The following is a 57,079-nucleotide window of genomic DNA, read 5'->3' as shown; positions in this document are numbered from 1 at the left end:
AGCCTGCGCGCATTCCTGCTCGAACAGCGCCTCGACGCCGACCAGCTGCAGGTGGTTCTCACCGCCGCCGATCCCGCGCGCTCGGCGCACGCGAACATCGTCGCGCTGCAGGCGGGCGTCGGGCCCGACGAACTGGCGCGCGTGGCCGTCGGCGATGCGACGGTGTCGATCGTCGACACCCCCGGGGGCCGCGTGTGCATCGAAAGCGTCATCTCGGGGCAGCGCCGGTACCAGATTCTTTCGCCCGGCTCGCGCAGCGACATCGGCGGAGCGGTGCAACGGCTCATCCGCCGGCTGCCCGCCGGCGACGAGTGGCACTCGTATCGGCGGGTGGTGTGACGGTGTTATCGGATGCCGAAGTAACTTAGTTAACCAAAGTCTTGTAATAACAACGCCTGTCGCGCTTGATGGGTGGTTTCTCAACGGGTAAACGCGGTATCGCGAACCGTGTTAGCATCTCGTCGTGACGAGCCCTTGGAATGACCCGAATATGTCGGACGAAGGAGCGCTCAGACGGGGGGATCCGTCAGGGGGCAGCAACTTCCCGGATTCGGTATCCGACACGATGCGAATTACCGATCTGGCCGCACCACGAAAGATTCCACCGGGGTCAGGATGGCGTAAATTCATTTACGCCATCTCATTTCGACAAATAAATCTCGGTGAATCGCCCCGAGAACGGCACTACCGTGACTTACAAAACCGCATCCGCCGGCATATTCGACGGCAGTATGTGATCACCGTGGTCTCCGGCAAGGGTGGCGTCGGGGTCACGACGCTCACGGCCTGCCTCGGTGGCGTGTTCCGGGAATGCCGCCCGCAGAACGTGATTGCGATCGACGCCGTCCCCGGATTCGGCACCCTGGCCGACCGCATCGACGACTCCCCGCCGGGCGACTACACCGCGATCATCAACGACACCGATGTCCAGGGCTACGCTGATATCCGAGAACATCTGGGGCAGAACGCAATCGGGCTCGACGTGCTGGCCGGCAACCGGACCTCGGACCAACCCAGGCCGCTGGTGCCGGCGATGTTCTCCGGGGTGCTGTCGCGGCTGCGGCGCACCCACACGGTGATGATCGTCGACACCTCCCCCGATCTCGAACACGAAGTGATGAAGCCGGTATTGGAGAACACCGACACCCTCGTGTTCGTTTCGGGGATCACCGCGGACCGCTCGCGTCCGGTGCTGCGGGCGGTGGATTACCTGCGGTCGCAGGGCTACCACGAGTTGGTCTCGCGCAGCACCGTGATCGTGAACCACACCGACCAGATCACCGACAAGGACGCGCTGGCGTACCTGACCGAGCGGTTCACCAAGGTCGGCGCGACCGTCGAGGCGCTGCCGTTTGATCCGCATCTTGCCAAAGGCGGCATCATCGATACGGTTCACGAGTTGAAGAAAAAGACGCGGTTGCGCCTCTTTGAAATCACCGCGGGGCTGGCCGACAAATACATTCCAGACGCTGAGCGAGCGGTACCGTGACCTCGCCGCATAAGGTCGCTTTTCCGGCGCGTTGTGCGGTCAACATTTCTTACGAGAAGCATCTGTGTTCCCAAGTCTTCCCCGCCGGAATTCCGATGGAGGGATTCTTCGAGGGAATGGTCGAGCTGTTCGACGCGGACCTGAAGCGCAAAGGTTTTGACGGCATTTCGTTGCCGGCCGGCAGCTACGAACTCCACAAGATCAATGGGGTCCGGCTCGATATCAATAAGAGCCTCGACGAGCTCGGCGTCCAGGACGGCGACACCCTGGTGCTGGTGCCCAGGGTCGACGGGGAGTCGTTCGAACCGCAGTACGAGTCCCTGTCGACGGGCCTGGCCGCGATGGGCAAGTGGCTGGGCCGCGACGGCGGGGATCGGATGTTCGCGCCGGTGACGCCGCTGACGGCCGCGCACACGGCGGTCGCGGTCATCGCGATGGCGGTCTCGGTGGTGGTGGCCCTGACGCTGCGGGCACGGACCTTCACCGACGGCCCGATCCCGGCGGCGGTGGCGGGCGGGGTCGGCGTCCTGTTGGTCATCGCGACCCTGGTGGTGCGAAGCGGATGGCGGGAGCGGCGCGATCTGTTCAGCGGGTTCGCCTGGCTCGCGGTGGTCTCGCTGGCCACCGCCGGCGCCTGCGCGCCGCCGGGTGTGCTGGGCGCGGCGCACGGGCTGATCGGCGCCGTGGTGGTGATCCTGGGTGCCGTCGCCATCGGGGTGACGGCACGCAACCGGTGGCAGACCGCGGTGGTCACCGCCGTGGTGACGGTGTGCGGCGTCCTGGCCGTCGTTGCCGCCGTCCGGATGTTCCGCCCCGCCTCGGCGCAGGTATTGGCGGTGTGCGTGTTGGTCGGATTGCTGGTCCTCGTCCGGATGACCCCGCTGATCGCGTTGTGGGTGGCCCGGGTCAGGCCGCCGCACTTCGGGTCGATCACCGGACGGGACCTGTTCGCGCGGCGCGAGGGGATGCCGGTCGACACCGTGTCCCCGGTCAGCGAGGACGAATCCGAGGACGAGGACAACGAACTCACCGACATCACCGCGCGCGGCGCCGCGATCGCCGCCTCGGCGCGCCTGGTCAACGCGGTCCAGGTGGGACTGTGCGTCGGGGTCTCGATCGTGCTGCCCGCCGCGGTCTGGTGGGTCTTGACGCCGGGCCGCCCGTGGGCGTGGTTGGCGCTGGTGGTCGCCGGCCTGGTGGTGGGGATCTTCATCACCCAGGGCCGCGGATTCGCCGCCAAATACCAGGCCGTCGCGCTGGTGTGCGGGGCGTCGGCCGCGGTGTGCGCGGGGGTCGTCAAATACGCCGTCGCCGGGGCCCACGACGCCATGGCGGGATTGCTGTGGCCGGTGGTGGCGGTGGCGACGTTCGCCGGACTGGGTTTGGCCGCAGCGCTTTTGGTTCCGGCCATGCGGTTCAGACCGTTCATTCGGCTGACCGTGGAATGGGTGGAAGTGCTCGCATTCATCGTTCTGCTGCCGGCGGCGGCGGCCCTGGGAGGGCTCTTCACGTGGATTCGCCACTGAGAACCGTTGCGGCGCTGACCGCCGCCCTGACCCTGGTCGCGTTATCCGCCAATATCCCTGCCGCCCAAGCGATCACACCGCCCTCGGTGGATCCCGGGATGGTGCCCCCCGACGGACCGCCGCGGCCCGAACAGCCGATGCGCCGGGCCAACAGCTGTTCGTCGCCGATCGTCGTGCGAAACCCCGACGTGGCGCAGCTGGCTCCGGGGTTCAACCTGCTCAACATCGCCAAGGCGTGGCAATACAGCACCGGCAACGGGGTGCCCGTCGCGGTGATCGACACCGGGGTGACGCCGAACCCGCGGCTGCCGGTGGTACCCGGTGGCGACTACATCATGGGCGAGGACGGCCTGATGGACTGCGACGCCCATGGCACCATTGTCAGCTCGATCATCGGCGCTGCGCCGCAAGGGATTTTGCCGATGCCGCGGCCCATGCCGGCCACTCCCGCGTTCCCGCCGCCGGCCGGGCCGCCACCGGTCGCCGGGGCGCCTCCGCCACCGGTCGAGGTGCCGCCCCCGATGGCGCCGCCGCCCCCGCCGCCGCCGGTGACGATCACCCAGGTTCTTCCGCCGCCGCCACCGCCGCCCCCGCCGCCGGAGGGCGGCGGCGCCACCGCCGCATCGAACGGGCCACCCGATCCGCAGACCGAGGAAGAACCCGCGGTGCCGCCGCTTCCCCCGGGGGCACCCGACGGGGTGGTGGGTGTGGCCCCGCACGCGACGATCATCTCGATCCGGCAGTCCTCGCGGGCCTTCGAACCGGTCAACCCGCCGCCGGGGGATCCCAACTCCGACGAGAAAGTCAAGGCCGGCACGCTGAATTCGGTTGCGCGCGCGGTGGTTCACGCCGCCAACATGGGCGCGAAGGTGATCAACATCTCGGTCACCGCGTGCCTGCCCGCGGCGGCCCCGGCCGATCAACGGGCCCTGGGCGCGGCGCTGTGGTACGCGGCCACCGCGAAGGACGCGGTGATCGTGGCGGCGGCCGGCAACGACGGGGAAGCCGGCTGCAACAACAACCCGATGTACGACCCGCTGGACCCGTCGGATCCGCGGGACTGGCATCAGGTCAAGGTCGTCTCGGCGCCGTCGTGGTTCTCCGATTACGTCCTGTCGGTGGGCGCCGTCGATGCCAGTGGCGCCGCCCTGGACAAGAGCATGTCGGGGCCGTGGGTCGGCGTCGCCGCACCGGGGACGCACATCATGGGTCTCTCGCCCCAGGGCGGCGGGCCGGTCAACGCCTACCCGCCGTCGAGGCCGGGCGAGAAGAACATGCCGTTCTGGGGAACCAGCTTCTCGGCGGCCTACGTCAGCGGGGTCGCGGCGCTGGTGCGCGCGAAGTACCCCGACCTGTCCGCGCACCAGGTGATCAACCGGATCGTGCAGTCGGCCCACAATCCGCCCGCCGGGGTCGACAACAAGGTCGGCTACGGGCTGGTGGACCCGGTCGCCGCGTTGACCTTCAACATCCCGCCGGGTGACCGGATGCCGCCGGGCGCGCAGAGCCGGGTCATCACCCCGGCGGCGCCGCCCCCACCGCCGGACCACCGGGCGCGCAACATCGCCATCGGATTTCTGGGGGTGGTGGCCGCCGGCGTGCTCGTGTTCGCGATCGCCGCGCGGTTGCGGAGGGCGCGATGAGGCCCAACCTCACCGGGTTCAGCCGCGGCAGCAATCGCCGGGTCGTCGGGGTGTGGGTGGTGTTCGTGCTCGCGCTCGCGAGTTGGCTGCTGGCCGGCTACATCGGCGCCGCGGTCGCCGTGGTGGTGGGCATCGCGCTGGTGTTCGTGCGCTGGTGGGGCCAGCCGGCGTGGTCGTGGGCCGTGCTGTGGCGGCGCGGCCGGCGCCCGATCGACTGGTCGGCCCCAATCACCGTGGCCAACAACCGATCCGGTGGCGGCGTGCGCGTGCAGGACGGCGTCGCCGTGGTCGCGGTGCAGCTGCTGGGCAGAGCGCATCGGGCCACCATGGTGACCGGGTCGGTGACCGTCGAGACCGAAAACGTGCTCGACGTCGTCGAACTGGTGCCGATGCTGCGCCAGGCCCTCGGCCTGCAGCTCGACTCGATCAGCGTCGTCAGCATCGGTTCCCGGCACGGCACCGTCGGCGACTATCCGCGGGTGTACGACTCCGAGATCGGCACCCCGCCGTACGCGGGCCGGCGCGAGACGTGGCTGATCATGCGGCTGGCGGTGCTCGACAACGCGCACGCGTTGGTGTGGCGCACGACCGTTGGCGCGGCGGCGATTTCGGTCGCGCAGCGCATCGCGGGCCTGCTGCGCTGTGAAGGCCTGCGGGCCAAGGTGGCCAACGCCACCGATTTGATCGAGCTCGATCGCCGGCTCGGCTGGGACGCGGTGTCGGGACCGGCGCAGCGATGGAAAGCCATCCGCGGGGAAGCGGGCTGGCTGACCACCTATGCGTATCCGCCCGAGGCGATCACGTCGCGCCACCTGTCGCAGGCGTGGACGCTGCGCGCCGACGAGGTCATCCAGAACATCACGGTGTATCCCGACGGGCAGTGCACCGCGACCATCACGGTGCGCACGCCGACACCCGCGCCCACCCCGCCCAGCGTGATCCTGCGCCGGCTCAACGGCGAGCAGGCCGCGGCGGCGTCGGCCAACATGTGCGGACCCCGGCCGCACCTGCGCGGAATCCGGCGCAGCCCGCTGCCCGCCGAGCTGGTCACCGAGATCGGGCCCTCGGGCGTGCTGATCGGGAAACTCAGCAACGGCGACCGGCTGCTGGTGCCGGTCACCGACGCCGGTGAACTGTCGCGCGTATTCGTCGCCGCCGACGACCCGATCGCCAAGCGGATCGTGATCCGCACCGCGGGCGCCGGGGAACGAGTCTGCGTGCACACCCGTGACATGGCGCGCTGGGTCAGCGTGCGGATGCCGGAGATCAGCGTCGTCAACGGCTCGCGCCCGGCACCGCGCACCACCGTCAGTGTGGTGGAATACGCCGCGCGGCGGGGCAGGGACGGCAACGGTGCCCCCGACGGCGGGGGCACCGACATTCGGGACGCCGCGATTTCGCCCACCCCCCGGCCGGCGACGGTGATCACCATCGCGCCCGCGGGCGTCAGGCTCTCCGAGGGGCAGCGCCACGGGTTCGAGGTGATCATCGAGCAAGTAGGACCCTCGGTGGTGAATGTCAGTGCCGCGGGGAAGAATTGGCTTGCCGAGATGGACATGTTCCGCGCCGAGCACCGCTACGTCAGCCTAGATCCGGTCACCATGTCGGTCGGCACGTAGAAGTTCGGCAACGCGAGTTTGAGGCATAGTTTGATGAGCGCACGCGGCGGCAGCTCGCTCCGGCCAAGGGCGGCTACCCGCAACCCCGATGACCACGGTCGCGGCGCTCGCGATGGGGGATGTGATGGGTGATTTACAAACGGCCCGAAGGCATTTCGACCGGGCCATGGGGATCATGGGCCGCCAGGGTCGGGCGGCGGCCCTGCCGGAGTTCGTCGCCGCGACCGACGCCGACGCGTCGATGGCCGATGCGTGGCTGGGGCGCATCGCCTGCGGCGACAGCGACCTGGACTCGTTGCGGCGTCTCTATGCCACCAGCGAATGGCTGCACCGGGAGACCACGCGGATCGGGCAGACGCTGGCCGCGGAGATTCAGCTGGGCCCCTACATCGGCATCACCGTCACCGACGCATCGCAGGTCGGGCTGGCGCTCTCGTCCGCGTTGACGATCGCCGGGGAGTACGCCGAGGCCGACCGGCTGCTGGCCAACCGCGACCTGCTGGACTCCTGGACCAACTACCAGTGGCACCAGCTGGCCCGCACCTTCCTGATGTACCGGACACAACGCTGGCCCGACGTCCTGCTCGCGGCCGCCGAGGAGTTGCCCCCGCAGGCGATCGTGATGTCGGCGGTGACGGCGTCGATCTGCGCGCTGGCCGCGCACGCCGCCGCCCACCTCGGGCAGGGCCGGGTCGCCCTCGACTGGCTGGACCGCGTGGACGTGATCGGGCACACCCAGTCGTCGTCGCGCTTCGACGCCGACGTGCTGACCGCGTCGATCGGCCCGGCCGACATTCCGCTGCTCGTGGCGGATCTGGCGTACGTGCGCGGGATGGTGCACCGCCAGCTGCGTGAGGAGGACAAGGCCCAGATCTGGCTGTCCAAGGCCACCATCAACGGGGTCCTGACCGCGGCGGCCAAAGAAGCGCTGGCCGACCCGAACCTGCACCTGGTGGTCACCGACGAAGAGACCATCGACAGCCGCACCGACCGTTGGGACGCCTCGACGGCCAAGAGCCGCGACGAACTCGACGACGACGCCACCGCCGACCGGCGGGCCGAGCTGCTGGCCGAGGGGCGCAAGCTGCTGGCCAAGCAGGTGGGGCTGGCCGCCGTCAAGCAGGCCGTCGCGGCGCTGGAAGACCAGCTCGAGGTGCGGATGATGCGTCTCGAGCACGGCCTGCCGGTGGAAGGGCAGACCAACCACATGCTGCTGGTCGGTCCGCCGGGTACCGGTAAGACGACCACCGCCGAGGCGCTGGGCAAGATCTACGCGGGCATGGGGATCGTGCGCCACCCCGAGATCCGGGAGGTGCGCCGTTCGGATTTCTGCGGTCACTTCATCGGGGAGTCGGGACCCAAGACCAACGAACTGATCGAAAAGTCGCTCGGCCGAATCATTTTCATGGACGAGTTCTACTCCCTGATCGAGCGCCACCAGGACGGCACGCCCGACATGATCGGCATGGAGGCCGTCAACCAGCTCCTCGTCGCGCTGGAAACGCACCGCTTCGATTTTTGTTTCATCGGCGCGGGCTACGAAGACCAGGTGGACCAATTCCTCACCGTGAACCCGGGTTTGGCCGGCCGGTTCAACCGCAAGCTGCGCTTCGAGTCCTACTCACCGGCGGAGATCGTCGAGATCGCGCACCGTTACGCGACGCCGCGCGCCAGCCTGCTCGACGACGCCGCGCGCGAGAAGTTCCTGGACGCGGCCACGACCATCCGCAACTACACCACTCCCGGTGGGCGCCACGGCATCGACGCCATGCAGAACGGCCGGTTCGCCCGCAATGTCGTCGAACGTGCCGAGGGCTTCCGCGACACCCGGGTGGTCGCGCAAAAGCGGGCGGGCCAACCGGTGACGGTCGAGGACCTGCAGATCATCTCCGCCGACGATATCGAGGCGGCGGTGCGCAGCGTGTGTTCGGACAACCGCGACATGGCCGCCATCGTCTGGTGACCCGGCGCGTCACGCCGGTTCGAAGCGGAAGACGGCGAGTCGGCCCGCCAGGGCTTCGAATTCGTCCGCGGTCCCGTCGCGCACCATCCCGGAACGTTTCGCGAACGCCACGCCGACCGGCACTTTGGCGGGGAACTCCCGCAGCACCGGCCGGGCCTCGCCGGCGGACAGTTCGACGATCCGGACCCGGCGTGAGCGACGGCCGCGGCGCAACGTGCCGGTGCCCGCCGCCCGGGCGTTTGCCGCCCAGTCGGCCCCGGGATAGCCGGCCACCACATAGAGGCCGCCCTGGAAGTCGAACGGCGTCATCGGCGTGCTGCGCGGTTGACCCGTCTTGCGCCCGGGCACGGTGAGCACCATGGCCGGCCCGGTCGGGATGCCCAGTCGTTGCACCGCCATCATGAACTTGTTCATGGGCTTGAGGTAGCGCGGGGGACGCGGTTCGGTCATGTCAGGCTCCGTGGTTCTCGTTGGTGAAGACGTCGCGGTGCTCGGCGACCCAGTGGCCGAACGGAAGGGCCGGGCGGCCGAGGATCTTCTCGACGTCGTGGGTGACCAGCGCGGGCTTGTCGAGCGATTCGGCGAGCATGGCGATGTAGGCGTCGGCGAATCCGGCGCTGAATCCCAAGCCCAGGAAGCGTTGCCGCACAGCGTCTGTGGGAACCTCCAGGTATTGGAGCGGCCGGCCCAGCACGGCGCCGATGACCTGCACCAGCTCCGAGTTGGTGAAAGCCTGTGGGCCCGTCAACGGAATGCGCTGTCCGGCAAGCTCGTCGGTGAGCAACGCGCGCGCCCCTACCGCCGCGATGTCCGTCTCGACGATCGGCGCCGTCGACGCCGCGGCGTACGGCCCCGCGACCACGTCGCCGGCGCGGAGCTGCGCGGACCACATGCCGGCGAAGTTCGACGCGAACACGCTGGGCCGCAGGCTCACCCAGGCCAGCCCGGAGTCGACGGCGAGCCGTTCGACCTCCCTGTTGCGGTCGCCGCGAAATCGGGACGGCTGGCGGGACGAGTCGTCGTCGGCGTTGATCGCCGACAGGGCGACCAGTTTCCCGACGCCGGCGCGCCCGCATTCGGCCACCACTTCTTCGAGCTGCCCGCGCAGCGCGCGGGAGTTCAGAAAGACCGCCGACGCGCCCGGCAGCGCCTCGGTGGCCGAAGCGAACACCTCGACCTCGGGGGGAAATCCGGCCGGCCCCGGCTGTCGGGTGATCGCGCGCACGCGCGCGCCTGCGGCAAGCAGGTCCGCGACGAGCGGGCGCCCGACGTTACCGGTCGCACCGGTGACGACGATTGTCATGGGACGGTTCCTTTCGTGGATTTGTGCACTGCTGCAAGGACGGGGCAAAAGGTGGGAAAGTTACACGACAGAACCTGTAACTTTTCGGGGCGGCGGATCGTCGAAGAGTCATGAACCAGTCGCAGTCAACGGGCGACCAGGTCGCCGAGGCCTGGCGCCGTCACCGCCCGTATCTGGTCAACCTGGCCTACCAGATGCTGGGCGACATCGGCGACGCGGAAGACGTTGCGCAGGAGGCATTCCTGCGGCTCTCACGCGCCGAGGTCGGCGACATCGAGGATGTCCGGGGCTGGCTCACCGTAGTCGCGAGCCGGCTCTGCCTCGACCAGGTGCGCTCCGCGCGCGCCCGTTACGAACGCCCCGGCGACGTCGAGGAGCGGCCGGCACCACGCCGGTCCGACCCGGCCGACCGGATCACCCTCGACGACGAGATCCGCAGCGCGCTGTTGGAGGTCCTGCGGAGGCTCAGCCCCGGTGAGCGGGTGAGCTTCGTGCTGCACGACGTGTTCGGCGTTCCCTTCGACTCGATCGCGGAAACCGTGGGCCGTCCCGTCGGCACCTGCCGCCAGCTGGCGCGGCGGGCGCGGGCCAAATTCGTTGCCGCGCAACCGAATATGAATGACGTGGCGGTGGCCGAGCATCAGCTCGTCACGGAGAAGTTCATCACCGCGTGCGCCAACGGCGATCTCGCCGCGCTGGCCGCCGTCCTGGATCCGACGGTCTGGGGTGTGGGCACGATTCTCGCCGACCCGGCACCGCCACCACAGGTCAACCACGGGCCCGACGCGGTGGCGACCAACCTGCTGCGCTACCTGTGGCCGGACGTGACGCTGGTCGGCGGTCCGGTCGGGGCGCCGGTGTTGCTGGCCTTCAGCGATCGTCGATTGTTCGCCGTTATCGTGCTGACGATCCGCGGCGCGCGCGTGACCAAAATCGAGGCGATCGCCGACCCGTCGGCGCGGGCGGGCAACGCTGCCGAGAACGCCTAGGCCTGTTGGTCTTTCGGCCCGCGCTCGCCCGGGCGGTGGGGGCGCGCCGCGAAATAGCCGGCGATGGTCGCGGTGATCTCGAGGAACTTGCGCCGCGTGGCCGGGGCCATTTCCCGGGCCACGTCGATGACCCCGCCCGGTCGCAGGTGCGGGTCGAACGGCACCTCGATGACCGGCCGCCCGTGATCGGTGAACTCGCGGGCCAGCAACGCCCGGGTGCGTTTGTCCGCGTGGCCATCCGAATCGTTGAGCACCACGATGCTGTGCTGCAGCAGCGTCCTCAGGCCCTGATCCGCCAGCCATTCCATGGTCCGCGCGGCGGCGGACGCGCCGTCGGCCCAGGGCGAGGACACCACGATCAGCGCGTCCAGATCGCGCAGCACCTCCTGGGTCAGCGGCGCGTCCATCGTCGAACCGCAGTCGATGACCGAGATCGTGAAATGGCGATCCAGCCGCAGCGCGGCCTCCCGGTAGATCGCGGGATCGAGCACGCGGCGCGGTCCGGACGCCGGTTCGCCGCCGAGCACGTGCAGGCCCGCGGAATTGCGGCCCAGGCGCGCCACCACATCGTCGAAGGACCGCAGGTTCTTGTCGGCGGTGAGCTCCCAGAACGAGCGCGTCGATCCCGGATCGATGCGGCTGCTGAGGCGCCCGAAGGCGGTGTCGGCGTCGATCGCCACGACGTGGTCTTGCCGGCGGAGTTGGGCGAACAGCGAGCCGACACTGGCGGCCACCGAGGTCTTGCCCACGCCGCCCTTGCCCAGCACGCCGACCTTGTAGTTGCCGTGCAGGCGGGTCTGGATGGTCTCCTCGAATTGAGCCTCCTGCCGCTGGGCCGGGGAAGGGCCCAGGGTGATCAGGCCGAAGGTGGCGATCCGCAGGACGCGTCGCCAACCGCGGTCGGGGAGGTCCTGCGAGGGCGGCGGCGCAGGGGCGGGTTGCTGCGGCGCCACGGCGGGTGGTGGCCGGAAGGACGGGGCGGCGGCGGGAGACGGGGGCGCCGGTGCCCAGCCCTGCGGCGGAGCGGACGGCCGGGGCGGGGCGGGGGCCGGGGCCGGGGCCGGTGGCCGCGGGGCGGCGTGGGGCCCGTGCGCAGGGGGGCCAGGCGGGCGGGCCGCCGCAGTTTTCTGCGCGGGCTGCAGACGGTCCCGCAGGAATTCGTCGCGCTCGTTCATGGGCTCCTCAGGTGCCGGGCGGTCGGTCGTCGCGCCGTGTTACGTGATAAGCGCCACGGTCCGGCGTGCGACGCCGGACGTGACCAATACCGGTCCAGTATCTCCTCACGCGGGCGGCGTGGGAACCCGCAAACCCGGCCCGGTTCGCTGCGGGATCGGCGCGCCGCCGCGATCGCGGCACTGAGCACGTCGATCCCCGGCGTAGGCGCCGTTACCACCGGGACCGCAAAGCGCCAGCAGCAAACTTATCGCGGCCCGTCGATCGAGGCCGCGAGCGCGCGGTGGAAGGCCGGCCGTGGTGGAAATCACCGGCCCGCACCCCGGCACCGCACGAGTGCCGATCAGCGGCAACCGCGAAATTTACGAGGGTGCCCGCCGACGGTTTAGACTTGACGAAGTTGGCATGTCAGGCGGGTATTGTCATATCGTTTTACGACTTGTCGAGACCGGTTCCAGGCCACCGTTCAGAGCTGCACGGACATCCCGAACAGGATCATCTCCGCCTGGGGCACAGCCTATCGAGACAAGACCGAAGGGATATTCGCCCGCAACGTCCGGGGTGCGATCTCATCGGGGCCGCTGGTAACGGCCGCGCAGAACGTTCAGGTGAAGGGTCAGGTGCATATGACGCCCAAGCGCGTCGGGTTATACAACCCCGCGTTCGAGCACGACGCGTGCGGGGTAGCCATGGTCGTCGATATGCACGGCCGCCGCAGCCGCGACATCGTCGATAAGGCAATCACCGCGCTGCTCAACCTCGAACACCGGGGTGCCCAGGGCGCCGAGCCGCGCAGCGGCGACGGTGCCGGCATCATGCTTCAGGTTCCCGATGCCTTCCTGCGCGAAGTCGTGGACTTCGAGTTGCCGCCGGCGGGCAGCTACGCCACCGGCATCGCCTTCCTGCCGCAATCGTCCAAGGACGCCGCGACCGCGTGCGCCGCGGTGGAGAAGATCGCCGAAGCCGAGGGCCTGACCGTGCTGGGCTGGCGCAACGTCCCCACCGACGACTCGTCGCTGGGCGCGCTGTCGCGCGACGCGATGCCCACCTTCCGGCAGGTGTTCATGGCGGGGGCGTCCGGTATGACGCTGGAGCGCCGGGCCTACGTGGTGCGCAAGCGCGCCGAGCACGAACTGGGCACCAAGGGCCCGGGCCAAGACGGCCCCGGCCGCGAAACCGTTTACTTCCCGAGCCTTTCGGGTCAGACCCTGGTCTACAAGGGCATGCTGACCACCCCGCAGCTCAAGGCGTTTTACCTTGACCTGCAAGACAATCGGTTGACCAGCGCCCTGGGAATCGTGCACTCGCGGTTCTCCACCAACACTTTTCCGTCGTGGCCGCTGGCGCATCCGTTCCGCCGCGTCGCCCACAACGGTGAGATCAACACCGTCACCGGCAACGAGAACTGGATGCGGGCCCGCGAGGCGTTGATCAAGACCGACGTGTTCGGCTCGGAAGCCGACGTCGAGAAGTTGTTCCCGATCTGCACGCCCGGCGCGTCCGACACCGCGCGCTTCGACGAGGCGCTCGAGCTGCTGCACCTCGGCGGGCGCAGCCTGGCCCACGCCGTGCTGATGATGATTCCCGAGGCGTGGGAGCGCAACGAGTCGATGGACCCCGCGCGCCGCGCGTTCTACCGCTACCACGCCTCGCTGATGGAGCCGTGGGACGGGCCGGCGTCGATCACCTTCACCGACGGCACGATCATCGGCGCGGTGCTCGACCGTAATGGCTTGCGCCCCTCGCGGATCTGGGTCACCGAAGACGGTTTGGTGGTGATGGCGTCCGAGGCCGGCGTGCTGGACCTGGACCCGGCCAAGGTGGTGCGTCGGATGCGGCTGCAGCCCGGCCGCATGTTCCTGGTGGACACCGCGCAGGGCCGCATCGTCTCCGACGAGGAGATCAAAGCGGAGCTGGCCGCCGAGCACCCATACCAGGAGTGGCTGGACAAGAACCTGGTCCCCCTCGACGACCTGCCGCAGGGCCACTACAAGCGGATGCCGCATGACCGACTGGTCAAGCGCCAGCAGACATTTGGCTACACCTACGAGGAACTCAACCTGTTGGTGGCGCCGATGGTGCGCAGCGGCGCCGAGCCGATCGGGTCGATGGGCACCGACACCCCGGTCGCGGTGCTCTCCCAGCGGCCCCGGATGCTCTACGACTACTTCCAGCAGCTGTTCGCGCAGGTGACCAACCCGCCGCTGGACGCCATCCGTGAGGAGGTGGTGACCAGCCTGCAGGGCACCACCGGCGGCGAGCGTGACCTGCTCACCCCGACCGAGCTCTCGTGTCACCAGATCGCGCTGCCGCAGCCGATCCTGCGCAACCGGGAGCTGGCGAAGCTGATCAACCTCAACCCGGACGACGAGGTCAACGGACGCCCGCATGGCATGCGTTCCAAGGTGATTCGCTGCCTTTACCCGGTGGCCGAAGGTGGCGCCGGGCTGGCCGCCGCCCTCGAGGACGTGCGCGCGCAGGCATCGGCGGCGATCGCCGACGGCGCGCGGGTGATCATCCTGTCCGACCGCGAATCCGACGAACGGATGGCGCCCATTCCGTCGCTGCTCGCGGTGGCGGGGGTGCACCACCACCTGGTGCGCGACCGGACACGCACCCACGTGGGTCTGGTGGTGGAGACCGGTGACGCCCGCGAGGTGCACCACATGGCGGCGCTGGTCAGCTTCGGCGCCGCGGCGATCAACCCGTACCTGGCGTTCGAGTCGATCGAGGACATGCTCGACCGGGGCGTGATCGAGGGCATCGACCGCAAGACGGCGCTGAACAACTACATCAAGGCGGCCGGCAAGGGTGTGCTGAAAGTGATGTCCAAGATGGGCATTTCGACGCTCGCCTCCTACACCGGTGCGCAGTTGTTCCAGGCGGTCGGCATCTCCGAGGATGTGCTCAACGAATACTTCACCGGGTTGAGCTGTCCCATCGGCGGGATCACCCTGGACGACATCGCCGCCGACGTCGCCGCCCGCCACGCCCTGGCCTACCTGGACCGGCCGGGCGAACGCGCCCACCGCGAGCTCGAGGTGGGCGGGGAATACCAGTGGCGCCGCGAGGGCGAGTACCACCTGTTCAACCCCGAGACCGTCTTCAAGCTGCAGCACGCCACGCGCACCGGCCAGTACAAGGTGTTCAAGGACTACACCCGCCTGGTCGACGACCAGAGCGAGCGCATGGCGTCCCTGCGCGGCCTGCTCAAGTTCCGCGCCGGTGTGCGGGAACCGATCCCGCTCGAAGAGGTCGAGCCCGCAAGCGAAATCGTCAAACGCTTCTCCACCGGGGCGATGAGCTACGGCTCGATCTCGGCGGAGGCCCACGAGACGCTGGCCATCGCGATGAACCGGCTGGGCGGCCGGTCCAACAGCGGCGAGGGCGGCGAGGACGTCAAGCGCTTCGACCGCGACCCCGACGGGGCCTGGCGGCGCAGCGCGATCAAACAGGTCGCCTCGGGCCGGTTCGGTGTCACCTCGCACTACCTGACGAACTGCACCGACATCCAGATCAAGATGGCCCAGGGCGCGAAACCCGGTGAGGGAGGCCAGCTTCCGGGGCACAAGGTGTACCCGTGGGTGGCCGAAGTCCGCCACTCCACCCCCGGCGTCGGCCTGATCTCACCGCCGCCGCACCACGACATCTACTCCATCGAGGACCTGGCACAGCTGATCCACGACCTGAAGAACGCCAACCCGGCGGCGCGCGTGCACGTCAAGCTGGTCTCCGAGAACGGCGTCGGCACGGTGGCGGCGGGCGTGTCCAAGGCCCACGCCGACGTGGTCCTGATCTCCGGGCACGACGGCGGCACCGGCGCGACGCCGATGACCTCGATGAAGCACGCCGGGGCGCCGTGGGAGCTGGGGCTGGCCGAGACGCAGCAGACGTTGCTGCTCAACGGGTTACGCGACCGGATCGTGGTCCAGGTCGACGGCCAGCTCAAGACGGGTCGCGACGTGATGATCGCGGCGCTGCTCGGCGCCGAGGAATTTGGCTTCGCCACCGCGCCGCTGGTGGTGTCCGGCTGCATCATGATGCGGGTCTGCCACCTCGACACCTGCCCCGTCGGGGTGGCCACCCAGAACCCGGTGCTGCGCGAACGTTTCACCGGCAAGCCCGAGTTCGTCGAGAACTTCTTCATGTTCATCGCCGAAGAGGTCCGCGAATACATGGCGCAGTTGGGATTCCGCACCCTCAACGAGGCGATCGGGCAGGTCAAGGCGCTCGACACCACGTTGGCGCGCGCCCACTGGAAGGCGCACCGGCTCGACCTGGACCCGGTCCTGCACGAGCCGGAATCGGCGTTTATGAACCAGGACCTGTACTGCACCTCGCGTCAGGACCACGGCCTGGACAAGGCGCTCGACCAGCAGTTGATCGTGATGAGCCGCGAGGCACTGGATTCCGGTACGCCGGTGCGTTTCTCGACCACGATCAGCAACGTCAACCGCACGGTGGGCACCATGCTCGGCCACGAGGTCACCAAAGCCTATGGCGGTCAAGGGTTGCCGGACGGGACCATCGACATCACCTTCGACGGCTCGGCGGGCAACAGCTTCGGCGCGTTCGTGCCGCGCGGCATCACCCTGCGCGTCTACGGCGACGCCAACGACTACGTCGGCAAGGGTCTGTCCGGTGGCCGGATCGTGGTTCGGCCGTCGGACGACGCCCCGCAGGACTACGTGGCCGAGGACAACATCATCGGCGGCAACGTGATCCTGTTCGGCGCGACCAGCGGTGAGGCGTACCTGCGCGGTGTCGTCGGCGAGCGGTTCGCGGTCCGCAACTCCGGGGCGCACGCCGTCGTCGAGGGTGTCGGGGACCACGGGTGTGAATACATGACCGGCGGCAAGGTCGTCGTCCTCGGTCGCACCGGCCGCAACTTCGCGGCCGGCATGTCCGGCGGGGTGGCGTACATCTACGACCCGCACGGCGAATTGCCAGGAAATCTCAACACGGAGATGGTCGAGCTCGAGAGCTTGGATGAGGATGACGACGAGTGGTTGCACGGCATGATCCAGGCACACGTTGATGCCACCGATTCCGCTGTGGGTCAGCGCATTCTGGGTGACTGGCCGGAGGAGCGCCGGCATTTCGCCAAGGTGATGCCGCGCGACTTCAAGCGGGTGCTGCAGGCCATCGCCGATGCGGAACGCGACGGCGCCGATGTCGACAAGGCGATCATGGCGGCCGCCCATGGCTGATCCGAGCGGCTTCCTGAAATACACGCACCGGGAATTGCCGAAGCGCCGGCCGGTCCCGCTGCGGTTGCGCGACTGGCGCGAGGTCTACGAGGATTTCGACAACGAGACCCTGCGCGAGCAGGCGACCCGCTGCATGGACTGCGGTATTCCGTTCTGTCACAACGGTTGTCCGCTGGGCAACCTGATTCCGGAGTGGAATGACCTGGTCCGCAGGGACCAGTGGCAGGCCGCGATCGAACGGCTGCACGCCACCAACAACTTCCCGGACTTCACCGGCCGGCTGTGCCCGGCGCCGTGTGAGCCGGCCTGTGTGCTCGGCATCAACCAGGATCCGGTGACGATCAAGCAGATCGAGCTGGAGATCATCGACAAGGCCTTCGACGAGGGCTGGGTGCGGCCGCTTCCGCCGGAGAAGCTGACCGGGAAAAAGGTCGCCGTGGTCGGTTCCGGACCCGCGGGCCTGGCCGCCGCTCAGCAGCTGACCCGCGCCGGCCACAGCGTCACCGTCTTCGAGCGGGCCGACCGCATCGGCGGCTTGCTGCGCTACGGCATCCCGGAATTCAAGATGGAAAAGCGCGTGCTCGACCGCCGGTTGGACCAGATGCGCGCCGAGGGAACCGAGTTCCGGGCGGGCGTCAACGTCGGGGTCGACATCAGCGCCGAGCAGCTGCGCTCCGACTTCGACGCGGTGGTGCTGGCCGGCGGTGCGACCGCCTGGCGCGATCTGCCCGTTCCCGGCCGGGAATTGGACGGCATCCATCAGGCGATGGAATTCCTGCCCTGGGGCAACCGGCAAGCGTTGGGTGATCTGGGCGAAGGCGAGGTGGACGCCGACGGGCAACCGCCGCTCACCGCCAAAGGCAAGAAGGTCATCATCATCGGCGGCGGTGACACCGGCGCCGACTGCCTGGGCACCGTGCACCGGCAGGGCGCCACCGAGGTGCACCAGTTCGAGATCATGCCGCGCCCACCGGAGACGCGCGCCCCGTCCACCCCGTGGCCGACCTACCCGCTGATGTACCGGGTCTCCGCGGCGCACGAAGAGGGCGGCGAGCGGGTGTTCTCCGTCAACACCGAGCAGTTCGTCGGCCGGGACGGTCGCGTCACGGCGCTCAAGGCGCACGAGGTCACCATGGAGGGCGGCAAGTTCGTCAAGGTCGACGGCTCCGATTTCGAACTCGAGGCCGACCTGGTGTTGCTGGCGATGGGATTCGTCGGGCCCGAGAAGGAGGGCCTGCTCACCGAGCTCGGAGTCAAGCTCACCGAGCGCGGCAACGTCGCGCGCGGCGCCGACTTCGAGACGTCGGTTCCGGGCGTCTTCGTAGCCGGGGACATGGGTCGCGGCCAGTCATTGATCGTTTGGGCGATTGCTGAGGGCCGGGCGGCCGCCGCGGCGGCGGACCGGTTCATGATGGGTTCCACCGCGCTGCCGGCGCCGATCAAGCCCACCGCGGTACCGCTTCAGTAGTAACACCAGTCACACCAGAAACACGCGCTGGTTCGTTCGGCGCGTCTTCCGCAGTTTGCCAGACGGTGGGTGTCTAATAATCCCCTGTGAGCCCGCTCACAGGGGGGTCACACTGTTTCCCGGATGGACGGACCGATTGCAGGAGTGGTTTTTGTGCATATCCACCCAGTACCCCGGACGCGGATGGGGCGAATGGCCTGGTCATGGTTGCGTCACCCGGTAAAAAGTCGCGAGTTCCCCGCCAAGCACGAGCGGTTGGTCACCGCCCAGGATCTACTGCTCTTCGGCGCGTGACCACTCTGCCGCCGCGCCTGCGGGCCCCCGGCGGGTTTGCTCCGCGGCCGGCGGGCGGGATTTTCGCCTGAGCGCCAGGGGCGGGGCCCGAAAATCGGTGCTATCCGTCGAGTAATCCCGAATCGCGGATCGCCTCGGCGAGCGGTTCCAGCACGGCGGGGTCGTGTGGCGGGGGTAGGTAGACGATCCCGAGGTCGAGCCCTTCGGCGGCGAGTCCGGCGGCGTCCGCGACGACCTTCCCGTAGTCGAGGTCCGGCTCGAGGCGCAGGTGCGCCGAGAGGGTGATCTCCTTCGGATCGCGGCCGATGTCCGCGCAGTGTGCGGCGAGGACGTCACGCTTGTGGGCGAAAACGTCGGGCGGGCCGCCGACGAAGTTCCAGTGCTGGGCGTAGCGGGCGGTGATCCGCAGCGTGCGCTTCTCGCCGCTGCCGCCGATGCAGATCGGGGGGTGCGGACGCTGCGGCCCCTTGGGCTCGTTGCGGGCACCCTTGAGCTGATAGAACCTGCCTTGAAAATCGGAGCAGTCCGTGGTCAAAAGGCTGGTCAGCACCTCGCAGGCTTCCTCGAAGCGGTCGAAGCGTTCCTTGATGCTGCCCAGCTCGATGCCGTAGGCGCCGGATTCCTCCTCGTTCCAGCCGGCGCCGATCCCCAGCTCGAGGCGCCCGTTGGAGATGATGTCGAGGGCGGCCGCCATGTTGGCCAGCACCGCGGGGTGGCGGTAGTGGATCCCGGTGACCAGGGTGCCCAGCCGCAATCGCGTGGTGGCCTGTGCCAGCGCCGTCAGCGTCGTCCACCCCTCCAGACAGGGCCCGCTGCTGTCGGAGAAGATCGGGTAGAAGTGGTCGAAGGTCCACCCGGATTCGTAGACGTCGATGTCGTCTGCGGCCTGCCATACGGCCAGCATCTGGGCCCAGGTGGTGTTCTGCGGAGAAGTCTTGAAGGCGAATCGCATGTCAACGACGTTAGTCGGCGTTTATGAAGGGCAACTAAACTCGACCGCGCTATGACTTGCCCTTGTTGCTCCCTGGGAATCGACACCAAGCTCACGCTGCTGGCGGCGGGCCTGATCTTCCTGCTCGCGCTCGTTCTCGGGATCTGGAAATACCGCGGGATGATGACCTCCGAGAATCATCTCGCGCATCCCTACGTCGACATCGCGCATCGCGCGGCGCTGCTGTATTCGTTCGCGACGCTGCTGCTCGCGGTTTTCGTGCAACTGAGCGCCTGGCCGGTGTGGGTGAACCTGACGGCCGCCGGCGTCGTCGTCTTCTTCTTCGTGGCGGCCATCGCCGCCTACATCACCCACGGGGCACGGCGCGACACCGTCAACCAATTCGAAAACGCCGACCGCAGCACCGAATTGGCGATGGCCGCGCTGATCGTCGGGGAAATCGGCGGGTTCGGCGTGCTGCTCGCCGGGTTCGTGGTCGGCCAACTGCTGTAACTCGCCGAGCTCTGGCGGGCACACTGGAGTCATGGATCCGGTAGCGGCCCTGCGGCAGATCGCCTACTACAAGGACCGGAGCCGTCACGACCCGAGACGCGTGATGGCCTACCGCAACGCGGCCGACATCATCGAGGGCCTCGACGACGCGGCGCGCGAACGCCACGGCCAGGCCAACAGCTGGCAATCGCTGCCGGGAATCGGCCCCAAAACCGCCAAGGTCATCGACCAGGCGTGGTCCGGCCGAGAACCCGACCTGCTGGTCGAATTGCGTTCCACCGCAGAAGATCTCGGTGGCGGTGACATTCGTGCCGCGCTGCGCGGCGACCTGCACCTGCACTCCAACTGGTCGGACGGCTCCGCTCCGATCGAGGAGATGATGGCCGCGGCGGCGGCGCTGGGCCACGAATACTGCGCGCTGACCGACCATTCGCCGCGGCTTACCATCGCCAACGGCCTGTCGCCGGAGCGGTTACGCAAGCAGCTCGACGTGATCGACCGGCTGCAGGAGACGTTCGCGCCCATGCGCATCCTCACCGGGATCGAGGTCGACATCCTCGACGACGGCAGCCTGGACCAGGAACCCGAACTGCTGGAACGCCTCGACGTCGTGGTGGCCAGCGTGCACTCCAAGTTGTCGATGGATTCCGCCGCGATGACCCGGCGCATGCTGCGCGCGGTCCAAAACCCGCACGCCGACGTGCTCGGCCACTGCACCGGCCGGCTGGTGTCCGGCAACCGCGGCATCCGGCCGGAATCCAAGTTCGACGCCGAGGCGGTGTTCACGGCGTGCCGCGAGTCAGGCACCGCGGTGGAGATCAACTCCCGGCCGGAGCGGCGCGACCCGCCGACCCGCCTGCTCAACCTGGCGCTGGAGATCGGTTGCGTGTTCAGCATCGACACCGACGCCCACGCCCCGGGCCAGCTGGACTTCCTCGGTTACGGCGCGCAGCGCGCCCTGGACGCGGGCGTTCCCCCCGACCGGATCGTGAACACCTGGCCGGCCGACCGGCTGCTGGAGTGGACCGGGTCGAACTGACCGCGAGCCGGATGTCCCGCGATCAACGACTCCCGTGACCGCCGTTGGTGCCCGCGGAAATGACCAGTCCCGCAAGGCTTCCCACCGCAGCGAGGGTGCCACCGATGAAGGCCTTGGCCATGCCCCGCTTCGACACCTCGGCGCCGCGGGGCAGCGAGGCCAGCCAGGCGACCGCGTCGTCGCGCTCGGCGTTGCCATACACCCGCAGCGGGCACGGCATCCACGCACTGATGCCGCGCGCGGGCGCCCGAATCCACTCGATGTCGCTCACGACAGCACACCCATCGAGCGCGGCCAGGTAGCCCACCCCAAGTCGGGTGTCCGCCCACAATGCGCCCGGCGTGATCCGCTCGAAGCCCGGGCCGAATTGGTAGAGCAGCCGCATCCGTCCCTTCGTTCGGCGCACCCGATCGACCAGCGGCGCAAACACCCGGTCGTAATCCTGCGTCGTCACCGTCCCAACCGCCTCCAGGGCCTGAATTCCCGCGGGCACGCTCGCCAGTTCTTTCAGCACGAGACCCCCATTAATTTGCCTAGTGCAATTATTGCCTAGTGCTAGGATAGGCCCTGCTCCGCGACTGGGTTAGGCACGCGCATGAAAGTCGTATTGTCGGTGCGGGACGGGCCGGCCTCACGGCGGCGGCCCAGTTGTCCGCGGCCGCTCAGACCCGCACCCGTTCGGCGCGCTCGGGAACCGGTGCGGCGCTGCGGACGGTGCCCTGCAGCAGGTTTGCGGCGCCGACGGTCGCGCAGATCGCGGCCGGGATGAGCAGCGCGTAACCCCCCAACTGAGCCCCGAACATGATCCCGGCCACGCCGCCGCCGAGGAATAACACCAGGGTGGCGGCCAGTATCGCCGTTTTCCAGTTCTTGATGCCGTGTATCCGGCTGCGGCCGAGGATCAGCCCGAGGTCGGTGATGGTTCCGGTGAAGTGCGTGGTGCGGATCGCCATCCCGCGAAAGCTCGACGTCATCCCGTTTTGCAGGCCGAGCGCCGCGGCGGCGAACAGCGCCTGCACCGCGGTCTGCTCGACGCCCAGGGCGTTGATCTGTGCCCTGACGACGGTCTCCGCTCCCCCGGCCGCGGCGAGCACGAGCAAGCCTGCCTCGAGGTACAGCACGGCGGCGTGGCGTGGGCCCGCAAGGGCATCGGTGGGTGCGAGGATCGCCCCGGCTATGGCCGCTCCCATCAGGAAGCCCAGAAAGATTGCGCCGAGCACGTGGCCTTCGTACAGCCACGGGTTGGCCGTGTGCATGCCCAGCTGGGTGGTGATCCCGGTCAGATTGCCGACGGGCACCGCCAAGATCAGCAGCGCCACGGCATTGACGAAGCCCGCGGATAAGGCGAGTAACGCGCTGTAACCGAGCAGGAGACCTTCGCGGGGCAGGCCGGTGTCGCGGGATTGGTGCGGCGGCATCGGATTCAGTTGCTCACTTTCGAGGTCGGGTTTACGCCAACCTAACAAGCGGGCCGCCGCACAAGCGGGGTCGCGAGGCTGATTCAAATCAACCTCAAATCATCGAAAAGGCATGTGGCAAAGAGTAATTGAATAATTAGTGAAAACACCGACGACCCGTCAGTCGGGCAGGTGCGGCATCTCGAAGCCCGGATCGCGCCCCAATAGCACCGCGGGCGTGAGCGCCGACTTGCCATAGCGCCGGCGCACCCGGTCGATGGCGGCGTCGATGTCGTCGCCGGCAGCGCGCCGGCTCGATTCGCCGAACGGCAGCATCAGCTGCTGGGCGCCGCTGCGGTCGATGCCCGACACCGCGAACCCGACCAGCGTCAGGCCGCGCTGCGCGATCAGCGGCGCCGCGCCCGCGACCAGGCGCCGCGCGGCGGCCAGGATGGGCGCCGTGGCCGACGTGGCCCACGGCAGGGTGTGCGAGCGCGTGGCCCTGGTGAAGTCGTCGAAGCGCAGCCGCAGCACCACCGTGCGGCCGGTGCGCCCGGCGGCGCGCATGCGGCCGGTGATGCGGTCGATCAAGTTCACCACCACGGCGTCGATCTCGTTGGGCGACATGGCATTACCGGAGCGGCCCAGCGCTCGCTGCGCGCCGACGGAGCGGCGACGAACGCCGGCGGTGACCCGCCGGCGGTCGATGTTGCGCGACAGCGCATAGAGCTGACGACCCATCGCGCCACCGACCATCGAGCCCAGCGCCGACTCGCTGAGCTCGGCGACGTCGGCCACGGTGACGATGCCGTGCGTATGCAGCTTCTCGGCGGTCACCGCGCCCACGCCCCACAGCCGGCGCACCGGCAGCGGCCGCAAAAACGTCAACTCCTGATCGGGGGGCACCAGCAGCAGCCCGTCGGGCTTGGCCTCCTGGCTGGCGACCTTGGCAAGGAACTTGGTCCGGGCGATCCCGACGGTGATCGGCAGCCCGACCCGCTCGCGCACGTCGGCGCGCAACCGCTCGGCGATCGCCACCGGCGTGCCGCTGACCCGGCGCAGCCCACCGACGTCGAGGAAGGCCTCGTCGACCGACAGCGCTTCCACGATCGGGGTGCAATCACGGAACACCTCGAAGACGGCGTCGCTGGCGCGGCTGTAGGCGCTCATCCGCGGCGGCACCACCACGGCGGCCGGGCACAACCGCCGCGCCTGCGCCCCGCCCATGGCCGTGCGCACGCCGTAGGCCTTGGCCTCGTAGCTCGCGGCCAGCACCACGCCGCCGCCGACGATCACCGGGCGTCCGCGCAGGGCCGGGTCGTCGCGCTGTTCGACGGACGCGTAGAAGGAGTCCAGGTCCGCGTGCAGAATGGACGGGTCACACCGCACGAACATATGTTCGCACGGGGCGCCGACAAACCCGTTTCAGCAGGCCTCGCCGTACACGCTGCTGACCCAGATGTGCACCAGCGTGTCGAGCAGTTGCTCGCTGGGCACCGACGGTCGCCCGCCGGCGAACGCGCTGAGCATGACCTTTTCGTTGAGCAGGTTCAGTGCCGCGGACAGGTTGCGCGCCGGCAGTGTCACCGGCGCGGCGCCGCGCGCGCGCTCGGCTTCGATCACGGTGGTGATGTGGTCGACCCATTTCTGCATGAAGCGTGACCACAGCTCGCCGACGTCCTTGTTGGTGCGCGCGGCATCGGCGGCCAGCGACACCGCGCGATGCGTGCCGAAGGTCTCGACAAATACGTTGATCCCGATGCGCCACAACGCTTTCAGGTCGGCGGGCGGGCTGGCGACCAGCGACTCCAGCGCGGAGTCTGCCTCCATGATCACCCGCTCGAACAGGGTGAACAGCACCGCGTCCTTGGACGGGAAATAGAAGTAGAACGTCGGCCGGGACAGCCCGGCCCCCTTGGCGAGGTCGTCGACGGAGATGTCGGCGAGCGGGCGTTCCTGCAGCAACCGTTCGGCGGTGGTCAAGATGGCCAGTTCGCGGTCGTCGCCGGACGGGCGCGCCGAGCGCCTGCCCCGGTGGGTGCGGGCGGAACCGACGGTAGTCACGGCCGCTACTTTACACGGCGTCGAGAGTTTCGACACGGTGTTGACCGATTCAACACCGTGTTGATAGCGTGGCCGTATGACTGAGCACCTTGACGTCCTCATCGTGGGCGCCGGCATCTCCGGTGTGAGCGCGGCCTGGCACCTGCAGGAACGCTGCCCGACCAAGAGCTACGCCATCCTCGAGCGCCGCGCCGACCTCGGCGGCACCTGGGACCTCTTCAAGTACCCGGGCATCCGATCGGACTCGGACATGTTCACCCTCGGCTTCCGGTTCAAGCCCTGGCGTTCGGCGAAGTCGATCGCCGACGGCGCGTCGATCAAGGCCTACATCAGGGAGGCCGCGGTCGAGAACCGGATCGAGCCGCACATCCGCTACAACCACCGGGTGGTGGCCGCCGACTGGTCCGACGTCGACAACCGCTGGACGCTGACGGTCGAGAACGACGGCCGCACCAGCGAGATGACCTGTTCGTTCCTGTTCGCCTGCACCGGCTACTACAACTACGACGAGGGGTTCTCGCCCACCTTCGAAGGCTCCGACGACTTCGTGGGCACCATCGTGCATCCGCAGCACTGGCCGGAGGACCTGGACTACGCGGGCAAGCGGATCGTCGTCATCGGATCCGGCGCGACCGCGATCACCCTGATCCCCGCCCTGGTGAACTCCGGTGCCGGTCACGTCACGATGCTGCAGCGCTCGCCGACCTACATCGGGTCGCTGCCCGGCGTCGACCCCTTCGCCGAGAAGGCCAACCGGCTGCTGCCCGAGCGCCTCGCGCACATGGCCAACCGCTGGAAAGCCATCGCGTTCAGCACTTTCCAGTACCAGCTGTCCCGCAAGGCCCCGGCCTACATGCGCAAGACGTTGATGACGATGGCGCAGCGACGGCTGCCGCAGGGCTACGACGTCGAGAAGCACTTCGGGCCGCGCTACAACGTCTGGGACGAGCGGCTGTGCCTGGCGCCGGACGGCGACTTCTTCCGGACCATCCGGCACGGCAAGGCCGACGTCGTCACCGACACGATCGACCGGTTCACCAAGACCGGCATCAAGCTCACCTCGGGTGAGGAGTTGGCGGCCGACATCATCATCACCGCAACGGGATTGAACATGCAGTTGCTGGGCGGGGTGAAGCCGACCCGCAACGGCGAGGACATCGACCTGACCTCGCTGATGACCTACAAGGGCCTGATGTTCTCCGGCGTGCCGAACTTCGCCATCACCTTCGGCTACACCAACGCGTCCTGGACGCTGAAGGCCGACCTGGTCTCCGAATTCGTCTGCCGACTGCTGAACTACATGGACGCCAAGGGTTTTGACTTCGTGGAGCCGCAGCATCCGGGCAACGACGTGGACGAGCTGCCGTTCATGGACTTCACTCCCGGCTACTTCCGGCGGTCGATGCACCTGCTGCCCAAGTCGGGATCGCGGGCGCCGTGGCGGCTCAAGCAGAACTACTTCTTCGACATGCGCACGATCCGGCGCGGCAAGGTCGACGACGAGGGCTTGAAGTTCGCGAAAAAGCCTGCGCCGGTAGCGGTTTAGGAGTCTGTGGCGACGACGACGATCCCGTCGTCGTCGCTGTAGGCGATCTCGCCGGGCACGAACGTCACACCGCCCAGGGTGATTTCGACATCGCGTTCGCCGGCGCCGGTCTTGGTGCTCTTGCGCGGATTGGTGCCCAGCGCCTTGATGCCGATGTTCATGCCCCGCAACGCGGCGGAGTCCCGCACCGCGCCGTTGATGATGAGCCCGGCCCAGCCGTTGGACCGCGCGAGCTCGGCGATGACGTCGCCCACCAGCGCGGTGTGCAGCGAGCCGGCGCCGTCGATCACCAATATCCCGCCGTCACCGGGCTCCGAGAGCACCGACTTCAGCAGCGCATTGTCCTGAAAGCAGCGCACGGTACTGATCGGGCCGGCGAACTCGGCGCGCCCGCCGAGCTGGCGGAATTGGGTGTCGCAGCTGCGCACGTCGGGGCCGATGCTGTCGACCAGGTCGGCGGTCGGCCGGAATGGCACCGTCACTTCTGACATGTAAACGCCCGCGCCCTCAGCGACGGCGCAGCTGGCGGATGAGCAGGATGGCCAGCAGGCTGACGGCCACGGCGACGATCAGCGGCACCGGGGATTGGCCCACCGCGGGGCCCGGGACGGCGGGAGAGACCGGGTTGTTGGCGGCTTCCACGGTGGACTTCGCCTGTGCGGCAGCGTCTTTGGCGGCGGCCGTGAGGTCGCCATTGGTTTCGGCCCGCTGCTGCACGCCGGCCGGCGGCTCGGGTGGCCCCGGGGGTGCGGGTTCGGCGTTCTTGGCCGGCGCCTTCTTCGCGGGCGCTTTCTTGGCGGGCGCCTTTTTGGCGGGCGCCTTCTTCGCAGGTGCCTTCTTGGCGGGCGCCTTCGCGGTCTTTTTCGCCGCCTTGGCGGGCGGTTTCTTCTCCGGCGGAGTGCCGGCGCCGTCGGGCGCGCTGTTGGTGGGGTCCTGCGGGTCTGCCATGCGGCCGCTCCTTGAGCTTCCTCTGTCGTCGTTTCCCTAGCTCAGGGATCTCGACCCCATCATGCCAGCACGCGTGACGGCGCCTCGATCACCGCCTGTGCCGCACCGCCCACCAGGCGCCGCCCGCGACGAGCGCCAACGCGGCCGCCACGAACGGCCAGACGGGGACGTCACCGCCGCCGCCCCCGCCGCCGGCAACCGGTGGCCCGGGCGTGCCGGTGCCGGACACCGTGAGCTGGAACGACCAGGACCCGGACACCACGTGGCCGTCCGCGGAGGTCACCCGGTAGTTCACCGTGTACGTGCCGGACGGTCCCAGTGGACGCAGGGCGATGCTGACCATCGCGCCGGCCACGGTGGGCTCGCCGGCGGACCACACGTTGCCGTCCGGGCCGACCACCGTCATCGCGGCGAACGTGGTCTGCAACTGCTCGTTGAAGGTCGCGCTGACCCGCTGCGGGCCGGAGGCCAGCACCGCGTTGGCCGCGGGGTCGGTGGCGATCCGCGTGGCGTGCGCCGACGACACCGGCGCGGTGAGCGTGGCCATCGCGAACATGGCGCTCACGCACGCGCCGAACGCCAGCCGTTTCACGGGCGGCGGCGGATCAACGCGATCGCGACGCCCAGCGCGGCGACCACCAGAGCGGCGCCGCCCAACAATCGCGCGGTGTTGTCGGCCGCGTGGGGCCGCGCCGGTTCGGTCGCTTGGTCGGGCGTCCCATGGTGGTGGTGTGACCCCGCCGGCCCGGTGGCAAGGGTGAGCATGGGCGCCGGGTGTTCGGGCTCGCCGCCGTCGGGCAGCGGCGCCTGATCCCACTTCACGACGGTCCCGTCGGCGTAGGACTGCGTGGCCGGGAAGCTGACGGTGTCGGTGTCGGGCAACTTCACGGATAACCGGAACAGCGCGAATTGGTCAGCGGCGATCCCCCCGCCGGGGGCGGCCGTCCATGTCACCGAGCGGACGGCACCGGACGCCGCGTCGCGGTCGAGCCTGGCCGTCCAGCCCGGCATGCTTTCGGTGCGCGCCGAGGCGACGCCGGGCAGGGCGACGGTCAAGGCGGTGGTGGCGGCCCCGACGTTCGATTCGTTGGGCACCTGGAAGGTGACCAGGGCCATGGCGCCGCGCACCGGATTGTCGCTGCTGGCGTGGACGTGCGCCGACGCCGTCGGCGACTGCAGCGCCGACCCGAGGGCCAGGACGACGACCGCGCCGGCCGCGAACAGGATGCGCGGGATCCACCTGCCGTGGATTGACATGGGAGGAGATTGCCTTTCGTGGGGTCGGTCAGCTCAACCCGAGGCGGGCCATCAGATCGGCCTCGATGCCTTCGAGCTGCGACGAGATCGCGGCGTGGGCCGCCCGGCGACGCGCGGCGGGCAGATTCTCCGCGGCGGTGACGGCCGCCGACAGATCGGTGAGCCGCTCGGTGATGGCGACCACGAACGCCTTCGTCTCGGCGTCCTTGGGCTTCTTGTCCTGCACCGACCGCAACGACCTCTCGGCCCCCGCGATGCGGGCCGACAGCTGGGCGCCGGGGCCGGAGAACTGGCCGATCTGAGCCAGCGGGATTCCGAGCCGGTCCGCGCGGCGCTGATCGATCAGCGCGCGCGCCGAGACGGCCAACCGGTAGATCACCGGGGTGAGGATCGGTGCGAGCAGCCGCGAGACCGTCAGCACGCGGCGGATCCGGGTCGGGGAGAAGATCTTGCCCTCCCGCGCCGCCTTGAGTTGGGCCTCAGCGACTTTGAGCGCGTTGCGGTCACTGTCGCGCTGCGCCTTGATCTGGGCCCTGAGCGCCTTGTTCTCCGCCCGTTGGGCGGACTTGGCGCGCCGCACCTCGTTTTTCGCGGCCAGCTTGGCCTCGAGCTTCGCGCGGGCCTTGATGGCGCGGGCTTCAGCGCGACGCGTCGCGCGGCTCTTTCGCTTGCCGAACAGGGCCATTCCCGGCCGCCTCCCGGTATCTCGCTGGCAATCGTCGTCTAACGCTCTCGCGTTCGCGATCCGTTTGCCAACCCTAATCGGAATGGGCGGGCGCCAGCCCCCCAGGGCTGGCCGAGGCCGCTAGGCGTCCAGGTGCTCCGCGCGGCGCAGCTCGTTGACGCGCTCCATGACCTCGCGCTGGGCCTCGGGGGAGAGCTCGGCCGTGCGCATCGCGATGCGGCGCACGTTGTCGTCGCGCGCCGTGGCCAGCCACGACAATTCCTTGTCGAGCTTCTCGTAGTACTCGTCGTCGGTGAAGTAAGCCGGCTTGATGCGGAAGAAGTTGGCCAGGGCGGCCATCGTCGCCGAGGACGGGTTGGTGCGGTTGCCGGAACGCAACTGCGACAAGTAGGGAGCCGACATCGTTATGCCCTCCGCCTTGAGCGCCGCGATCACTTCCGCGGAGGTGTGCGCACCGCGTCCAGGCGGATACACCGTGTCGAACAGGCGGTTCAGGCGAGCAGCGAACGTCGTGCTCATTGATATGACCTCCACTGGGCTGTAGAAGCGAACTATTACCTAGGTGTATTTGCTGATCATGGTAGCGAGGCTTGGTAAGGGTAACCAGGTGCAAACCCCGAAGGATTCCCGAGCGGCACAGCCGACGCCCACCAACTCCCCACTTGACGAGCGTCTAACTGATTCGCTGAGGTGTCCACAAAATCCATGGAACTCACAGGTTATCCGCAGAATCGGACACCCGTCCCGAAGTGGCGGGCCGGGCGCCTCGTGGGGGCCGTTGCGAGGGCCCGCGCCGTGCTGGGCGATTGCACCGCAACGGACCGGCAAGCTGGCCCGATCCGGTACGCCATTTGCTGCCGGGCCCGAAACCTGGCCATCGAGGGCGCGCCGCAACCCGCCGGCCGCATGGTGGACACCGATGGTCGAGGGGCCGTTAACTTAGTGGGCGCCGTCGGGGTTGCGCTCATCCACGACCGGTCCACCGCTGACCGCCGCCCGACGTGACGGTCGCCAGAGCGGTCCGGTCGCGTGATCCCCGCGGGCGCGAAGCGCCTCCTCGCGGCCGGGAAGGCGAATCGCCATTCGCGCCGCCGTGTTCTCGCTAGGCGGCGAGCAGCATCGCCAAAATCGCCGTGTCGGGATGGCTGATCGGATCGACGCCGACCCGGCTCACCATCGACGTGATGGTGCCGTCGGCTTCTGCCTCCACCCAGGCCGCCCGGTGTTCCAGGCCGAGATAGGGCAACCCGGGCAGCAATACGCATCCCGATGCCGCCCCCGTGCATTCGGGCAGCGACGGCGTGGTTTCCGACGGCGGATGCAGCATGAGTAGCGCGGGGGGCTGATGGTCGGCGAAATAGCCTGGCTGGATTGCCGATTCACCAAAGACCGTGCCCTCGGCCAGCACCAGGCCGACCGTGTCCGGTTCGGGTTCGTCGGGCAGTTCTTCGCGGGCGCCGAACACCGTTGTGGTGGAGAGCAACCCGGGCAACGACGCGATCCGGACCGCGACCATGAGCAGCTGGGCCCATTCTTTCGTCGAATCGGGCCAACGGCCGGAGATCAGGAACCCCTTCAGGGACCCACGAGAATGGAACGGGGAGACCCCGATCGGTCGATCCGACCCAGTTTCCATCTCCGACCTCCGCGCGACGCCTCCGTTGGGAATAACCACACTGGTAGTCCGAATAATTAAGAATGCCTGCGGATTAGGCGCCGTGCAACACGACACGGTCAGCGTCGCGGATCTTCAGATCGACCCGCTGCGGGGCCACACAAACGACTGGGGCGCCGCGCAATCCGCGCGACGCCCCCGCCGATCGAAATAAAAGTCAGCCGAAAATCAGGCCCTGGGTTTTCGAGGTCGCCGCGGCGTAGCGCTTCTGCACATCGGCCCAGTTGACGACGTTCCAGAACGCCTTGACGTAGTCCGCCTTGACGTTCTTGTACTGCAGGTAGAAAGCGTGCTCCCACATGTCGACCTGCAGCAGCGGAATGATGCCCAGCGGCACGTTGGCCTGCTGGTCGTAGAGCTGGAAGGTCAGCAGCCGGTTGCCGAGGGTGTCGTAGCCCAGCACCGCCCAGCCCGACCCCTGCAGGCCGTTGGCGGCCGCGCTGAACTGCGCGCGGAACCGGTCGAAGGATCCGAAGGCGTCGTCGATCGCGGCGGCCAATTCGCCGGTCGGCTTGTCGCCGCCGTCCGGCGACAGGTTCTTCCACCAGATGGAGTGGTTGACGTGGCCGCCCAGGTGAAAGGCCAGGTTCTTTTCGTTCAGGAAGATCGCAGCGTGATCTTCGTTGGCACGGGCCTCTTCGAGCTTGGACAGAGCGTCGTTCACGCCTTTGACGTAGGTGGCGTGGTGCTTACTGTGGTGGATCTCGTTGATCTGGCCTGAGATGTGCGGTTCCAACGCTGCGTAGTCCCAGTCCAAGTCGGGCAGGGTGTATTCAGCCACGGCGTTCCTTTCTTCGATTATCGTCTTGACGCTCAGTCACGGGGCGCCTTGCGGCGGCCGACCGTTATCAACCCTGCTCCATGAGCGCGCGCACCGCAAGAATGACCCCTCTGAGCCGCAGGGCGGATACCCGCTCGGGGTCAGTTCAGAACAAGACGATGACCGCGAGCACGGCCAGTAAGGCCAGTGCGATCAGTCCGGCGCGCAGCGCCGCGATGGTGTAGCTGTGATTCCACGCGGGCGAGCCGCAATACGACTTCGACGCGGCCGGTGAACCCGGACCGAACGAATGCGTGGCCATCAATCGCCTTCCACCCCCCGGTTCACCTCACGGTGAGTGAGGTGAGTCACAAACACTTACGAGAACGCGATCATAGCGCTTTGCGGCGAAGTTGAAAAAATAGCGCCCTGAGCTGCGGGTTAGCGAGGACCGGGACGTGGGTGGTTACAAGACGTCGGGACGGGAGCCGGGGCGGCGCGGGCGCCGTCGCGCCGATGCTTAGTGGGGCAATCCATTTCGCTCACACGGGCGGCTTGGACTGTTTAAGACATGCGTGCAACACCGCGATGTTATCCACAGTTACACCACAGTTCGGCGCCAGAGGCAGTAGCGATGGTTCTCTATACCCCGGGGGCCTATGTGGATAAACCTGTGGAAACTGTGGATAGTCCGCGGCGGCCGATTACGTTGCCCACGCCCCCTCGAGCGCCGCTCCTCAGCGCCCCGCGTTCCGCTGCGCGCATCGTCGCGGCGCTAGTCTGGTCCGGTGATCCAGGTGTGCTCCCAGTGCGGCACCCGCTGGAACGTGCGCGACCGGCAACGCGAGTGGTGTCCCCGCTGCCGCGGCGCCCTCATGGCGCCTCAGTCGCCGCCCGCCGACCCGCGGTGGGCCTCCGCGGGCGCCCCGCCCCCGGCCGGACCCCAGCGGTCTCCGGGGTGGCAGCGCACCCCGCCACGGCTGCCGCCCGGCTATCGCTGGATCGCGGTGCGTCCCGGCGCCGCGCCGCCGGCCCGACACGCCCGGCGCCCCCTCGGGCCCACGCCGCGCTACACGGTGATACCGCGTTGGAGTTTGGCGGACCGCGTCGAGCAGGCGCCCGCCGCCGGCGCAGCGCCCGCGGCGGCGGGGCCGACGGGGCAGGTCATCCGCACCACCTCATTCGTGAGCGTGCTGGTCCTCAGCATCGCCGCCCTGGTTTACGTCGTCCGCTATGTGCTGCTGGTCATCAACCGGAACACCCTGCTGAATTCGTGGGTGGCCCTCGCGGCCGACTGGCTGGGCGTGCTCGCCAGCGTGGGGGCGGGCGCGGCGGTGATCGCGTCGGGCGTGCTCCTGATCCGTTGGCTGATCGCGCGGCGCGCCGCCGCGTTCGCCCATCACGGGCTGCCGGAGCCGCGCTCGCCGCGGGCACTGTGGGCCGGCTGCGTCGTGCCGCTGGCCAATCTCTTGTGGGCCCCGGTCTACGTGATCGAGCTGGCCCTGCTCGAAGACCATTGGGTGCGGCTACGCGGACCCGTCCTGCAGTGGTGGATCGCGTGGGTCTGCAGCTACGCCGTCTCCATCGCTGCCATCGTGACCAGCTTCGCCACCGACGCGCAGGGCATCGCCAACAACACCGTCCTGATGGTCGTCGCCTACCTGCTCGCGGCCGCCACCCTGGCGGCCGCGACCCGCATTTTCGAGGGCTTCCATCGCAAACCCGTCGCGCGTCCCGCGCATCGGTGGGTCATGGTTCCCGACGACGGCGCCCCCGCACCGGCTTCGGCCGGCCCAGTTGAGTTAGAGGGGCAGGAACCGGCAGCATAGGGATATGACGTGGGCCGACGAGGTGCTCGCCGGGCATCCGTATGTCGTCGCCCACCGCGGTGCTTCGGCGGCGCGTCCCGAACACACGCTGGCCGCCTACGATCTCGCGCTCAAAGAGGGCGCCGACGGCGTGGAATGTGATGTGCGGTTGACCCGCGACGGCCATCTCGTGTGCGTGCACGACCGCCGGCTGGACCGCACCTCGACCGGAGCCGGCCTGGTCAGCACGATGACGCTGGCTCAGCTGCGCGAGCTCGAGTACGGCGCGTGGCACGACAGCTGGCGCGAGGACGGCACGCACGGCGACACCAGTCTGCTGACCCTGGACGCGCTGGTTTCGCTGGTGCTGGATTGGCATCGGCCGGTAAAGCTCTTCATCGAAACCAAGCACCCCGTCCGGTACGGCTCGCTGGTGGAGACCAAGCTCCTGGCGTTGCTGCACCGTTTCGGCATCGCCGCGCCCGCCTCGGCCGATCGGTCCCGCGCCGTGGTGATGTCGTTCTCGGCGTCCGCGATCTGGCGGATCCGGCGGGCGGCGCCGCTGCTGCCCACCGTGCTGCTGGGCAAAACGGCGCGCTACCTGACCAGCGGCGCGCCCACCGCCGTCGGCGCCACCGCCGTCGGGCCCTCGCTGCTGACGTTGAAGGAATATCCCCAACTGGCGGACCGCGCCATCGCCCAGGGCAGGGCGGTCTACTGCTGGAACGTCGACGAGTACGACGACATCGACTTCTGCCGCGACGTCGGCGTGGCCTGGCTGGCCACCCACCACCCGGGCCGCACCAAGGCGTGGCTCCGCGGCAATCCCGCCGGCCAGGTCAGCATCTAGGTCGGTCCGCTACTGCTGGCCCTCCGCCGTGGTGGGCGGCAGCGGCGCGTCGGCGGCCAACGCGTCGAACAACCGGCCGGCCGCGTCGTGATTCCACACCACCACCGCGCCGGCGTCACCGCTGGTGAACTCCCCGATCGGGACGGTCATGGTGGCGGTGGGCCCGTGCAACGCCCAGCCCAGCCGGGCCAGGTCCCAGGCGTGGTCGTCCTGGTCGACGGTCAGGGCGTCGGCGGCCGCGCGCGGCACCGAATACCAGCGCCGGGGATCGAGCCACACCGCCGGGCTGCCGGCGCGATGCAGCAGTTCGGCCACGAACTGACGCTGATTGACCATGCGGTCCAGATCGGCCCGCGGGGTGTCGCGCGTCCGGACGTATCCGAGCGCCTGCCGGCCGTCGAGCCTCTGGCAGCCGGCCGGCAGGTCGATGCCGGCCAGCGGGTCATCGATCGGGGTCGCCGGGCACACCGTCACCCCGCCGAGCGCGTCGACCAGCGCGGCGAACCCGCCGAAGCCGATCTCGGCATAGTGATCGATGCGCAATCCGGTCGCCTGTTCCAGGGTGCGGACCAACAACCGCGCGCCACCCATCGAGAACGCCGCGTTGACCTTGTCCTTCCCGTGATCCGGGATCGGCACCAAAGAATCGCGGGGTATCGACACCAGCGCCGTGGGAACGCTGGACCCGACGCCCGGCACGTGAACCAGCAGGATCGTGTCGGTGCGGCCGTCCCCGATGTCGCCGCCGGTGGCCAAGTCCTGTTGCTGCGCGGCGCTCAGGCTCTGGCGGCTATCCGAGCCGACGATGAGCCAGTTGGTGCCGCGGCCGGGCGCGGGGCGTTCGGGATAGTCGGCGAGCACCTGCTCGCGGTGCAGTTTGGTGTCGAACCAGACGGCGCCGGCGACCAGGCCCGCGCCGATCAGCAGCACGGCCACCACCAAGAACGACACCATGGTTCGGATCCAGCGGCGCCGCTTGCGGGGCGCGCGTGGTCGGGGCGGGCGCGATCGCTGCGCCGGGGCGACGGCCGCCGGGGCCGGTGGCGCCGGGCGGTGCAAGGGTTGGGTCTCCGCGGTCGGCGACGGCGGCGGGGCGCCCTCGCGGGGGATCACCTGCGGCGGCTCGGGGCGCGGCGGGACCGGCGGGCCCGGCGGAGCGGGCCGCCGACGCTGCGGTGCGCGGTCGCGGTTCACCTGGCTAACGTACGTGCCCTGCGGCGCACCGCGATCAGGACTGGCTAGCCGCGCGCCCGCAGCCCATTGATGAACGGGCACCCCATCAGCACCCGAATGGCCTGGCGCAGGCCGGTCATGTCGTCCACCGGTTTGTGGAACGGAAGCCGGACGTCGTGGTCCTGGTCGGCGCCCTCGACGCGGAACCGCACGCCGTAGCGGTCGAGCCCCAGCGGTCGCACGTGCCCGCGGCGCAGGGGCGCCGGCAGCCGGGACACCAGCCGCGCCAGGACGTCGCCGTGGGCGGCGTCCAGGTGCCGCAGCAGGCTCGACTCGAGCGCGCAGAACGGGTCGGGCCGGGCGGCGAGAAGGTCGTCGACGGCCACCGGCTCCGCGCCGGTCGCGTCGGTGACCACGACCGAGGCGATCTCGAGCCGCAGCAGCGTGTACCGCTGCTCCTGCCCGCCGGGGGGCGCACACCTCGGCGTGTCGACGCCCAGCAACGCCGGATCCGGGCATTCGGCGGCGATCACGTCGAGCGTGGAGAGGATCTCCGCCGGGGGCACCTGCTGCAGGCGCCCGCGCACCCACACCAGCGAACGGACCGGTTCGCGCAGGGGAAGCGGCGCGTAGTCGGTCAGCTCCAGCAGCGCTTGCGATCCCGCGATGGGCCGCCCGCGTTGCTGTTCGACGGGCAGCGCCAGCGCGAAGGAGCCGTCGTCCATCAGGTGGTGCACGGGCGTGGGGACCGGGTCGTCGTGCTCGATCGCCAGGAGCGCGCCGCCGGCGCGCACGCACGCGCTGCGGATCCGTTCGGCGGTGGTCGGGGCGTGGCAGCTCAGCGGTAATACCATTCTCATCCTTATGCTTAGGTAAGCCTAAGTTAACTTACGCCGGTTGGCGTCGCAAGGGTTTTCTGTGCGGCGCGCCGCTAGGGTTGGGACGTGGCCCGCATCGCTTACCTCGGTCCGGAAGGGACCTTCACCGAGGCGGCGCTGCGGCAGATCACGGCCGCCGGCATGGTTCCCGCCCCGCACTCCGACGGGGTGCAGTCGGTGCCGTTCGACAGCACCTCCGCGGCGTTGGCCGCGGTGCGCGACGGCGCCGCGGACTACGCGTGCGTCCCGATCGAGAACTCGATCGACGGTTCGGTGACGCCGACCCTGGACAGCTTGGCCATGGGCTCACCGCTGCAGGTCTTCGCCGAGACGACGCTGGACGTCGCGTTCAGCATCGTCGTCAAACGGGGATGCCGCGCCGCCGACGTGCGCACGTTGGCCGCCTTCGGGGTGGCCGCGGCACAGGTGCGGCAGTGGGTGGCCGCGAACCTGGCCGATGCCGAACTGCGGCCGGCGTACTCCAACGCCGACGCCGCCCAGCAGGTCGCCGAGGGGCGGGTCGACGCCGCCGTGACCTCGCCGCTGGCGGCCACCCACTGGGGCCTGGACACCCTGGCCGACGGCGTGGTCGACGAGCCCAATGCCCGCACCCGCTTCGTTTTGGTCGGCCTGCCGGGCCGCCCGCCGGCCCGCACCGGAGCCGATCGGACCTCGGTGGTGCTGCGCATCGACAACGCGCCGGGCGCCCTGCTGGCGGCGCTCGCCGAATTCGCCGTCCGCGGCATCGATCTGACCCGGATCGAATCCCGGCCGACCAGAACCGGACTCGGCACCTACCGGTTTTTCGCCGATTGCGTCGGACACATCGACGACGACGCCGTGGCCGAGGCACTCAAGGCGCTGCACCGTCGTTGTGCCGATGTGCGATATCTCGGATCTTGGCCCACCGGTTCGCCCGCCGGGGCCCTGCCGCCGTCCGCCGACGAGGCGTTGCGCTGGCTGGCGCGGGTCCGCGACGGAAAGCCCGAAGACCCTGCCGGGGGGTCGCAGCGGTGAGCGGTCGCTTGATCCTGGTGCGCCACGGCCAGTCCTACGGCAACGTCGAGCGCCGGCTCGACACCCGCCCGCCCGGGGCGGAGCTGACGCCCTTGGGCCGCGACCAGGCCCGGGCGTTCGCCCGCGGCTCGGGCCGCCCGGCGATGCTCGCGCACTCGGTCGCCACCCGGGCATCGCAGACCGCGGCGGTGATCGCGGACCAGCTCGCCATGTCGGCCATCGAGGTGCCCGGCATCCACGAGGTGCAGGTCGGCCGGCTCGAAGACCGCAACGACGACGCGGCGGTCGCGGAGTTCAACGCCATCTACGACCGCTGGCATCGCGGCGAGCTCGACGTGCCGCTGCCCGGCGGCGAGACCGGCAACGACGTGCTGGACCGCTACGTGCCGGTGCTCACCGACCTGCGCCTGCGCTACCTCGACAACCACGACTTCCACGGCGACATCGTGGTCGTCAGCCACGGCGCCGCGATCCGGCTGGCCGCCGCGGTCCTGGCCGGCGTGGAGGCCGACTTCGCGCTCGACAACCATCTCGAGAACGCCCAATCGGTGGCCTTGACCCCGATCACCGACGGCCGGTGGAGTTGCGTGCGCTGGGGGACGTTGACCCCGCCCTTTTATCCGGAGGCCGAGGCCACCCCGGTCGCGGACGCGGTGCGATCAAGCACCGACCCGATGGGTTGAGACGTCGATCAGACGGCCAGCGCGATCACTTCGGTGCAGGCACAGCCCACGGCCTCGCAGTCGATGACGAAGGCGTGCGGCAACAGTTCGGGGCTGAAGCAGTCCGGCTCGGTGCACTCCGACCGGTGCAGCGCGTGGTGAATGATGGTGCCGTGACAGTGATCTAAGCCTGCCCGGCAGTCGCGGCAGTCAGTGCTCATAACGCGTTCATAGCACCCGCGGGGGACAAATCCGGGACGCCGCGCCAGTCAGGCCCAGCCCAGTTCGTGCAGCCGGTCGTCGTCGATGCCGAAGTGGTGCGCGATTTCGTGGATCACCGTGATGGCCACCTCCTCGACGACCTCGGCCTCGGACTCGCACACGTCCAGCAGCGCCTCGCGGTAGATGGTGATGGCGTCGGGCAGCGCGCCGGCGTAGTCGGAGTCGCGCTCGGTCAGCGCCACTCCTTCGTACAGCCCGAGCAGTTCGGCGTCCTCGGGATGGCGGTCCTCGACCAGCACGACGACGTTGTCCATCGCGGCGGCCAGCTCGGGCGGTATCAGATCGAGGGCGTCGGAGACCAGTTCGTCGAAGCGCCGCGGATCCATCCGCACGGGCACCCGGCTAGCCCCCCGGTGGGGGCTCGGCGGGCGGGGCCGGCGGCGGGGGCGCCTCGGGTGCCGGGTTCGCGGGCGGTGCGCCGTTGTCCGCCGGCGGGGGCGGTGCTTGCGGCGCGGGAGGCTGCTGCTGGGGGGCCTGCTGGGGTTGCGGTGGCTGCTGGGGCTGTGTCACCACGGGTTGCTGGCCCGGCAGGTGCTGATTGTTCGGCGGCATCTCCGGCGCCGTGGTGGACTGGTTGGACGGCGCCTGCGCCGGGACCTGCAGCGGAATCGGCGGCATGGTCAGGCGCTCTTCGGGGATGTCGGGCGGCGGCACCGGGGGCTGGCCGTTGATCAGCAGCTGACCCTTGGCGCTGTTCAGCAGGGTGGCCCAGCCCCCGTTGCCCAGCGTCGCGCCGATGCTGCAGGCCACCTCGCGGCTGCCGGCCGTCCAGCTCGCCAGCGGCACCGTGGGGTAGATCAGGGTCAGCGTGGTGGTGCGCAGCTTGACCGGCGCCAGGTAGGCGTCGGTCATCTTGGTGCACGAATCCTTGATGAAGCTGTCCTGGTCCGGCTCGGCGGGCAGGGCGTCCGGGAACCTCTCGGCCAGGTTGACCGTGCCGGTGACCTCCATCGCGTGCGGGGCCGTGCAGTCCACCGGCACATCGGTCGGCTGGTTGGTCGCCGGATCGATGCCTAGGCAGGTGCCGGCCGGCCAGACCTTGGACTGGTCGACGTCGGCGACCTTGCCCTTGAACGCCTGCTGCTGGTTGTTCGTGGCGGGCAGTTGCAGGCCGCACAGCATGCGGCGATCGCCGGACTGACGCCACGCGCGGTCGCCGGGCCACAGCAGGCTGACGGTGAACTTGCTGTTCGGATCGAACTTGAGTCCGAGGTAGTTACGGACGGACGCCTCGCACTGCTCCTGGGTGATCTGCTGGATGCGGGCGGGCGTCGGGGGCGCGGCGTTGGGTCCGTACTCCGAGCCCGGGAACGTGCGCATGTCAATGGATTCGGCCACTTCGAACTTGTGGTCGTCGCCGCAGTTGACGATCTTCGCCGACTCCGGCGTGGCGTCGGGCCACATCAGGCATTCGCCGCGGGAGGCGCGGTTGAGGGCGGCGTCGCTCTTGGCCCCGGTGCTGCGCACGGGGCTGCTGTCGAGGAGTCGCCCCGATTCGGTGCTGACCGGGATCGCGGTCACCAGCCCGGCGATCAACAGGCCCCCGAGCGCGGTCAGCAGCAGCGCCCGCCGGGTGGCCCGGGCCTGCAGGCTGCGCGGCCACAAGAATGCCGACGGCTGCTGTCCGGACGGCTCACCGGTCGAGGCGGCGGGCGTCTCGACGGCGGGGCCTTCCGAACGTTCCTTCTCGGGCGCTTGCGACATCGGGTCCATTCTGACAGGACGACCTGAGGCGCGTGACAAAAGTTACTGATGTGAGTCCTGAGCCGGGCCGGCGGGGACGCTGTGCCGGTCGGGCGGTGCCGGTGAAAGTAGTGTCAGGGCCGTGATCGACCTGAAGCTGCTCCGGGAAGACCCCGACGCCGTGCGCCGCTCCCAGCTCAGCCGCGGTGAAGACCCGACGCTGGTGGACACGCTGCTGTCGGCCGACGCCGCACGCCGGGCCGCCATCTCCTCCGCCGACGCGCTGCGCGCAGACCAGAAGTCCGCGAGCAAGAGCGTCGGCGCCGCGTCGCCCGACGAGCGGCCCGCGTTGCTCGCGCGCGCCAAGGAACTGGCCGAGCAGGTGAAGGCCGCCGAGGCCGCCCAGGCCGAGGCGGAGGCGGCGTTCACCGCGGCGCACATGGCCATCTCGAACGTCGTCATCGACGGCGTCCCGGCCGGCGGGGAGGACGACTTCGCCGTCCTCGACACCGTCGGCGAACCCCCGGCGCTCGACGACCCCAAGGACCACCTCGAGCTGGGCGAGTCGCTGGGCCTGATCGACATGCAGCGCGGCGCCAAGGTGTCCGGCTCGCGGTTCTACTTTTTGACCGGCCAGGGCGCGCTGCTGCAGCTCGGCCTGCTGCAGCTGGCGGCGCAGCTGGCAGTCAGCAACGGTTTCACCCTGATCATCCCGCCGGTGCTGGTGCGTCCAGAAGTGATGTCGGGCACCGGATTCCTCGGCGCCCACGCAGAAGAGGTGTATCACCTCGACGCCGATGATCTTTACCTCGTCGGCACGTCCGAGGTGCCGCTTGCCGGCTACCACGCCAACGAGATCCTCGACCTGTCCGGCGGACCGCTGCGCTATGCGGGCTGGTCGTCGTGCTTCCGGCGCGAGGCCGGCAGCCACGGCAAGGACACCCGCGGCATCATCCGGGTGCATCAGTTCGACAAGGTCGAAGGCTTCGTCTACTGCACGCCCGCCGACGCCGAGGCCGAACACCAGCGGCTGCTGGGTTGGCAGCGCGAGATGCTGGCCCGCATCGAGGTGCCGTATCGCGTGATCGACGTGGCCGCAGGCGATCTCGGCTCGTCGGCCGCCCGCAAGTTCGACTGCGAGGCGTGGGTTCCCACGCAGGGCACCTATCGCGAGCTGACGTCGACGTCGAACTGCACCACGTTCCAGGCGCGCCGGCTGTCGACCCGCTACCGCGACGAGAACGGCAAGCCCCAGACCGCGGCCACGCTCAACGGCACGCTGGGCACCACCCGCTGGCTGGTGGCGATCCTGGAGAACCACCAGCGGCCCGATGGCAGTGTGCGGGTTCCCGAGGCGCTGGTGCCGTTCGTCGGCGCCGAGGTGCTCGAGCCGGGTGGGTAGCTAGCGCCCGCCGGCCAGCTGCCCCGGGGTGTGGCCGAACGCCCGCCGGTAGGTGTCGATGAACGCACTCGCTGTGGCCCAACCACATTCGGCCGCCACCGACGTGACATCGCGCCGATCGGCGAGCAACACGAGGGCGTGCTGCAGCCGGACCTGGGTGCGCCATTGGGGGAACGTCATGGCCAGCTCGTCGCTGAACAATCGGCTCAGCGTGCGTTGTCCGACGCCGACCCGATCGCCGATCTGCTGCAGCGTCAACGGCTCGCGCAGGTTGTCGGCGATCAGTGCGCACGCCTGGCGCAGCCGGGGGTCGACGGGCGTGGGGATCCACAGCGGCTCCGCGACGCCGGTCGCCCGCACCTGGTCGTGCAGGACGGCCAGCATCCGGTGATGCTCGGCGGTCTCGGTGCCGTCGGCCTGCGAACACGCGATGATCAGTTCACGCATCAGCGGGCTGACCGCCAGCACGGCCGGCGCCCGCGGGCCGCGGCGGTAGCGGCCGGGATCCAGTGCGACGCCGTGAAATTGCGTCGTGCCGTGGAACTTGTGTTCGTGCCAGCATCCGGCCGGTATCCAGATGGCGCGATTGGCCGGCGTGATCCACGTTCCGGCCGGGGTGGTCACCGACACCGCGCCCGAGGACGGGTACACGATCTGGTGTTGCGGATGGCGGTGCCGTTCGATCCGCGCGCCCGGCGGCAGCGTCTGCGCCGACGTGACCAGTCCGTGGTGGCTGATTTCCGACATATCTCGGCAGGATATCGGAAGCACGCACCCGCCGTCGCGGCCTAGCGTGGGCGGTATGGCGATGAATCTGATCCACCGACGGCGCTGCAGCTCCCCGTCATGGGAAAGGGCGGTGGCCGATCAGCTGCTGCCGTGGGCGCTCCACGGCGTCGAACTGGGCACGCGCACTGTGGAAATCGGCCCCGGATACGGCGCGACACTGCGCGCCCTGCTCGATCGCACGGAATCACTCACGGCCGTTGAACTCGACAGCGCGATGGCCGATCGCCTGCAGCGCCGCTACGGCGAGCGGGCCCGGATCATCCAGGCGAGCGGCACCGAAACCGGCCTGCCCGCAGCCGATTTCACGTCGGTGGTGTGCTTCACGATGCTGCACCACGTTCCCACCGCCGCGTTGCAGGATCAGCTCTTCGCCGAGGCGTTCAGGCTGCTGCGGCCCGGCGGGGTGTTCGCCGGTAGCGACGGTGTCCCGTCGCTGGCGTTCCGACTGATCCACGTTGCCGACACCTACAACCCCATCGCGCCGAAGGACCTGCCCGGCCGGCTTCGCGCCGCGGGATTCACCGACATCGACACCGACGTCAAGCGTGGCCGGCAGCGATGGCGGGCCACCAAACCGGGCTAGGCGCTGATCTTCGGCGCGGCCTCGCCGGTGACCTGCGCGTGCCGGCGCTGCCGTTCCATCGTCGCGAAGTAGAAGGCGAACGCGAACGCGAAGCTGGTGAACAGGCTGGACACGAAGTACAGCCAGGGGTGGCGCAGCCCGCGCCGGTAGCCGTCCACGATCGTAAAGATCGGCAGCAGAATCACATTCGCGATCGTGTAGTCCTGGCTGGCCGAGCTCGCGGCGGGGTTGGTGAACATCAGCTTGATGTATTCGGCCCAGCTCCCGTGTTCGCCCCACAGGGGATTGGTGGAGCCCTGCGAGTACTCGTGCACGAACGTGATGTTGAAATACCAGCCGAGCGCCACGGACGCGATGCCGACGACGTAGTAGACGATTTCCATCGGCGAAAACAGTGGGCCGTTGGCCGGCCGGGCGAAGACCTTCGAGTTCGACGTGACGATCCAACCGATGACCGCCAGTCCGAGCACCGCGTGAGTGAGTAGCGAGACCATGGGCGCAGTCTCACCCGCGCCGCAAAGTTTTGTCAATATTGACACAACAAACCGAATGGCCAAACCGAAGTGTTGGTATCTTGCTGCAATGGTCAGGCCCGCTCAGACGGCGCGCAGCGAGCGCACCCGCGAAGCGTTGCGCCAGGCCGCCCTGGTGCGCTTCCTCGCCCAGGGTGTCGAGGACACGTCGGCCGAACAGATCGCCGCCGACGCCGGGGTGTCGCTGAGGACGTTCTATCGCCACTTCAGCTCGAAGCACGACCTGTTGTTCGCCGATTACACGGGGCTGCACTGGTTTCGCGCGGCCCTGGACGCCAGGCCGGCCGACGAACCGATCATCGACTCGGTGCAGTCGGCCATCTTCTCGTTCCCGTACGACGTCGACGCCGTCACCAAGATCGCCGCGCTGCGCCAGGACGAGCTCGACCCCGGCCGCATCGTCCGCCACATCCGGGAGGTCCAGGCCGACTTCGCCGACGCCATTGCGGCACAGCTGCGACGGCGTGGCCGCGGTAACGCGGAGCCGACGGCCGACCAGCGGGTGCGCACCGCGGTGACCGCGCGGTGCATCGCGGCGGCCGTCTTCGGCGCGATGGAGGTCTGGATGGTCGGCGACGAGCGGTCTTTGGGCGAACTCGCGCGGCTGTGCCACGCGGCGTTGGAGTCGCTGCGGGCGGGGATCACCGACTCCTGGCTCACCGCGACCTCCGGGCAAGTTTCGTCATAATTGACAAAACTTTGGGGCCGTGCGAGCCTCCTTTGCGGAGGGCAAGAACATGACTGGATATGACGCGATCGTCATCGGTGCGGGGCACAACGGTCTGACCGCGGCGGTGCTGCTGGCCAAGGCCGGGCTGCGGACGGTGTGCCTGGATCCCAAGCTCTACGCCGGCGGGATGGCTTCCACCGTCGAGCTTTTCGACGGGTATCAGTTCGAGATCGCCGGCTCGGTGCAGTTCCCGACGTCACAGGTGGTGGTCGACGAGCTGGGCCTGGACACCCTGCCGACGATCGACCTGGACGTGATGTCGGTGGCGGTGCGCGGGGTCGGCGACGATCCGCTGGTTCAATACAGCGACCCGGTCAAGCTGTTCACCCACCTCAACGAGGTGCACGGGGCCGACGCCGTCAACGGGATGGCGGGGCTGATGGCGTGGAGCCAGGGCCCGACCCGCGCGCTGGGCCGCTTCGAAGCCGGCACCCCGCCCAAGAGCATCGACGAGATGTATGCCTGCGCCACAAACGAATTCGAGCGCGCGGCCATCGACGACATGCTGTTCGGCTCGGTCACCGACGTGCTGGACCGCTACCTGCCCGACCGCGAGAAACACGGCGCGCTGCGCGGTTCGATGACCGTGCTGGCCGTCAACACGCTGTACCGCGGCCCGGCCACTCCCGGCAGCGCGGCCGCGCTCGCCTTCGGCCTCGGCGTTCCCGAGGGCGACACGATGCAGATGAAGAAGCTGCGCGGCGGCATCGGCGCGCTCACCTCGCACCTGTGCGACGTGCTGGAAAGCCACGGCGGGGAGGTTCGGCTGCGCACCAAGGTGACCGAGATCCTCGTCGCGGACGGGCGGGTGACCGGCGTGCGCACCGAGGCGGGGGAGACGCTGCACGCCCCGATCGTCGTTTCGGGCATCGCCCCGGACACCACGCTCAACGACCTGATCGATCCCGCCGCGCTGCCCGCCGACATCCGGGCGCGCTACGCGCGCATCGACCACCGCGGCAGCTACCTGCAGATGCACTTCGCGCTGGACGAGGCCCCCGCCTTCGCCGCGCCGTATGAGGCCCTCAACGCACCGGCCATGCAGGCCTCCATCGGCCTGTTCTGCACGCCGGAAGAGGTCCAGCAGCAGTGGGAGGACGCGCGGCGCGGGGTCGTTCCGGCCGATCCCACGGTGGTGCTGCAGATCCCCTCGCAGAACGACCCGGACCTCGCCCCGGCGGGCAAGCACGCCGCGTCGGCGTTCGCGTTGTTCTTCCCGATCGAGGGGGACGTGGATTATGGGCAGGCGAAGGTCGAAATGGGTCAGCGGGTGATCGACAAGATCACCCGGCTCGCACCGAATTTCGAACGCAGCATCATCCGGCACACCACCTTCACGCCCAAGCACATGGGGGTCATGTTCGGCGCCCCGGGCGGCGACTACTGCCACGGTCTGTTGAACGCGAATCAGGTCGGCCCCAACCGGCCGGGTCCCAGGGGCTTTCTGGGCCAGCCGATCCCGATCGAGGGGCTGTACCTGGGCAGCGCGGGATGCCACGGCGGACCCGGCATCACGTTCATCCCCGGCTACAACGCGGCGCGTGCGGCATTGGATGCGCGCTGACCCTCACCCAGCGTGTAACCAGTGCGAGAAATCACGCCGGAATTCGCCATCAGTGCACGTTCAGCGGCCCGACGCCGGGCGCTCGCCGGCCGGGGACGCTAGCCGCGGGCGGCCAGCAGTTCGTCGAGCAGCGCGGTGAACTCGTCGGGACGCGCCGGCGTGAACGCGGGGCTGGGCCAGGTGCCCGGTACGTCCAGGGTGATCAGCGTCGACCGCAGCGGCCGTCGGATGTCCAGGGGAAGCCAGCGGCGGAAATCGGAGCTGCCCCAGATTCGGAGCCGCTGCGTGAACAGGCCCAGGCTTTCGGCTTTGTAACCGCGGATCGAGCCGAGCGCGATGACCTTCGATGTGCCCGACGGGAAGTGGTAGCGGCGCAACGTGATCGCCGCGCGATCCAGCTGAACCAGCCCATCGTCGTAGGAGTCGTAGGAGTCGTAGGAGCGGTGGGAGTCGTTCACGCGCGGCGACTCCGCAGCTGGTGGCCCCGCGCGGTCAGGCACCGCCCGTCGTCCAATCGCCACTGCCACCCGTGCAGGTTGCAGGTCAACGTGTTCCCTTCTACCACACCGAATTTCGACAGATCGGCCTTGAGGTGGGGACAACGGCGCTGGATCTCCCAGCCGTCCAGCGTGACCGACGCCGAGTCGTCGTGGGTTTCGGCGAACCAGCCGTCGGCGTAGGCGATGCGTTCGTCGGTCAGGCACTTGAAGAAGGTGTAGAGGTACTCGTTGTAGCCGCCGACCCGCCACGCCCGAAAGCGGGTGGACAAGAAGATGGTGTTGACCCAGTCGGGTTCGCGGTCGCGCAGCACGGTGCGCACCAGCTCCGGTGCGATCTCGAATCCGTAGCGGACTTTCTCGTCCGGAATCCGTTCCCGCACGGCGCGTTTCGGGAAGTCCAGGATCACCGTCTCGGGACCGAGCACCAGTTCGACGGGGTAGCCGATCCCGTCGCAGATCTCGTCGCTTTGGGACATGATCGGCTCGAACAACGCGCGCAGCGATTCCAGGAGGGGTTCCCCGGCCGCGGGGGCCCAGCTCGCCCGCTCGGCGGCGACGACGGGCGCCATCCGCTCGGCGTACGCGGCGATGTAGTCGGCCTTGCCCGTGGTGAAGATGGCCTCGACCTCGTCGGTGGGCAGCGGGTGGCGCAGCGAATTCAGGGTGGACCCGGTGAAGTCGGCGGTCGACCCGGGCATCATCAGCAGGCCGCCGTCGTGGCCGTGCGTGCGCATCTGGTCCAGGAACACCATCTGGTCCGGAAAGATGTTGGCCGGATCCGCGTGGTCGTCGTTGAGGTGGCGCAACTCGGGATCCAGGAAGCACGGCGGCCCCGCGGACGGGACCACCCACGTAGCCCCGACCTGGGCGAGGTACTGGCGGGCGCGGTCCATCTGCCGTTGCCGCTTCTGGACGCCGAAGGACTCCTTGGCGCGCGCCGGCATGTCGTAGACCATCGGGTACCAGATCGCCCCGGAGTACTGCAGCAGGTGCACATCGATGTGCCCGAACTCGGCGGCCAGCACGTCCAGGTCGACGGGCCGGGCGTCGTTCATGTTGAAAACCGTTGTGGCGCCGTCGGAGACCAGCAGCGCCGAATCGCCGATCGGGCCGTCGGCGGGCGCCCGCAGGGCGATGATCATGACGTCCAGACCGCCACGGGGACCGTCGATCCGATGCTTCACCGAATCGCTGGTCTCGAAGAATCGGTGAAAGCCCAACTCCTGCAACGCGTTTCGCAGGTCAGGCACGGGAAAGTCCGGCAGCAGGACCGTCGCGTCCTTGTTGACGTGCTCGGCCAGGTTCTTCGCGTCGAAGTGGTCCTTGTGCAGGTGCGACACGTACAGGTAGTCGCAGGCGCCCAGCTTGTCCCAGTCCAGCGTGCTGTTGTCCGGGAACGGGAACCAGGAGGCGAAGTAGGCCGGATTGACCCAGGGGTCGCAAAGGATGCTGCCCGCTTGGGTCTCGATCAGAAATCCGGCGTGGCCTACGCTGGTGACCTGCACTAATACCTTTCCGGGGGGCGCTGGGGGACCGAGTCGGGGTCGGCCGGCGGTGACGGTTTTTGCGCCCCCGAGCTTAGCGCGAGGCGCCATCCGGGGGCGCCGCGCAGCCCGGAGCACTAGGCTGATGAGCTGTGGAACCGGTTTACGGGACTGTCATCCAGCTAGCCCGCTTGGTATGGCGCGCGCAGGGGCTGAAGATCACGGTCACGGGTGTGGAGAACCTCCCGACGAGCGGCGGTGCGGTCATCGCGATCAACCACACCGGCTATTTGGACTTCACGTTCGCGGGGTTGCCCGCCTACAAGCAGGGCCTGGGCCGCAAGGTGCGGTTCATGGCCAAGCAGGAGGTCTTCGACCACAAGGTCACCGGGCCCATCATGCGCAGCCTGCGCCACATCTCGGTGAATCGGCAGGACGGCGCCGCCTCCTACGAGGCCGCCGTCCGGCACCTGAAAGACGGTGAGCTGGTCGGGGTTTACCCCGAGGCCACCATCAGCCGCAGCTTCGAGATCAAGGAGTTCAAATCGGGCGCGGCCCGCATGGCGGTCGAGGCCGGGGTGCCGATCGTCCCGCACATCGTCTGGGGCGCCCAGCGCATCTGGACCAAGGACCACCCGAAGAAGCTCTGGCGGCCGAAGGTGCCGATCGTCGTGGTGGTCGGGGAACCGATCGAGCCGACGCTGGGCATCGAGGAATTGAAGGGCCTCCTGCATTCCCGGATGCAGCACCTGCTCGAACGCGCGCAGGAACTCTACGGCGCCCATCCCGCCGGGGAGTTCTGGGTGCCGCACCGGTTGGGCGGGGGCGCCCCGTCGCTGGCGGAAGCGGCCCGGCTGGAAGCCGAGGAGGCGGCCGCCCGGGCGGCGCGCCGGGCGCGCCCCGCAGGGGCGCCGGAGCAGTGATCGATGGTGGAGCCGACCTTCCGCGCGCTGGAGCTCCTGGCCCAACTGGCGGTGGCGGCCACCGGCACCAAAATCACCTATCGCGGCGAGCAGCACATCCCTGAGCGGGGTGGGGCCGTGGTGGCGATCAACCACACCAGCTACGTCGACTTTTTGCCCGCTGGCCTGGCCGTGTACCGCCGGGGGCGGCGCCTGCGGTTCATGATCAAGGCGGAGATGCAGCAGGTCAGGGTGGTCAACTTCCTGATCAAGCACACCCGCACGATCCCGGTGGACCGGGGCGCCGGCGCGGGCGCCTACGCGGTGGCCGTGCAGCGGCTCCGTGAGGGTGAGCTGGTGGGCGTGTACCCCGAAGCGACGATCAGTCGCAGCTTCGAGCTCAAGGAGTTCAAGACGGGCGCCGCGCGGATGGCGCTGGAGGCGAACGTCCCGATCGTCCCGGTGATCGTGTGGGGGGCGCAGCGCATCTGGACCAAGGACCACCCGCGTAAACTGGGTCGGGCCAAAATTCCTGTCACCGTGCAGGTGGGCGCGCCGTTGCAGGTGCGCGAAGACATTGCGCAGACCGACGCTGCCCTGCGCGACTCGATGACGACGTTGCTGCACGAGGCGCAACGGGACTATCCGCACGAGCCCGGGGCGTACTGGGTGCCGCACCGGCTGGGCGGGACGGCCCCGACCCGCGCGGAGGCCGCGCGCATCGAGGCCGACGAGGCGGCGGCCCGATCGGCCAAGAAGGCGGCCAACCGGGCCGACCGCCCGTCGCAGTAGGCGAAGGAGACAACATGCCCGAGGGGTTCTACCGGCTGGCGGAGTGGATCGTCCCGCCGATGGTCGCCATGCAGGGAACCAAGTTCACCTATGAGGGCCTCGAGAACATCCCCGAGCGCGGCGGCGCCCTGCTGGCCCAAAACCACACCAGTTACTTGGACTGGCTTCCCACGCTGATGGCCGTCCGGGAGCGCCGGCGGCGCGCGTATTTCATGATCAAGGCCGAGATGGCCGACGTGAAGGCGGTCAACTACGTCATCAAGCACGCCCGGCTGATCCCGGTGGATCGCAGGTCGGGTCACGACGCCTTCGACGCGGCGGTGCAACGCATGCGCGAGGGCGAGCTGATCGGGACGCACCCCGAGGCCACCATCAGCCGCAGTTTCGAGCTGCGGGAATTCAAGACCGGGGCCGCGCGCATGGCGCTGGAAGCGCAGGTGCCGATCGTCCCGGTGATCGTGTGGGGCGCCCACCGGATCTGGCCCAAGGACCATCCGAAAAAGGTGCTGCGCAACAAGGTTCCGATCACCGTGGTCGCCGGGCGCCCGCTGCCACCGCGGGGCACGCCCGATCAGCTCAACGCGGTGTTGCGTGAGGCGATGAATGCCCTGCTGTATCGGGTGCAGGAGGAATACCCGCACCCGAAGGACGAATTCTGGGTGCCGCGCCGATTGGGGGGCGGCGCGCCCACCCAGGAGGATTCCCGGGCCATCCGGTTGTCGGAATTGCAGGAGCGGATGCAGAAGTACGGGACCGACGGCGTCACGCGCCCGGGGCAGACGCAAAGCGGATTGCATTGAGCGGTCGGGCCCGAGGACGATGAAGCCGACGCTCATCGCCTGCGACGTCGACGGCACCCTGTTCGACGACGACGAAAAGATCACCCCGCGCACCCGCGACGCCATTCGCGCCGCGGTGGACTCCGGTGCGCAGTTCGTCGTGGCGACCGGGCGCCCGCCCCGGTGGATACGTCCCGTCGTCGACGCGCTGGGCTTCGCCCCAATTGCGGTGTGCGCCAACGGCGCCGTGATCTATGACTCCGCCACCGACCGGGTGATGTCGACGCGCACGCTGTCCGTCGACACCCTGGCCGAGTTGGCGGAGCTGGCGACTCGCGTCATACCCGGCGCGGGTCTGGCCGTCGAGCGGATCGGCGAACGCGCCCACGACACGGCGACCCCGCAGTTCATCAGCTCGCCGGGCTACGAGCATGCCTGGCTCAACCCCGACAACACCGAGGTGTCGATCGAGGACCTGCTCAGCGCCCCGGCGATCAAGCTGCTCATTCGCCGGGCCGGGGCCCGTAGCTCCGACATGGCCGCCGAGCTGGCCAAGCACGTCGGCATCGAGGGCGACATCACCTACTCCACCGACAACGGCCTGGTCGAGATCGTGCCGCTGGGGATCAGCAAGGCCACCGGGGTGGACGAGATCGCCAGGCCGCTGCAGATCGCCCGTGAGGAGGTGGTGGCGTTCGGCGACATGCCCAACGACCTGCCGATCCTGCGCTGGGCGGGCCATGGCGTGGCGATGGGCAACGCCCATCCCGACGTGCAGGCCGCCGCCGACGAGGTGACCGCCGCCAACAACGACGACGGCGTGGGGCGGGTGCTGGAACGTTGGTGGCTTTAACGCGCCTCAGGTGGCGCCGGGGTGCGCCGGTAGCGAGAAGTGTTCGGCGGGCACCGTTGGGCCGCTTGGCAATTGGGTGGCCAGCGGCGTCGTGATGCCGTCCACCACCTCGGTGACGTTTCCGGTCAGCCGCTCGAAGTTCAGCGTCCCGTGCTGGAAGTTCTGCGTAATCTGCAGCGGCTCTTGTATTTCCGCGCTGGTCGGCAACCCGAGTGGGCCGCGCTCGTAGCTCTGCGATCCCCAGGCGTCGTAGATGGCGCCGGTGACCGGCTGGGGGCCGGTCTCGGGTGACCAATACATGGCGCCCCGGGCGAAGGTGACAAAGCGGGCGTCACCGGCCGCGCTGTCCTCGGGCGCGGTCGGCGCACCCAGCACGCTGTTCATCCCGCCGATCGCCTGCCAGTGATCGTAGATCGCGCCGCCCTGCAGCGCCTTGATCAGTTCCTCCGGTGGGTCGTTGAAATGCGCTGCGATGTCCCGTATCTCGTCCATCAGCGCGTAGGCGGCGTTGCCCGGGCAGTCGGTGTTGCCGACGTCACGGTGGGTGAAGATGGTCGGCAGCGTCGCGACCGAACCCGCCGGGAAGGTGGTGTAGTGGCTGCCGGCCGACTCCAGTTGCACCGTGCCCTTGGGGTCGACGCCGTCGATGCCCAGCCGCCAACCGAGGAGGCGGCCGACGGTGCGCAATTGGATCGGTGTCGGGGGCACGTCGTCGAAGTTGCCGATCATCGACACGCCCCAGGTGTTGCGGTTGAACCCGCCGGTGTGGAAGGCCTCGACCGCCTTGGTGAGCCCGCCGGCGCTGCCCTCGAACACCTGGCCGTACTTGTCCACCAGCGCGTTGTAGGCGATGTCGCACCAGCCCAGCGTCTTGCTGTGGTAGGTGTAAATGGCCTTGACGATCCCGGCCGATTCCAGCGGCGAATAGTCGTTACTGCCCGCGGTGTGGTGGATGACCGCGGCGCGAATCCCGTTGTCGTACTGCGGGCTACCGCATCGCAGCGATTCGTCGGCACCCCATTCCGCGCGGCTGATGATGGGGGGAGCCTGCCCGGGCATCACCACCCCGGACGGTGGTGTCCACTGGGTTTGGGCCGGCGCTTGGGGCGGGGAGATGAGGACGGCGGAGATGTTCTGCCCGAACGGCTGTTCCCTCGACGCCGGTTTGTACCCCAGATCCTTCGCTTCAGTCGGGGACGCCGGGGGCGGCTGCGTCGCCTTCGCGTCGAGCGGCCGGGTCACCGCGATCTGGACGGTGGTCGTGGTGCCGACGAAGACCGGGTCCGTGCCGCGCGGCCCCTCCGCAACGCCGGCCGGATGGGCGGCCCCCGCCGGGTCGGGCGCTGCGGTTTCGTACTCCGTCTGATACCAGGGGCCCCACGAGCCGTCGGGGTGTCTGGCGCGCACCCGGGTCGACGTGCCGGCCAGGTCGCCGGTCAGCGCCACCAACGAGAACGGAGCGTCCTGACCGATTTCGCGAACCGTGACTCCGGCGCCCAGTCCGATCAGCGGTTGCTCGACGAGCTGGGTGCCGCGCGCCGGCGCCGGGCCGGCGGCAACGCGACCGCGCGTCGCGTCCCCCACCCACGAGACGATGACGACGGTCGCCGCGATGGCGGTGAGCATCATCGTCGGCGCGCGACTGCGAGACACCAGCCGATGTTACGTGTGTTTCTAATGTTATCTATGGGACGACACGAGGTTGGGCGTGGCCGAATCTCGACCAAAATCGACGGCACCGCAGATGATTCTGCGGTGCCGTCTGGTGGAGGGTTCGGGTAAAGGTCAGACCGGGGGCAGTGCCGGCACCGCGCCCGCGGCCGCCGGCAGCGCACCGGCGGCACCCGCGGCGGCCGGGAGTGCTCCCGCCGCGGCACCGGGCAGGGCACCCGCGGCGCCCGGCAAGGCACCCGCGGCGCCCGGCAGAGCGCCCGCGGCGGCACCCGGGAGGGCGCCCGCGGCCCCGCCGCCCTGCATGCCCTGCGTGATGGCCGGCATCACCAAGCCCTTGAGCAGGTCGATCGCCTGACCGGCGCCCAACTGGTTGGCCGCCTGCATGACGTCGTTGACCAGGCCGCCGCTGGCGCCGGATCCGGAGCCACCGCCCAGGCCGGTGCCGCCACCGATGGGCGAAGCGTTACCGAACGTCGACGGGTCGCCGAGGATCGGGTAGGTGCCGCCGACGCCCGGGTCCAGGCCGGCCCCGGAGTCGATGGGTACCTCGCTCGGCGACAGGGTCGGGCTGCCCAGCCCCGGCGCCACCCCGGCCGGGCTGGTCAGCCCGGGGTTGGACAGCGCGGGGTTGAGCCCGGCGCCCGGGGTCGCGATCCCCGCGCCCGGGGTGGCCGGCAGCGCACCGGGCGCGGTGAGCCCGGGCGTCGTAGGAGCCGCGCCGGGGTTCGTGAGGCCCGGGCTCGCCAGCCCGGGGCTGGTCAAACCGGGGCTCGTCAGGCCGGGGCTGGTCAAACCAGGGCTCGTCAGGCCGGGATTGGTCAGGCCCGGCGTCCCCAGCCCGGGGGACCCGAGGCCCGGAGTGCCCAGGCCGGGACTGGCGAGACCGGGTGTGGTCGCGCCCCCGCTCAGGGCGGGAACCGGAGGCATGTTGATCCCGAATTGCGACAGCCCCTGGGACAGCGCGCCCATCAGCTCGCCGGGCAGGTCGCTCATCACCGCGGCCTGCTTGAACTCGTGATGCTCGGGCGCCTTGTTGTCGGCCGTCGATTCGTAAACAAGGAAGTATGCGCACGGACTCGCCACTGCCAGGGCGGCAACCGCGCTCATGGCTGTCGAGAGCTTGCGTCGGCGTCGGTTCGGCACGGAAGTCTCCTCTATCTGACTATGTGTTGTGTCGGCGGTCCCGCCGGTCCTATCTGGCTGGAATCACACACAGTCGATGGTACGAGTGGGGACCCTGTTACTAGAGTGGTGATATTGAATCGTGAGGCAATTGCGACCAGGACTGTGATCGCGAGCCCGGGACCTCCCACCGGCCGCCGCGAAGGCCCCCGCGACGGCGCCCGTCAAACGGCCGGCCCTCTCCGTGGCCTCGCCAAATGGGTTAGGGCCCCGCGGTCGGATACCCTAAGCAACCGATGACAGCTCGTTTCGATCTTTTCGTCGTCGGCTCTGGATTCTTCGGACTGACCATTGCCGAGCGCGTGGCTACCCAGCTTCAGAAGCGTGTACTCGTGGTGGACCGCCGTCCGCACATCGGTGGCAACGCCTATTCGGAAGCCGAGCCGCACACCGGCATCGAGGTGCACAAGTACGGCGCCCACCTGTTCCACACCTCTAACAAGAGGGTCTGGGACTACGTGCGGCAGTTCACCGAGTTCACCGACTACCGGCACCGGGTCTTCGCCATGCACAACGGGCAGGCCTACCAATTCCCGATGGGGCTGGGCCTGGTGTCGCAGTTCTTCGGCAAGTACTTCACCCCCGACGAGGCGCGCAAGCTCATCGCCGAGCAGGCCGCCGAGATCAAAACCGAGGACGCGCAGAACTTCGAGGAGAAGGCCATCTCCCTGGTCGGCCGGCCGCTCTATGAGGCCTTCCTCAAGAACTACACCGCCAAGCAGTGGCAGACCGACCCCAAGGAGCTGCCGGCGTCGAACATCACCCGGCTGCCGGTGCGCTACACGTTCGACAACCGCTACTTTTCCGACACCTACGAGGGCCTGCCGGTCGACGGGTACACGGCGTGGCTGCAGAACATGGCCGCCGACGACCGCATCGAGGTCCGGCTGGACACCGACTGGTTCGACGTGCGCGACCAACTGCGCGCGGACAGCCCCGACGCGCCGGTCGTCTACACCGGCCCGCTGGACCGCTACTTCGACTACGCCGAGGGCCGGCTGGGCTGGCGCACGCTGGACTTCGAGCTGGAAGTGCTTCCGATCGGGGATTTCCAGGGCACACCGGTGATGAACTACAACGACGCCGACGTGCCCTACACCCGCATCCACGAGTTCCGGCACTTCCACACCGAGCGCGACTATCCGGCCGACAAGACCGTGATCATGCGCGAATATTCGCGGTTCGCCGAGGACGACGACGAGCCCTACTACCCGATCAACACCGAGGCCGACCGCGCCGTGCTGGCCGCCTACCGGGCCAGGGCGAAGTCCGAAACCGCTTCGGCGAAGGTGCTTTTCGGCGGGCGGTTGGGCACCTACCAGTATCTGGACATGCACATGGCCATCGCCAGCGCACTGAACATGTACGACAACGTCCTCGCGCCGCACCTGCGCGACGGCAAAGCTCTAGTGGGGGAGAGCGCCTGATGCGTGCTACGACGATGCAGAGCGAAGCGATGAGGAGGAGTGGCGCCTGATGACTGCCGTAAGCCTGTTGTCCCGAATCATCCTGCCGCGTCCCGGCGAGCCGCTCGACGTGCGCAAGCTGTACCTGGAGGAGTCGACGACCAACGCCCGGCGTGCGCATGCCACCAGCCGCACCTCGCTGGAGATCGGCAAAGAGTCCGAGGTGTCGTTCGCCACCTACTTCAACGCGTTCCCCGCGAGCTACTGGCGGCGCTGGTCGATCTGCAGTTCGGTCGTGTTGCGCGTCGAGCTGACCGGGACCGGACGCGTCGACGTCTACCGGACCAAGGCCACCGGGGTGCGAATCTCGGTGGAGGGCCGCCAATTCGTCGGCACCGACGAGCAGCCGGCCGTCGTCGAGATCGAGGTGGCCCTGCGGCCGTTCGAGGACGGCGGCTGGATCTGGTTCGACATCACCACCGACACCGAGGTCAACCTGATCAGCGGCGGCTGGTATGCGACCGAGCCGGCCCCGGGCACGGCCAACATCGCCGTCGGCATCCCCACCTTCAACCGCCCCGCCGACTGCGTCAACGCGCTGGCCGACCTCACCGCAGACCCGTTGGTGGACAAGGTGATCGGCGCGGTGATCGTTCCGGACCAGGGCACCCGCAAGGTGCGCGAACACCCGGACTTCCCGGCGGCGGCCGCCGGCCTGGGCGATCGGTTGTCCATCCACGACCAGCCCAACCTCGGCGGCTCCGGCGGCTACAGCCGGGTGATGTACGAGGCGCTGAAAAACACCGACTGCCAACAGATCCTGTTCATGGACGACGACATCCGCATCGAGCCGGACACGATCCTGCGGGTGCTGGCTCTGCACCGCTTCGCCAAGACACCGATGCTCATCGGCGGCCAGATGCTGAACCTGCAGGAGCCGTCCCACCTGCACATCATGGGCGAGGTCGTCGACCAGTCGAACTTCATGTGGACCGCCGCGCCGCACGCCGAATACGACCACGACTTCGCGCAATTTCCGTTGAACGACAAGAACCCTCGCAGCGCACTGCTGCACCGGCGCATCGACGTCGACTTCAACGGCTGGTGGACGTGCATGATCCCCCGGCAGGTCGCCGAGGAACTGGGCCAGCCGCTGCCGCTGTTCATCAAATGGGACGACGCCGAATACGGCCTGCGCGCCGGCGAGCACGGCTATCCGACCGTCACCCTGCCCGGCGCCGCCATCTGGCACATGGCCTGGAGCGACAAGGACGACGCCATCGACTGGCAGGCCTACTTCCACCTGCGCAACCGGCTGGTGGTCGCGGCGCTGCACTGGGACGGTGACATCACCGGGCTGGTCCGCAGCCACCTCAAGGCGACGCTGAAACACCTTGCCTGCCTTGAGTATTCGACGGTGGCGATCCAGAACAGGGCCATCGACGACTTCCTCGCCGGGCCCGAGCACATCTTCTCGATCCTGGAATCCGCGCTGCCGGAGGTGCATCGCCTGCGCAAGGAATACCCGGACGCGGTGGTGCTGCCGGCGGCCAGCGAGCTACCGCAACCGCGCTACCAGAGCAGGGTGATGAACCCGCCGGTCAACCCGGTGTCGATCGGTTACCGGCTGGCCCGCGGGATCCTGCACAACGCGACCAAGGCCGACACCGAGGCGCACCGGACCCCGGAGTACAACGTGCCGACCCAGGACGCGCGCTGGTTCCGCTTGTGCACCGTCGACGGCGTGACGGTCACGACGGCCGACGGATGCGGCGTGGTCTACCGACAGCGGGACCGCCGAAAGATGTTCTCGCTGTTGTTCAAATCGTTGCGCCGGCAGCGTCAGCTGCTCAGCCGGTTCGACGAGATGCGCAGGGTCTATCGCGACGCACTGCCGGTGTTGTCCAGCAAGCAGAAGTGGGAGACGGCGTTGCTGCCAGCTGCGGAACATGCCTGAGGCCTCTGCTGCGCAGGCCCCGCGCGGTGAGGTGGCCGCGCTGGTCGCCGTCCAGGCGGCGCTGGGCGGTCGGCCCGGGGTGCTATCGGTGGCGCGCGCGCTGT

At 69.0% G+C, this 57,079-nt stretch carries 54 protein-coding genes and 1 pseudogene (2 of these 55 only partly in view); 27 read left to right on the top strand and 28 right to left on the bottom strand.

What is annotated here, in order from left to right; genetic code table 11:
* From QGN30_RS01700 to eccA2, 6 genes are all read left to right on the top strand, one after another.
* Positions 1-339, top strand: the final stretch of a protein-coding gene (locus QGN30_RS01700; RefSeq protein ID WP_009955255.1) for an ESX secretion-associated protein EspG. The gene continues 492 nt to the left of window position 1, outside the view; 339 of the gene's 831 nt are visible here — the last part of the coding sequence; the start codon falls outside the window, past its left edge; it ends in the stop codon at positions 337-339.
* A gap of 124 nt (positions 340-463) precedes the next feature.
* Entirely contained in the window at positions 464-1,489 is a 1,026-nt protein-coding gene (locus QGN30_RS01695) for a MinD/ParA family ATP-binding protein (protein WP_008262890.1), read from the top strand.
* Positions 1,486-3,015: a type VII secretion integral membrane protein EccD gene (gene eccD / locus QGN30_RS01690; protein WP_080587972.1), complete on the top strand. Its 1,530-nt coding sequence runs from the start codon at positions 1,486-1,488 to the stop codon at positions 3,013-3,015. The genes QGN30_RS01695 and eccD overlap by 4 nt, the downstream gene beginning before the upstream one ends.
* Positions 3,000-4,658 carry a type VII secretion system ESX-2 serine protease mycosin MycP2 gene (gene mycP2, locus QGN30_RS01685; protein WP_014381603.1) on the top strand — a complete coding sequence of 553 codons (1,659 nt, stop codon included), beginning with the start codon at positions 3,000-3,002 and terminating at the stop codon, positions 4,656-4,658. Before eccD ends, mycP2 begins: the two co-directional genes overlap by 16 nt.
* The gene (gene eccE / locus QGN30_RS01680) at positions 4,655-6,277 is read left to right on the top strand and encodes a type VII secretion protein EccE (RefSeq protein ID WP_014378832.1); all 1,623 of its coding nucleotides are present in this window, start codon (positions 4,655-4,657) and stop codon (positions 6,275-6,277) included. Before mycP2 ends, eccE begins: the two co-directional genes overlap by 4 nt.
* Before the next feature lie 112 nt (positions 6,278-6,389).
* Positions 6,390-8,240 (top strand): type VII secretion system ESX-2 AAA family ATPase EccA2, encoded by a 1,851-nt coding sequence (gene eccA2 / locus QGN30_RS01675; RefSeq protein ID WP_170320649.1) that lies wholly within the window; start codon positions 6,390-6,392, stop codon positions 8,238-8,240.
* 9 nt (positions 8,241-8,249) lie between these two features.
* Here eccA2 and QGN30_RS01670 read toward each other — a convergent pair whose 3' ends face one another.
* Complete coding sequence (locus tag QGN30_RS01670) at positions 8,250-8,690, bottom strand: nitroreductase family deazaflavin-dependent oxidoreductase (protein ID WP_008262900.1); 441 nt, start codon at positions 8,688-8,690, stop codon at positions 8,250-8,252.
* A gap of 1 nt (position 8,691) precedes the next feature.
* Positions 8,692-9,543, bottom strand: coding sequence for an NAD(P)H-binding protein (locus tag QGN30_RS01665; protein ID WP_248923330.1), 852 nt, complete (start codon positions 9,541-9,543; stop codon positions 8,692-8,694).
* Between the two features lie 110 nt (positions 9,544-9,653).
* On the opposite strand from QGN30_RS01665, the gene sigI reads away from it, so the two are divergent.
* On the top strand, positions 9,654-10,532 hold the full coding sequence (gene sigI, locus QGN30_RS01660; protein WP_225323712.1) for an RNA polymerase sigma factor SigI: 879 nt from the start codon (positions 9,654-9,656) through the stop codon (positions 10,530-10,532).
* On the opposite strand, the gene QGN30_RS01655 is transcribed toward sigI, so the two are convergent.
* Positions 10,529-11,707: a MinD/ParA family ATP-binding protein gene (locus QGN30_RS01655; protein ID WP_248923331.1), complete on the bottom strand. Its 1,179-nt coding sequence runs from the start codon at positions 11,705-11,707 to the stop codon at positions 10,529-10,531. The genes sigI and QGN30_RS01655 overlap by 4 nt on opposite strands.
* A gap of 624 nt (positions 11,708-12,331) precedes the next feature.
* Between QGN30_RS01655 and gltB the strand changes: the two genes are divergently transcribed.
* Positions 12,332-16,915: a glutamate synthase large subunit gene (gltB, locus tag QGN30_RS01650; protein ID WP_008262912.1), complete on the top strand. Its 4,584-nt coding sequence runs from the start codon at positions 12,332-12,334 to the stop codon at positions 16,913-16,915.
* Positions 16,908-18,383: a glutamate synthase subunit beta gene (locus QGN30_RS01645; protein WP_008262914.1), complete on the top strand. Its 1,476-nt coding sequence runs from the start codon at positions 16,908-16,910 to the stop codon at positions 18,381-18,383. The genes gltB and QGN30_RS01645 overlap by 8 nt, the downstream gene beginning before the upstream one ends.
* Positions 18,384-18,777: 394 nt before the next feature.
* On the opposite strand, the gene QGN30_RS01640 is transcribed toward QGN30_RS01645, so the two are convergent.
* Complete coding sequence (locus QGN30_RS01640; RefSeq protein WP_014383623.1) at positions 18,778-19,629, bottom strand: LLM class F420-dependent oxidoreductase; 852 nt, start codon at positions 19,627-19,629, stop codon at positions 18,778-18,780.
* Positions 19,630-19,680: 51 nt separating this feature from the next.
* On the opposite strand from QGN30_RS01640, the gene QGN30_RS01635 reads away from it, so the two are divergent.
* On the top strand, positions 19,681-20,121 hold the full coding sequence (locus QGN30_RS01635) for a hypothetical protein (RefSeq protein ID WP_008262917.1): 441 nt from the start codon (positions 19,681-19,683) through the stop codon (positions 20,119-20,121).
* 31 nt (positions 20,122-20,152) lie between these two features.
* On the top strand, positions 20,153-21,160 hold the full coding sequence (locus QGN30_RS01630) for a PHP domain-containing protein (RefSeq protein ID WP_014383624.1): 1,008 nt from the start codon (positions 20,153-20,155) through the stop codon (positions 21,158-21,160).
* 22 nt (positions 21,161-21,182) lie between these two features.
* Here QGN30_RS01630 and QGN30_RS01625 read toward each other — a convergent pair whose 3' ends face one another.
* From QGN30_RS01625 to QGN30_RS01610, 4 genes are all read right to left on the bottom strand, one after another.
* Positions 21,183-21,674, bottom strand: coding sequence for an STAS/SEC14 domain-containing protein (locus QGN30_RS01625; RefSeq protein WP_038534775.1), 492 nt, complete (start codon positions 21,672-21,674; stop codon positions 21,183-21,185).
* A 148-nt stretch (positions 21,675-21,822) separates the two neighbouring features.
* Entirely contained in the window at positions 21,823-22,578 is a 756-nt protein-coding gene (locus QGN30_RS01620; protein ID WP_008262924.1) for a YoaK family protein, read from the bottom strand.
* Between the two features lie 159 nt (positions 22,579-22,737).
* Positions 22,738-23,952, bottom strand: coding sequence for a DNA polymerase IV (gene dinB / locus QGN30_RS01615; protein WP_248913501.1), 1,215 nt, complete (start codon positions 23,950-23,952; stop codon positions 22,738-22,740).
* 30 nt (positions 23,953-23,982) lie between these two features.
* Entirely contained in the window at positions 23,983-24,621 is a 639-nt protein-coding gene (locus tag QGN30_RS01610) for a TetR/AcrR family transcriptional regulator (RefSeq protein ID WP_009955493.1), read from the bottom strand.
* A gap of 76 nt (positions 24,622-24,697) precedes the next feature.
* Between QGN30_RS01610 and QGN30_RS01605 the strand changes: the two genes are divergently transcribed.
* On the top strand, positions 24,698-26,167 hold the full coding sequence (locus tag QGN30_RS01605) for a flavin-containing monooxygenase (RefSeq protein ID WP_064892790.1): 1,470 nt from the start codon (positions 24,698-24,700) through the stop codon (positions 26,165-26,167).
* Here QGN30_RS01605 and rraA read toward each other — a convergent pair.
* The 9 genes from rraA to QGN30_RS01560 all read right to left on the bottom strand — a co-directional run bounded on the left by rraA (position 26,164) and on the right by QGN30_RS01560 (position 31,814).
* Complete coding sequence (gene rraA, locus QGN30_RS01600; RefSeq protein ID WP_009955495.1) at positions 26,164-26,649, bottom strand: ribonuclease E activity regulator RraA; 486 nt, start codon at positions 26,647-26,649, stop codon at positions 26,164-26,166. The two genes, QGN30_RS01605 and rraA, sit on opposite strands and share 4 nt — an antisense overlap.
* Positions 26,650-26,674: 25 nt before the next feature.
* Positions 26,675-27,115, bottom strand: a complete 441-nt coding sequence (locus QGN30_RS01595; RefSeq protein WP_009955496.1) for an Rv3852 family protein — start codon at positions 27,113-27,115, stop codon at positions 26,675-26,677.
* A gap of 88 nt (positions 27,116-27,203) precedes the next feature.
* Positions 27,204-27,707, bottom strand: a complete 504-nt coding sequence (locus QGN30_RS01590; protein WP_009955498.1) for a copper resistance CopC family protein — start codon at positions 27,705-27,707, stop codon at positions 27,204-27,206.
* A complete protein-coding gene (locus tag QGN30_RS01585) occupies positions 27,704-28,372 on the bottom strand; it encodes a YcnI family copper-binding membrane protein (RefSeq protein WP_009955499.1) in 669 nt (222 codons plus the stop codon). Before QGN30_RS01585 ends, QGN30_RS01590 begins: the two co-directional genes overlap by 4 nt.
* A 28-nt stretch (positions 28,373-28,400) precedes the next feature.
* Complete coding sequence (locus QGN30_RS01580; RefSeq protein WP_014378840.1) at positions 28,401-29,057, bottom strand: DUF6474 family protein; 657 nt, start codon at positions 29,055-29,057, stop codon at positions 28,401-28,403.
* Positions 29,058-29,177: 120 nt separating this feature from the next.
* Complete coding sequence (locus QGN30_RS01575; protein ID WP_008262950.1) at positions 29,178-29,576, bottom strand: secretion protein EspR; 399 nt, start codon at positions 29,574-29,576, stop codon at positions 29,178-29,180.
* 583 nt (positions 29,577-30,159) lie between these two features.
* Positions 30,160-30,693, bottom strand: coding sequence for a hypothetical protein (locus tag QGN30_RS01570; protein WP_008262953.1), 534 nt, complete (start codon positions 30,691-30,693; stop codon positions 30,160-30,162).
* Between the two features lie 196 nt (positions 30,694-30,889).
* Entirely contained in the window at positions 30,890-31,513 is a 624-nt protein-coding gene (locus QGN30_RS01565; RefSeq protein ID WP_007771867.1) for a superoxide dismutase, read from the bottom strand.
* A gap of 145 nt (positions 31,514-31,658) precedes the next feature.
* Positions 31,659-31,814, bottom strand: a complete 156-nt coding sequence (locus QGN30_RS01560) for a hypothetical protein (RefSeq protein WP_008262955.1) — start codon at positions 31,812-31,814, stop codon at positions 31,659-31,661.
* A gap of 466 nt (positions 31,815-32,280) precedes the next feature.
* On the opposite strand from QGN30_RS01560, the gene QGN30_RS01555 reads away from it, so the two are divergent.
* Together QGN30_RS01555 and QGN30_RS01550 are read left to right on the top strand one after the other, a co-directional pair.
* Positions 32,281-33,321, top strand: coding sequence for a DUF4328 domain-containing protein (locus QGN30_RS01555; RefSeq protein ID WP_036457979.1), 1,041 nt, complete (start codon positions 32,281-32,283; stop codon positions 33,319-33,321).
* Positions 33,322-33,325: 4 nt separating this feature from the next.
* The gene (locus QGN30_RS01550) at positions 33,326-34,150 is read left to right on the top strand and encodes a glycerophosphodiester phosphodiesterase (protein WP_008262958.1); all 825 of its coding nucleotides are present in this window, start codon (positions 33,326-33,328) and stop codon (positions 34,148-34,150) included.
* A gap of 9 nt (positions 34,151-34,159) precedes the next feature.
* On the opposite strand, the gene QGN30_RS01545 is transcribed toward QGN30_RS01550, so the two are convergent.
* Together QGN30_RS01545 and QGN30_RS01540 are read right to left on the bottom strand one after the other, a co-directional pair.
* A complete protein-coding gene (locus tag QGN30_RS01545; RefSeq protein ID WP_014378843.1) occupies positions 34,160-35,344 on the bottom strand; it encodes an LCP family protein in 1,185 nt (394 codons plus the stop codon).
* A 44-nt stretch (positions 35,345-35,388) separates the two neighbouring features.
* The gene (locus QGN30_RS01540; RefSeq protein ID WP_014378844.1) at positions 35,389-36,177 is read right to left on the bottom strand and encodes a DUF2470 domain-containing protein; all 789 of its coding nucleotides are present in this window, start codon (positions 36,175-36,177) and stop codon (positions 35,389-35,391) included.
* Positions 36,178-36,267: 90 nt separating this feature from the next.
* Here QGN30_RS01540 and pheA point away from each other — a divergent pair, with 90 nt between their 5' ends.
* Together pheA and QGN30_RS01530 are read left to right on the top strand one after the other, a co-directional pair.
* Complete coding sequence (gene pheA / locus QGN30_RS01535) at positions 36,268-37,218, top strand: prephenate dehydratase (RefSeq protein WP_009956965.1); 951 nt, start codon at positions 36,268-36,270, stop codon at positions 37,216-37,218.
* Positions 37,215-37,901 (top strand): histidine phosphatase family protein, encoded by a 687-nt coding sequence (locus QGN30_RS01530; RefSeq protein WP_009956964.1) that lies wholly within the window; start codon positions 37,215-37,217, stop codon positions 37,899-37,901. Before pheA ends, QGN30_RS01530 begins: the two co-directional genes overlap by 4 nt.
* 8 nt (positions 37,902-37,909) lie before the next feature.
* Here QGN30_RS01530 and QGN30_RS01525 read toward each other — a convergent pair whose 3' ends face one another.
* From QGN30_RS01525 to QGN30_RS01515, 3 genes and pseudogenes are all read right to left on the bottom strand, one after another.
* The gene (locus QGN30_RS01525; protein WP_009956962.1) at positions 37,910-38,101 is read right to left on the bottom strand and encodes a hypothetical protein; all 192 of its coding nucleotides are present in this window, start codon (positions 38,099-38,101) and stop codon (positions 37,910-37,912) included.
* A pseudogene (locus QGN30_RS01520) lies at positions 38,098-38,500 on the bottom strand (metallopeptidase family protein). Before QGN30_RS01520 ends, QGN30_RS01525 begins: the two are co-directional and overlap by 4 nt.
* Before the next feature lie 4 nt (positions 38,501-38,504).
* Positions 38,505-39,875 carry a septum formation family protein gene (locus tag QGN30_RS01515; RefSeq protein ID WP_009956959.1) on the bottom strand — a complete coding sequence of 457 codons (1,371 nt, stop codon included), beginning with the start codon at positions 39,873-39,875 and terminating at the stop codon, positions 38,505-38,507.
* A gap of 112 nt (positions 39,876-39,987) precedes the next feature.
* On the opposite strand from QGN30_RS01515, the gene serS reads away from it, so the two are divergent.
* The gene (serS, locus tag QGN30_RS01510; RefSeq protein ID WP_008262975.1) at positions 39,988-41,247 is read left to right on the top strand and encodes a serine--tRNA ligase; all 1,260 of its coding nucleotides are present in this window, start codon (positions 39,988-39,990) and stop codon (positions 41,245-41,247) included.
* Here the strand turns inward: serS and QGN30_RS01505 are convergent, their stop codons facing one another.
* Positions 41,248-41,994 (bottom strand): AraC family transcriptional regulator, encoded by a 747-nt coding sequence (locus QGN30_RS01505; RefSeq protein WP_014381609.1) that lies wholly within the window; start codon positions 41,992-41,994, stop codon positions 41,248-41,250.
* A gap of 55 nt (positions 41,995-42,049) precedes the next feature.
* On the opposite strand from QGN30_RS01505, the gene QGN30_RS01500 reads away from it, so the two are divergent.
* Positions 42,050-42,619, top strand: a complete 570-nt coding sequence (locus QGN30_RS01500; RefSeq protein WP_009956957.1) for a class I SAM-dependent methyltransferase — start codon at positions 42,050-42,052, stop codon at positions 42,617-42,619.
* On the opposite strand, the gene QGN30_RS01495 is transcribed toward QGN30_RS01500, so the two are convergent.
* A complete protein-coding gene (locus QGN30_RS01495) occupies positions 42,616-43,113 on the bottom strand; it encodes a DUF2834 domain-containing protein (RefSeq protein ID WP_008262978.1) in 498 nt (165 codons plus the stop codon). The two genes, QGN30_RS01500 and QGN30_RS01495, sit on opposite strands and share 4 nt — an antisense overlap.
* An 88-nt stretch (positions 43,114-43,201) precedes the next feature.
* On the opposite strand from QGN30_RS01495, the gene QGN30_RS01490 reads away from it, so the two are divergent.
* Together QGN30_RS01490 and QGN30_RS01485 are read left to right on the top strand one after the other, a co-directional pair.
* On the top strand, positions 43,202-43,840 hold the full coding sequence (locus QGN30_RS01490) for a TetR/AcrR family transcriptional regulator (protein WP_009956956.1): 639 nt from the start codon (positions 43,202-43,204) through the stop codon (positions 43,838-43,840).
* Positions 43,841-43,889: 49 nt separating this feature from the next.
* Positions 43,890-45,446 carry a phytoene desaturase family protein gene (locus QGN30_RS01485; protein WP_014381612.1) on the top strand — a complete coding sequence of 519 codons (1,557 nt, stop codon included), beginning with the start codon at positions 43,890-43,892 and terminating at the stop codon, positions 45,444-45,446.
* 98 nt (positions 45,447-45,544) lie between these two features.
* Here QGN30_RS01485 and QGN30_RS01480 read toward each other — a convergent pair whose 3' ends face one another.
* Entirely contained in the window at positions 45,545-45,904 is a 360-nt protein-coding gene (locus tag QGN30_RS01480) for a hypothetical protein (protein ID WP_014381613.1), read from the bottom strand.
* Positions 45,901-47,451 (bottom strand): MBL fold metallo-hydrolase, encoded by a 1,551-nt coding sequence (locus QGN30_RS01475; RefSeq protein WP_009956951.1) that lies wholly within the window; start codon positions 47,449-47,451, stop codon positions 45,901-45,903. The genes QGN30_RS01480 and QGN30_RS01475 overlap by 4 nt, the downstream gene beginning before the upstream one ends.
* A gap of 131 nt (positions 47,452-47,582) precedes the next feature.
* On the opposite strand from QGN30_RS01475, the gene QGN30_RS01470 reads away from it, so the two are divergent.
* The 4 genes from QGN30_RS01470 to QGN30_RS01455 are packed head-to-tail and all read left to right on the top strand — an operon-like array spanning position 47,583 to position 50,756.
* Positions 47,583-48,353, top strand: coding sequence for a lysophospholipid acyltransferase family protein (locus QGN30_RS01470; protein WP_026071075.1), 771 nt, complete (start codon positions 47,583-47,585; stop codon positions 48,351-48,353).
* A gap of 3 nt (positions 48,354-48,356) precedes the next feature.
* On the top strand, positions 48,357-49,124 hold the full coding sequence (locus QGN30_RS01465; RefSeq protein WP_014378848.1) for a lysophospholipid acyltransferase family protein: 768 nt from the start codon (positions 48,357-48,359) through the stop codon (positions 49,122-49,124).
* A gap of 14 nt (positions 49,125-49,138) precedes the next feature.
* The gene (locus QGN30_RS01460; RefSeq protein WP_009955783.1) at positions 49,139-49,924 is read left to right on the top strand and encodes a lysophospholipid acyltransferase family protein; all 786 of its coding nucleotides are present in this window, start codon (positions 49,139-49,141) and stop codon (positions 49,922-49,924) included.
* 19 nt (positions 49,925-49,943) lie between these two features.
* Complete coding sequence (locus tag QGN30_RS01455; RefSeq protein ID WP_008263000.1) at positions 49,944-50,756, top strand: Cof-type HAD-IIB family hydrolase; 813 nt, start codon at positions 49,944-49,946, stop codon at positions 50,754-50,756.
* A gap of 6 nt (positions 50,757-50,762) precedes the next feature.
* Here the strand turns inward: QGN30_RS01455 and QGN30_RS01450 are convergent, their stop codons facing one another.
* Together QGN30_RS01450 and QGN30_RS01445 are read right to left on the bottom strand one after the other, a co-directional pair.
* Positions 50,763-52,409, bottom strand: a complete 1,647-nt coding sequence (locus QGN30_RS01450) for an LGFP repeat-containing protein (RefSeq protein ID WP_179300604.1) — start codon at positions 52,407-52,409, stop codon at positions 50,763-50,765.
* Positions 52,410-52,541: 132 nt separating this feature from the next.
* Positions 52,542-53,573, bottom strand: coding sequence for a PirG (locus tag QGN30_RS01445; RefSeq protein ID WP_179300606.1), 1,032 nt, complete (start codon positions 53,571-53,573; stop codon positions 52,542-52,544).
* 275 nt (positions 53,574-53,848) lie between these two features.
* Here QGN30_RS01445 and glf point away from each other — a divergent pair, with 275 nt between their 5' ends.
* The 3 genes in view from glf to QGN30_RS01430 are tightly spaced (at most 49 nt apart) and all read left to right on the top strand, a layout consistent with a single transcriptional unit that may run on beyond the window.
* Complete coding sequence (gene glf / locus QGN30_RS01440) at positions 53,849-55,039, top strand: UDP-galactopyranose mutase (protein ID WP_009956790.1); 1,191 nt, start codon at positions 53,849-53,851, stop codon at positions 55,037-55,039.
* Positions 55,040-55,088: 49 nt separating this feature from the next.
* Positions 55,089-56,975, top strand: a complete 1,887-nt coding sequence (locus QGN30_RS01435; protein ID WP_008263006.1) for a glycosyltransferase — start codon at positions 55,089-55,091, stop codon at positions 56,973-56,975.
* On the top strand, positions 56,968-57,079 hold the start of the coding sequence (locus QGN30_RS01430; RefSeq protein WP_179960096.1) for a phosphatase PAP2 family protein. Its footprint extends 437 nt past the window's final position; the window shows 112 of its 549 coding nt (coding positions 1-112); it begins with the start codon at positions 56,968-56,970; the stop codon falls past the right edge of the window. Before QGN30_RS01435 ends, QGN30_RS01430 begins: the two co-directional genes overlap by 8 nt.

The sequence above is a fragment of the Mycobacterium sp. 3-98 genome, assembly GCF_035918355.1.
Taxonomy (GTDB): Bacteria; Actinomycetota; Actinomycetes; order Mycobacteriales; family Mycobacteriaceae; genus Mycobacterium; species Mycobacterium intracellulare.
Note: the sequence above shows the minus strand (reverse complement) of the source record. Positions and strands in the feature narration are given on the sequence as shown.

Coding starts and splice junctions, on each gene's coding strand:
- QGN30_RS01635 (WP_008262917.1), top strand. CDS start 19,681: ATGACTTGCCCTTGTTGCTCCCTGGGAATCGACACCAAGCTCACGCTG.
- glf (WP_009956790.1), top strand. CDS start 53,849: ATGACAGCTCGTTTCGATCTTTTCGTCGTCGGCTCTGGATTCTTCGGA.
- QGN30_RS01525 (WP_009956962.1), bottom strand. CDS start 38,101: ATGAGCACTGACTGCCGCGACTGCCGGGCAGGCTTAGATCACTGTCAC.
- QGN30_RS01550 (WP_008262958.1), top strand. CDS start 33,326: ATGACGTGGGCCGACGAGGTGCTCGCCGGGCATCCGTATGTCGTCGCC.
- QGN30_RS01605 (WP_064892790.1), top strand. CDS start 24,698: ATGACTGAGCACCTTGACGTCCTCATCGTGGGCGCCGGCATCTCCGGT.
- QGN30_RS01645 (WP_008262914.1), top strand. CDS start 16,908: ATGGCTGATCCGAGCGGCTTCCTGAAATACACGCACCGGGAATTGCCG.
- QGN30_RS01465 (WP_014378848.1), top strand. CDS start 48,357: ATGGTGGAGCCGACCTTCCGCGCGCTGGAGCTCCTGGCCCAACTGGCG.
- gltB (WP_008262912.1), top strand. CDS start 12,332: ATGACGCCCAAGCGCGTCGGGTTATACAACCCCGCGTTCGAGCACGAC.
- QGN30_RS01455 (WP_008263000.1), top strand. CDS start 49,944: ATGAAGCCGACGCTCATCGCCTGCGACGTCGACGGCACCCTGTTCGAC.
- QGN30_RS01570 (WP_008262953.1), bottom strand. CDS start 30,693: ATGGAAACTGGGTCGGATCGACCGATCGGGGTCTCCCCGTTCCATTCT.
- QGN30_RS01485 (WP_014381612.1), top strand. CDS start 43,890: ATGACTGGATATGACGCGATCGTCATCGGTGCGGGGCACAACGGTCTG.
- QGN30_RS01540 (WP_014378844.1), bottom strand. CDS start 36,177: ATGGTATTACCGCTGAGCTGCCACGCCCCGACCACCGCCGAACGGATC.
- eccA2 (WP_170320649.1), top strand. CDS start 6,390: ATGGGGGATGTGATGGGTGATTTACAAACGGCCCGAAGGCATTTCGAC.
- sigI (WP_225323712.1), top strand. CDS start 9,654: ATGAACCAGTCGCAGTCAACGGGCGACCAGGTCGCCGAGGCCTGGCGC.
- QGN30_RS01585 (WP_009955499.1), bottom strand. CDS start 28,372: ATGTCAATCCACGGCAGGTGGATCCCGCGCATCCTGTTCGCGGCCGGC.
- eccE (WP_014378832.1), top strand. CDS start 4,655: ATGAGGCCCAACCTCACCGGGTTCAGCCGCGGCAGCAATCGCCGGGTC.
- QGN30_RS01620 (WP_008262924.1), bottom strand. CDS start 22,578: ATGCCGCCGCACCAATCCCGCGACACCGGCCTGCCCCGCGAAGGTCTC.
- QGN30_RS01575 (WP_008262950.1), bottom strand. CDS start 29,576: ATGAGCACGACGTTCGCTGCTCGCCTGAACCGCCTGTTCGACACGGTG.
- QGN30_RS01490 (WP_009956956.1), top strand. CDS start 43,202: ATGGTCAGGCCCGCTCAGACGGCGCGCAGCGAGCGCACCCGCGAAGCG.
- QGN30_RS01435 (WP_008263006.1), top strand. CDS start 55,089: ATGACTGCCGTAAGCCTGTTGTCCCGAATCATCCTGCCGCGTCCCGGC.
- QGN30_RS01515 (WP_009956959.1), bottom strand. CDS start 39,875: ATGGACCCGATGTCGCAAGCGCCCGAGAAGGAACGTTCGGAAGGCCCC.
- QGN30_RS01655 (WP_248923331.1), bottom strand. CDS start 11,707: ATGAACGAGCGCGACGAATTCCTGCGGGACCGTCTGCAGCCCGCGCAG.
- dinB (WP_248913501.1), bottom strand. CDS start 23,952: ATGTTCGTGCGGTGTGACCCGTCCATTCTGCACGCGGACCTGGACTCC.
- QGN30_RS01580 (WP_014378840.1), bottom strand. CDS start 29,057: ATGGCCCTGTTCGGCAAGCGAAAGAGCCGCGCGACGCGTCGCGCTGAA.
- QGN30_RS01495 (WP_008262978.1), bottom strand. CDS start 43,113: ATGGTCTCGCTACTCACTCACGCGGTGCTCGGACTGGCGGTCATCGGT.
- QGN30_RS01595 (WP_009955496.1), bottom strand. CDS start 27,115: ATGGCAGACCCGCAGGACCCCACCAACAGCGCGCCCGACGGCGCCGGC.
- QGN30_RS01630 (WP_014383624.1), top strand. CDS start 20,153: ATGGATCCGGTAGCGGCCCTGCGGCAGATCGCCTACTACAAGGACCGG.
- QGN30_RS01505 (WP_014381609.1), bottom strand. CDS start 41,994: ATGTCGGAAATCAGCCACCACGGACTGGTCACGTCGGCGCAGACGCTG.
- QGN30_RS01640 (WP_014383623.1), bottom strand. CDS start 19,629: ATGCGATTCGCCTTCAAGACTTCTCCGCAGAACACCACCTGGGCCCAG.
- QGN30_RS01670 (WP_008262900.1), bottom strand. CDS start 8,690: ATGACCGAACCGCGTCCCCCGCGCTACCTCAAGCCCATGAACAAGTTC.
- QGN30_RS01665 (WP_248923330.1), bottom strand. CDS start 9,543: ATGACAATCGTCGTCACCGGTGCGACCGGTAACGTCGGGCGCCCGCTC.
- QGN30_RS01560 (WP_008262955.1), bottom strand. CDS start 31,814: ATGGCCACGCATTCGTTCGGTCCGGGTTCACCGGCCGCGTCGAAGTCG.
- QGN30_RS01500 (WP_009956957.1), top strand. CDS start 42,050: ATGGCGATGAATCTGATCCACCGACGGCGCTGCAGCTCCCCGTCATGG.
- QGN30_RS01460 (WP_009955783.1), top strand. CDS start 49,139: ATGCCCGAGGGGTTCTACCGGCTGGCGGAGTGGATCGTCCCGCCGATG.